This window comes from Streptomyces sp. NPDC026575, assembly GCF_055567415.1.
This window is the reverse complement of record NZ_JBVHQM010000002.1, coordinates 224,985-281,122: the sequence shown is the minus strand read 5'-3', so window position 1 is coordinate 281,122 and position 56,138 is coordinate 224,985. Positions and strand designations below refer to the sequence as shown.

At 70.9% G+C, this 56,138-nt stretch carries 50 protein-coding genes (2 of these 50 cut by a window edge); 28 read left to right on the top strand and 22 right to left on the bottom strand.

The annotated features are described in order from the left end of the window. Positions 1 to 575 carry the 5' portion of a helix-turn-helix domain-containing protein gene (locus ACZ4NB_RS03610; protein WP_467658028.1) on the bottom strand. It extends 241 nt beyond the left edge of the window, so 575 of the gene's 816 nt are visible here — the first part of the coding sequence; its start codon is at positions 573 to 575; its stop codon lies off the left edge, out of view. Between ACZ4NB_RS03610 and ACZ4NB_RS03605 the strand changes: the two genes are divergently transcribed. After that, positions 549 to 1,892, top strand: a complete 1,344-nt coding sequence (locus ACZ4NB_RS03605) for a tyrosine-type recombinase/integrase (protein ID WP_467658027.1) — start codon at positions 549 to 551, stop codon at positions 1,890 to 1,892. The genes ACZ4NB_RS03610 and ACZ4NB_RS03605 overlap by 27 nt on opposite strands. Before the next feature lie 93 nt (positions 1,893 to 1,985). Here ACZ4NB_RS03605 and ACZ4NB_RS03600 read toward each other — a convergent pair whose 3' ends face one another. Next, positions 1,986 to 2,483 (bottom strand): ATP-binding protein, encoded by a 498-nt coding sequence (locus ACZ4NB_RS03600; RefSeq protein ID WP_467658025.1) that lies wholly within the window; start codon positions 2,481 to 2,483, stop codon positions 1,986 to 1,988. 247 nt (positions 2,484 to 2,730) lie between these two features. Between ACZ4NB_RS03600 and ACZ4NB_RS03595 the strand changes: the two genes are divergently transcribed. From ACZ4NB_RS03595 to ACZ4NB_RS03555, 9 genes are all read left to right on the top strand, one after another. After that, the gene (locus ACZ4NB_RS03595) at positions 2,731 to 3,630 is read left to right on the top strand and encodes a hypothetical protein (RefSeq protein ID WP_467658024.1); all 900 of its coding nucleotides are present in this window, start codon (positions 2,731 to 2,733) and stop codon (positions 3,628 to 3,630) included. A 132-nt stretch (positions 3,631 to 3,762) separates the two neighbouring features. Continuing rightward, complete coding sequence (locus ACZ4NB_RS03590) at positions 3,763 to 4,485, top strand: YcnI family copper-binding membrane protein (RefSeq protein ID WP_467658022.1); 723 nt, start codon at positions 3,763 to 3,765, stop codon at positions 4,483 to 4,485. A gap of 72 nt (positions 4,486 to 4,557) precedes the next feature. Further along, positions 4,558 to 5,202, top strand: a complete 645-nt coding sequence (locus tag ACZ4NB_RS03585) for an SCO family protein (protein ID WP_467658021.1) — start codon at positions 4,558 to 4,560, stop codon at positions 5,200 to 5,202. Continuing rightward, positions 5,199 to 5,645, top strand: coding sequence for a copper chaperone PCu(A)C (locus ACZ4NB_RS03580; protein WP_467658020.1), 447 nt, complete (start codon positions 5,199 to 5,201; stop codon positions 5,643 to 5,645). The genes ACZ4NB_RS03585 and ACZ4NB_RS03580 overlap by 4 nt, the downstream gene beginning before the upstream one ends. A gap of 60 nt (positions 5,646 to 5,705) precedes the next feature. Next, positions 5,706 to 7,739, top strand: coding sequence for a copper resistance CopC/CopD family protein (locus ACZ4NB_RS03575; RefSeq protein WP_467658019.1), 2,034 nt, complete (start codon positions 5,706 to 5,708; stop codon positions 7,737 to 7,739). After that, entirely contained in the window at positions 7,739 to 9,076 is a 1,338-nt protein-coding gene (gene efeB, locus ACZ4NB_RS03570) for an iron uptake transporter deferrochelatase/peroxidase subunit (protein ID WP_467658017.1), read from the top strand. Before ACZ4NB_RS03575 ends, efeB begins: the two co-directional genes overlap by 1 nt. Before the next feature lie 192 nt (positions 9,077 to 9,268). Then, positions 9,269 to 10,195: a prephenate dehydratase gene (pheA, locus tag ACZ4NB_RS03565; protein WP_467658016.1), complete on the top strand. Its 927-nt coding sequence runs from the start codon at positions 9,269 to 9,271 to the stop codon at positions 10,193 to 10,195. Between the two features lie 631 nt (positions 10,196 to 10,826). Next, a complete protein-coding gene (gene serS, locus ACZ4NB_RS03560) occupies positions 10,827 to 12,116 on the top strand; it encodes a serine--tRNA ligase (protein ID WP_467658014.1) in 1,290 nt (429 codons plus the stop codon). Next, the gene (locus ACZ4NB_RS03555) at positions 12,113 to 12,943 is read left to right on the top strand and encodes an HAD family hydrolase (RefSeq protein ID WP_467658013.1); all 831 of its coding nucleotides are present in this window, start codon (positions 12,113 to 12,115) and stop codon (positions 12,941 to 12,943) included. The genes serS and ACZ4NB_RS03555 overlap by 4 nt, the downstream gene beginning before the upstream one ends. On the opposite strand, the gene ACZ4NB_RS03550 is transcribed toward ACZ4NB_RS03555, so the two are convergent. After that, entirely contained in the window at positions 12,931 to 13,614 is a 684-nt protein-coding gene (locus ACZ4NB_RS03550) for a rhomboid-like protein (protein WP_467658011.1), read from the bottom strand. The genes ACZ4NB_RS03555 and ACZ4NB_RS03550 overlap by 13 nt on opposite strands. 322 nt (positions 13,615 to 13,936) lie before the next feature. On the opposite strand from ACZ4NB_RS03550, the gene ACZ4NB_RS03545 reads away from it, so the two are divergent. The 6 genes from ACZ4NB_RS03545 to mltG all read left to right on the top strand — a co-directional run bounded on the left by ACZ4NB_RS03545 (position 13,937) and on the right by mltG (position 20,455). Next, the gene (locus ACZ4NB_RS03545) at positions 13,937 to 14,920 is read left to right on the top strand and encodes a LysR family transcriptional regulator (RefSeq protein WP_467658010.1); all 984 of its coding nucleotides are present in this window, start codon (positions 13,937 to 13,939) and stop codon (positions 14,918 to 14,920) included. Between the two features lie 314 nt (positions 14,921 to 15,234). Further along, positions 15,235 to 15,591, top strand: a complete 357-nt coding sequence (locus ACZ4NB_RS03540; protein ID WP_467658008.1) for an SAV_915 family protein — start codon at positions 15,235 to 15,237, stop codon at positions 15,589 to 15,591. A 14-nt stretch (positions 15,592 to 15,605) separates the two neighbouring features. Beyond that, on the top strand, positions 15,606 to 17,015 hold the full coding sequence (lysA, locus tag ACZ4NB_RS03535) for a diaminopimelate decarboxylase (RefSeq protein WP_467658007.1): 1,410 nt from the start codon (positions 15,606 to 15,608) through the stop codon (positions 17,013 to 17,015). A gap of 257 nt (positions 17,016 to 17,272) precedes the next feature. Continuing rightward, positions 17,273 to 17,986 (top strand): FadR/GntR family transcriptional regulator, encoded by a 714-nt coding sequence (locus ACZ4NB_RS03530; RefSeq protein ID WP_467658005.1) that lies wholly within the window; start codon positions 17,273 to 17,275, stop codon positions 17,984 to 17,986. Between the two features lie 90 nt (positions 17,987 to 18,076). After that, complete coding sequence (locus tag ACZ4NB_RS03525; protein ID WP_467658004.1) at positions 18,077 to 19,366, top strand: CynX/NimT family MFS transporter; 1,290 nt, start codon at positions 18,077 to 18,079, stop codon at positions 19,364 to 19,366. A gap of 267 nt (positions 19,367 to 19,633) precedes the next feature. After that, positions 19,634 to 20,455, top strand: coding sequence for an endolytic transglycosylase MltG (mltG, locus tag ACZ4NB_RS03520; protein ID WP_467658002.1), 822 nt, complete (start codon positions 19,634 to 19,636; stop codon positions 20,453 to 20,455). A gap of 179 nt (positions 20,456 to 20,634) precedes the next feature. Here the strand turns inward: mltG and ACZ4NB_RS03515 are convergent, their stop codons facing one another. From ACZ4NB_RS03515 to ACZ4NB_RS03500, 4 genes are all read right to left on the bottom strand, one after another. Next, positions 20,635 to 21,354: an ABC transporter permease subunit gene (locus ACZ4NB_RS03515; RefSeq protein WP_467658221.1), complete on the bottom strand. Its 720-nt coding sequence runs from the start codon at positions 21,352 to 21,354 to the stop codon at positions 20,635 to 20,637. Positions 21,355 to 21,430: 76 nt separating this feature from the next. After that, complete coding sequence (locus tag ACZ4NB_RS03510; RefSeq protein ID WP_467658001.1) at positions 21,431 to 22,342, bottom strand: ABC transporter ATP-binding protein; 912 nt, start codon at positions 22,340 to 22,342, stop codon at positions 21,431 to 21,433. Between the two features lie 49 nt (positions 22,343 to 22,391). Next, positions 22,392 to 23,303: an ABC transporter permease gene (locus ACZ4NB_RS03505; RefSeq protein WP_467657999.1), complete on the bottom strand. Its 912-nt coding sequence runs from the start codon at positions 23,301 to 23,303 to the stop codon at positions 22,392 to 22,394. Then, complete coding sequence (locus ACZ4NB_RS03500) at positions 23,293 to 24,354, bottom strand: ABC transporter ATP-binding protein (RefSeq protein WP_467657997.1); 1,062 nt, start codon at positions 24,352 to 24,354, stop codon at positions 23,293 to 23,295. Before ACZ4NB_RS03500 ends, ACZ4NB_RS03505 begins: the two co-directional genes overlap by 11 nt. A gap of 366 nt (positions 24,355 to 24,720) precedes the next feature. On the opposite strand from ACZ4NB_RS03500, the gene ACZ4NB_RS03495 reads away from it, so the two are divergent. From ACZ4NB_RS03495 to ACZ4NB_RS03480, 4 genes are all read left to right on the top strand, one after another. Next, on the top strand, positions 24,721 to 25,587 hold the full coding sequence (locus ACZ4NB_RS03495; RefSeq protein ID WP_467657995.1) for a M24 family metallopeptidase: 867 nt from the start codon (positions 24,721 to 24,723) through the stop codon (positions 25,585 to 25,587). Then, positions 25,584 to 27,422, top strand: a complete 1,839-nt coding sequence (locus tag ACZ4NB_RS03490; RefSeq protein WP_467657993.1) for an SDR family oxidoreductase — start codon at positions 25,584 to 25,586, stop codon at positions 27,420 to 27,422. Before ACZ4NB_RS03495 ends, ACZ4NB_RS03490 begins: the two co-directional genes overlap by 4 nt. Positions 27,423 to 27,539: 117 nt before the next feature. Next, positions 27,540 to 27,857, top strand: a complete 318-nt coding sequence (locus ACZ4NB_RS03485) for a hypothetical protein (protein WP_467658234.1) — start codon at positions 27,540 to 27,542, stop codon at positions 27,855 to 27,857. Between the two features lie 11 nt (positions 27,858 to 27,868). Further along, entirely contained in the window at positions 27,869 to 28,903 is a 1,035-nt protein-coding gene (locus ACZ4NB_RS03480; protein ID WP_467657992.1) for a MerR family transcriptional regulator, read from the top strand. 97 nt (positions 28,904 to 29,000) lie between these two features. Here ACZ4NB_RS03480 and ACZ4NB_RS03475 read toward each other — a convergent pair whose 3' ends face one another. Further along, positions 29,001 to 30,350, bottom strand: a complete 1,350-nt coding sequence (locus ACZ4NB_RS03475) for a carotenoid oxygenase family protein (protein ID WP_467657990.1) — start codon at positions 30,348 to 30,350, stop codon at positions 29,001 to 29,003. Further along, positions 30,347 to 30,937: a hypothetical protein gene (locus tag ACZ4NB_RS03470; RefSeq protein WP_467657989.1), complete on the bottom strand. Its 591-nt coding sequence runs from the start codon at positions 30,935 to 30,937 to the stop codon at positions 30,347 to 30,349. Before ACZ4NB_RS03470 ends, ACZ4NB_RS03475 begins: the two co-directional genes overlap by 4 nt. Before the next feature lie 128 nt (positions 30,938 to 31,065). Here ACZ4NB_RS03470 and ACZ4NB_RS03465 point away from each other — a divergent pair, with 128 nt between their 5' ends. Beyond that, positions 31,066 to 31,662, top strand: coding sequence for a PadR family transcriptional regulator (locus ACZ4NB_RS03465; RefSeq protein ID WP_467657988.1), 597 nt, complete (start codon positions 31,066 to 31,068; stop codon positions 31,660 to 31,662). A gap of 60 nt (positions 31,663 to 31,722) precedes the next feature. After that, entirely contained in the window at positions 31,723 to 32,265 is a 543-nt protein-coding gene (locus tag ACZ4NB_RS03460; RefSeq protein WP_467657987.1) for an RNA 2'-phosphotransferase, read from the top strand. Between the two features lie 27 nt (positions 32,266 to 32,292). Here ACZ4NB_RS03460 and pspAB read toward each other — a convergent pair whose 3' ends face one another. The 3 genes from pspAB to ACZ4NB_RS03445 all read right to left on the bottom strand — a co-directional run bounded on the left by pspAB (position 32,293) and on the right by ACZ4NB_RS03445 (position 34,902). Continuing rightward, a complete protein-coding gene (gene pspAB, locus ACZ4NB_RS03455) occupies positions 32,293 to 32,856 on the bottom strand; it encodes a PspA-associated protein PspAB (protein WP_467657986.1) in 564 nt (187 codons plus the stop codon). A 30-nt stretch (positions 32,857 to 32,886) separates the two neighbouring features. After that, positions 32,887 to 33,786 carry a zinc metalloprotease HtpX gene (gene htpX, locus ACZ4NB_RS03450; protein WP_467657984.1) on the bottom strand — a complete coding sequence of 300 codons (900 nt, stop codon included), beginning with the start codon at positions 33,784 to 33,786 and terminating at the stop codon, positions 32,887 to 32,889. Between the two features lie 219 nt (positions 33,787 to 34,005). Beyond that, positions 34,006 to 34,902: an LLM class flavin-dependent oxidoreductase gene (locus tag ACZ4NB_RS03445; protein WP_467657983.1), complete on the bottom strand. Its 897-nt coding sequence runs from the start codon at positions 34,900 to 34,902 to the stop codon at positions 34,006 to 34,008. Positions 34,903 to 35,054: 152 nt separating this feature from the next. On the opposite strand from ACZ4NB_RS03445, the gene ACZ4NB_RS03440 reads away from it, so the two are divergent. Next, complete coding sequence (locus ACZ4NB_RS03440) at positions 35,055 to 35,963, top strand: HAD family hydrolase (RefSeq protein ID WP_467657981.1); 909 nt, start codon at positions 35,055 to 35,057, stop codon at positions 35,961 to 35,963. 68 nt (positions 35,964 to 36,031) lie between these two features. Here the strand turns inward: ACZ4NB_RS03440 and ACZ4NB_RS03435 are convergent, their stop codons facing one another. From ACZ4NB_RS03435 to ACZ4NB_RS03420, 4 genes are all read right to left on the bottom strand, one after another. Next, on the bottom strand, positions 36,032 to 37,711 hold the full coding sequence (locus tag ACZ4NB_RS03435; RefSeq protein WP_467658220.1) for a GAF domain-containing sensor histidine kinase: 1,680 nt from the start codon (positions 37,709 to 37,711) through the stop codon (positions 36,032 to 36,034). 103 nt (positions 37,712 to 37,814) lie between these two features. Further along, a complete protein-coding gene (gene cydD / locus ACZ4NB_RS03430; protein WP_467657980.1) occupies positions 37,815 to 41,399 on the bottom strand; it encodes a thiol reductant ABC exporter subunit CydD in 3,585 nt (1,194 codons plus the stop codon). Between the two features lie 39 nt (positions 41,400 to 41,438). Then, positions 41,439 to 42,440 (bottom strand): cytochrome d ubiquinol oxidase subunit II, encoded by a 1,002-nt coding sequence (cydB, locus tag ACZ4NB_RS03425; RefSeq protein ID WP_467657979.1) that lies wholly within the window; start codon positions 42,438 to 42,440, stop codon positions 41,439 to 41,441. Positions 42,441 to 42,449: 9 nt separating this feature from the next. After that, positions 42,450 to 43,958 carry a cytochrome ubiquinol oxidase subunit I gene (locus ACZ4NB_RS03420; protein ID WP_467657977.1) on the bottom strand — a complete coding sequence of 503 codons (1,509 nt, stop codon included), beginning with the start codon at positions 43,956 to 43,958 and terminating at the stop codon, positions 42,450 to 42,452. A gap of 262 nt (positions 43,959 to 44,220) precedes the next feature. Here ACZ4NB_RS03420 and ACZ4NB_RS03415 point away from each other — a divergent pair, with 262 nt between their 5' ends. Next, complete coding sequence (locus tag ACZ4NB_RS03415; protein WP_467658219.1) at positions 44,221 to 44,589, top strand: cyclophilin-like fold protein; 369 nt, start codon at positions 44,221 to 44,223, stop codon at positions 44,587 to 44,589. A 48-nt stretch (positions 44,590 to 44,637) separates the two neighbouring features. Here ACZ4NB_RS03415 and hisC read toward each other — a convergent pair whose 3' ends face one another. Continuing rightward, positions 44,638 to 45,717: a histidinol-phosphate transaminase gene (hisC, locus tag ACZ4NB_RS03410; RefSeq protein ID WP_467657976.1), complete on the bottom strand. Its 1,080-nt coding sequence runs from the start codon at positions 45,715 to 45,717 to the stop codon at positions 44,638 to 44,640. 404 nt (positions 45,718 to 46,121) lie between these two features. Between hisC and ACZ4NB_RS03405 the strand changes: the two genes are divergently transcribed. The 3 genes from ACZ4NB_RS03405 (at position 46,122) to ACZ4NB_RS03395 (ending at position 49,700) form a co-directional block, all read left to right on the top strand. Next, entirely contained in the window at positions 46,122 to 47,222 is a 1,101-nt protein-coding gene (locus tag ACZ4NB_RS03405; protein WP_430977700.1) for a LacI family DNA-binding transcriptional regulator, read from the top strand. 321 nt (positions 47,223 to 47,543) lie between these two features. After that, positions 47,544 to 48,584, top strand: coding sequence for a metallophosphoesterase (locus ACZ4NB_RS03400; protein WP_467658218.1), 1,041 nt, complete (start codon positions 47,544 to 47,546; stop codon positions 48,582 to 48,584). 225 nt (positions 48,585 to 48,809) lie between these two features. Then, complete coding sequence (locus ACZ4NB_RS03395; protein ID WP_467657975.1) at positions 48,810 to 49,700, top strand: hypothetical protein; 891 nt, start codon at positions 48,810 to 48,812, stop codon at positions 49,698 to 49,700. 54 nt (positions 49,701 to 49,754) lie between these two features. On the opposite strand, the gene ACZ4NB_RS03390 is transcribed toward ACZ4NB_RS03395, so the two are convergent. The 3 genes from ACZ4NB_RS03390 to thiC all read right to left on the bottom strand — a co-directional run bounded on the left by ACZ4NB_RS03390 (position 49,755) and on the right by thiC (position 53,883). Next, positions 49,755 to 50,375, bottom strand: a complete 621-nt coding sequence (locus ACZ4NB_RS03390; protein WP_467657973.1) for a hypothetical protein — start codon at positions 50,373 to 50,375, stop codon at positions 49,755 to 49,757. 95 nt (positions 50,376 to 50,470) lie between these two features. Next, positions 50,471 to 51,955, bottom strand: coding sequence for a hypothetical protein (locus ACZ4NB_RS03385; RefSeq protein ID WP_467657971.1), 1,485 nt, complete (start codon positions 51,953 to 51,955; stop codon positions 50,471 to 50,473). Between the two features lie 140 nt (positions 51,956 to 52,095). Beyond that, positions 52,096 to 53,883, bottom strand: a complete 1,788-nt coding sequence (gene thiC, locus ACZ4NB_RS03380; protein ID WP_467657969.1) for a phosphomethylpyrimidine synthase ThiC — start codon at positions 53,881 to 53,883, stop codon at positions 52,096 to 52,098. A gap of 197 nt (positions 53,884 to 54,080) precedes the next feature. On the opposite strand from thiC, the gene ACZ4NB_RS03375 reads away from it, so the two are divergent. After that, entirely contained in the window at positions 54,081 to 55,490 is a 1,410-nt protein-coding gene (locus tag ACZ4NB_RS03375) for a YibE/F family protein (RefSeq protein WP_467657968.1), read from the top strand. Positions 55,491 to 55,591: 101 nt separating this feature from the next. Here the strand turns inward: ACZ4NB_RS03375 and ACZ4NB_RS03370 are convergent, their stop codons facing one another. Continuing rightward, a complete protein-coding gene (locus tag ACZ4NB_RS03370) occupies positions 55,592 to 56,014 on the bottom strand; it encodes an SsgA family sporulation/cell division regulator (RefSeq protein ID WP_393485833.1) in 423 nt (140 codons plus the stop codon). Positions 56,015 to 56,118: 104 nt separating this feature from the next. Continuing rightward, positions 56,119 to 56,138 carry the 3' portion of an IclR family transcriptional regulator gene (locus ACZ4NB_RS03365; protein WP_467658216.1) on the bottom strand. The gene runs 751 nt beyond the window's last position, so only the last 20 of its 771 coding nucleotides appear in the window; its start codon lies off the right edge, out of view; its stop codon occupies positions 56,119 to 56,121.

Below are 56,138 nucleotides of genomic sequence, written 5' to 3'. Positions count from 1 at the left end.
TCGGTGGAGAGGCGGACGGCCCTCTGGAACCAGTTGCCCCACTTGTCGTCCCCAACGGTGTAGGCGTACTCGATCCACACGGACTCACCTGGGTAGAGCGGGAAGCGACCGTGCTCGTTGTCGAACAGCAGCCAGACTTCCTTGAAGGCATCGCGGTCGTGCTTGGCCTGCCATCGCATCGTCTCGCCCCGGCAGGTGGCGGTGAGGTCGAGTTCCTCCCACGTCAGCAGGTGGGCTCGATAGTGGGCGTTGGACCGCTCGGGGTCGCCGGGGCAGCGGTCGACGGGGATGCGGATCAGGTAGCGGGCCACCGGTTCGTCTCCGGTGTTTCGCAGGAGTCGCCGCATGGTGAGCCGGTAGGAGTGGCCGTCGTAGTGGAGCCGGGCAGCGTCGTGTTCGACGACGAGGGCGGAGCCGGTGGCGTACGGCTGCTGGGGCCTGCGCGGGGCCGGCGGAGCTGCGAGAGGACGCCTCGTGCGGGTCTCCCGAGTTTTGGCTTGCTCGTAGTCGCACCAGGGTCGCCAGATCGCCTTGCCGGCGGGCCCTCCTTGGCTGAGGTGTACGACCGCTGGCACAAGACCTTCCCGAAGGAAGGCGAGGCGGGATGCCCGGAGCACAAAGGGAAGGCCCCCTCCGCCGACCATGGCAAGGGCAGGCGCTGGCAGCTGCGCTACCGCGATCCGTTCGGCAAGCAGCGCAAGGAGAACTACGACCGCAAGGCCGACGCAGAGGCGGCCGGCGCAGCAATCGACAACGACCTGCGTCAGGGCAAGTACGTCGACCCGACGGCGGCGAAGAAGACGCTCAAGGCGTACGCCCGCGAGTGGCTCGACGACGCGACCGCCGGCATCGGCACGGTGGACGCGTACAAGGGCATCGTCCGCAACCACATCGAGCCGCACCTGGGCCACCTGGAGATGCGAGCCCTCAACCGCCCTTCGCTCATCCAGAGTTGGGTGAAGAAACTTCAGGGTGCGGGCCTTGAGGCGTCCACGATCGGCCTGGTCAATTCCGTGCTCACCGCAATGTTGGACGCCGCCGTCGAGGACGGGCTCTTGCCCAAGAACCCGTGCAAGTCCAGCTCGGTCAAGCTACCCAGCAAGCCGAAGCGGAAGATCATCCTGTGGAGCCTGGACCGCGTCCACGCGGTCAACGCCGCACTGCCCCACCGCTTCCAGTGCGGCGGCAAGCCGGCGTTCGGCTGCGGCCTGCGCCAGGGCGAGGTCTTCGGTTTCTACGAGGACGAGCTCGACTTCGACCGCGGCGTGGTCCACATCAGGCAGCAGATCAAGCTGGTCCGGTCGACGATGGTGTTCGCCCCGCCCAAGGGCAACCGGCTCCGCACCGTCCCTATGTCTGACCAACTGGCGGCCGCGATCAAGGCCCATATGAAGGAGTACCCGCCGGTGCGGGTGACCCTGCCGTGGATCAAACCCGACGGCGAGCCACGCACGTACCGGCTGCTCTTCACCGACGAGCAGGGGCGCGCGTACCACCGCAGCGTCTTCAACCAGTACGTCTGGAAGGGGGCACTCGCCGACGCCGGAGTCATCCCGCCCCGCGAGAAGGGCTCGCCGCGCTACGCCGCCGCTCCCGACGACGGGATGCACGCCTACCGCCACGCCTATGCGTCCGTCCTCCTCGACGCCGGCGAGAGCATCAAGGCGCTGTCCGAGTACCTCGGCCACTCCGACGCGGGCTTCACACTGCGCACGTACACGCACCTGATGCCCAACAGCGAGTCCCGTACGCGGCGGGCGATGGATGCGGCGTTCACTCGGGCGGGCACAGATGCCGCGACCGCAGCGCCCCCATCCCCTGAGGGCACACCTGGCACGGCGGCTTCCTCCGCTTCCTCCGCCGTGTGCCCTGCCTGTGCCCTGGCCGCCTGAATCCGGGCTGTGAAGGCCGCCCAAGAATGCCCGGCCGTCATCTCCGGTGAGCGGGTTTCAGCAGGTCAAAGCCCTGTGGCCGTAGCCGACCGGCTATGACGCCATCGGTAGCGCCGCGCCGTCCCGCCACTTGAGGATCTTGTCGAAGCTGACGATCGCGCCGGGGCGGCCCATGCGGTTGCGGTAGCGGACGTGGTCGGTGAGGGCCTCGATCAGAAAGAGCCCCCGGCCTTCCTCGGCAAACACGGGAGCCTGCGCGGGGGTGGGCACGGGGGCCGGCGTGGAGGCGCGGTCCGCGGCGGTATGGGGAGGGGCGGGAGGTACGGAGCTGCCGTGGAAGCCGGGTCCCGAGTCGGTGACTTCGATGCGGCAGGTGTCGCCGTCGATGAAGGCCGTGACCCTGTAGTCCTCGGTGGCGGTGTCCCCGCCGTGTTCGACGGCGTTGGCGCAGGCTTCGGAGAGGGCCACCGACAGGTCGTAACAGATGTCCGGGTCGACGCCCGCAGTCTCCATCGTGCCCAGCAACAGGCGACGGGCGAGCGGCACGCTTGCCGCCTCACGCCGCAAGTGGAGTGACCACCAGATGCTCATCGCTCCAGCCTCCTGGCCGCGGCTCGACATATCGTTACCTATTGCCGTGCCACAAGGTCCGTAAGCATGTCCGGGACGTGATACCGCTCATTCGGCGGATGCGAAGACTGAGCGCATCGGTGTAGGTGAAGCGCCGTGTACGCGCCGTCGCGCGCCCCGCCTGCCACCCTTGACGCCCCGGGAGGCGCCCCTTGGCCACCGCCCTGCCGTAGGCGGCGGGTAAGGGCAGTGGGATGATGGCGCGGCCATGTCTGCCCCATCCGCCCCCGCCCCACGCGCTGCCGCCGACCTGCGGCTGCTGAGGGCCGCGGTGTTCACCGCGGTCTGCGTCGCGCTGTCCGCGGCCGGGCACATGATCGCGTCGTGCGCGACCGTCCCGCTGTGGACGCTGGGTGTCGCGGCCGCCGTGGTGTTCGCGGTGGCGGCCCCGCTGGCCGGGCGGGAACGCTCGCTGCCGGGGATCGCGGCGGGGCTCGCGGTGGGCCAGCTCGTACTGCACTCGCTGTTCACGTGGGGGCAGGCACCCGTGCCTCCGGCGTCCCGCATGGCGGCGATGACCGATATGGCGGGCATGACGGGGCTGACGACGAGCGGCCGGGTCGGTAGCGGCTTCGGCGGTGCGCTGTCCGATTCGGCGGCGATCGCGCTCGTCAGGCATCTGACCTGCGGGCTCGGTGCGGGCCGGGTGGACGGCGACCAGGCGCGGCGGATCCTCGGCTCGTCCGGCGTCGACGCCGCCTCCGTCGCCGCACCGGCCGGACACGGCGCGGCCGGTGGCGCGGCCGCCGGCGACCTGACCATGGCGCACTGCATGGTGCCGTCCGTGCCCATGCTGTTGGGGCATCTGCTCGCCGCGCTCGCCCTCGGCTGGCTGCTGCGGCGGGGCGAGGCGGCGCTGTGGCGGCTGGTCCGGCTGTCGGCTCCGGCGGCGTATGAGCTCGCCGTAGCGGCGCTGATGGGCGCGCTGCGCGGGGTGCTCGCGCTGGTCCGCGCCCTGCTCGCGGGCCTCGGCGCGGCGCACGACGATGCGCTGCGCGCCTCCGTTTCGTACGGGGATGACAAACCCGGCCCGAAGGACCCCGCACTCCACCACAGTGTCGTCAGGCGAGGACCCCCCTCCCCGGCCGCCCTGGCCCTCGCGGCCTGACGTCGCGCACAGCACGCTCCCACAGGACGGGGTTACGGGCTGGCGCGCCGTCGCCGTGCGCGCGCCGCCCCACCACCGTTACCCGTGCTTTTCCTCTTCCTGTGGAGTGTTGTGATGTCAAATACGTCGCGTATGTCCAAGTTTTCCCGTCTGTCGCTCGTGGGCGGCGTCACGGCCGGCAGCGTGCTGCTGCTCGCCGGGCCGGCCTTCGCGCACGTCAGCGTGCAGCCCGACGAGGCCCCGAAGGGCGGCTATGCGGTCGTCAACTTCAAGGTGCCCAATGAGCGCGACGACGCCTCGACGGTGAAGCTGGAAGTGACGCTGCCGACCGACCACCCGCTGGCGTCCGCCATGCCGCAGCCGGTGCCCGGCTGGAAGGTCTCGGTCACCAAGTCCAAGCTGGCCAAACCGATCGAGATGCACGGCGAGAAGATCAACGAGGCGCCCTCGAAGATCACTTGGACCGCCGAGGGCAAGGGCGTCGAGCCCGGCCAGTTCCAGCAGTTCCCGGTCTCCGTCGGGCAGCTGCCCGAGGACGCCGACGAGCTCGTCTTCAAGGCCCTCCAGACGTACGACGACAAGGACGTCGTGCGCTGGATCGAGCCGACGAAGGAGGGCGCCGAGGAGCCGGAGAACCCGGCGCCGGTGCTCAAGCTCACCGCGGCCGAGGACGACGGCCACGGCACCTCCGGCGCGAAGCACGCCGGCGCCAAGAGCGACGCCAAGATGACCACGGCCGCCGCGGAGACGTCCGCCAGCGACACCACGGCGCGTGTCCTGGGCGTCATCGGCATCGTCGTCGGCATCGCCGGAGTCGGCTTCGGTGTGTTCGCCGGCCGGCGCCGCAGCGCCTGACCACCGCGGGGCCGGCGCCCGACCCGCGCCGGCCCGGCACCCCCTCGGAAGAACGTATGGGATTTATCTGCAATGCATAGAAGGACCCTGCTCGCGTCCGCCCTCGCGGCGACCGCGGCCCTCAGCCTGACCGCCTGCGGCGGCGACGAGAACAAGCCCGCCGCGACCGTCTCCGGCGGAACGACCGCCAAGCCGATCGTCACCCTCGACAACCCGCTGGAGAAGCCCGACCTGGTCCTGACCGGCACCGACGGCAAGAAGTACGACCTGCTGGAGCGGACCAAGGGCCACCCCACGCTGATCTACTTCGGCTACACCAACTGCCCGGACGTCTGCCCGCTGACGATGTCCAACATCGCCGTCGCCGTGAAGCAGCTGCCCAAGGCCGAGCAGAAGGACCTGCGGGTCGTGTTCGTCACCTCCGACCCGGAGCGCGACACCCCGGCGGCGCTCAAGAAGTGGCTCGCCGGCATCAACAAGGACTTCGTCGGGCTGTCCGGCGCGTTCGACACCATCCAGGCGGGCGCGCGCAGCGTGAACATCGGGATCGAGAAGCCGGTCAAGAAGAAGAACGGCGATGTGGTCTCCACCCATGGCGCGCAGGTCCTGCTGAGCTCCCCCAAGGACGACAAGATCCACTGGATGGGCATGCAGGAAGCCACCTCCGACAACTACACCGCCGCACTTCCGAAGATCATCAAGGGACAGAACCCGTGAACCGCCGCACCGCCCTCACCGCCGCCCTCGCCCTCACCGCCGGTCTCGCCCTGGCGGGCTGCGACACCGGGGAACCCGACCCGCAGATCCAGGTCGACGGCGCGTACATGCCGCAGCCGATCACCCAGGACATGGCCGGCGCGTTCTTCACGATCAAGAACAGCGGCCCCGCCGACAAGCTCGTCGCGGTCACCACCGACCAGGCCAAGGACGTCACGATCCACAAGACGGTCGGCAACAAGATGGAGCAGGTCAAGGAGCTGCCGATACCGGAGAACGGCGAGGTCCGGCTCGAACGCGGCGGCACCCACCTGATGTTCATGGGCCTGAAGTACAAGCCGACCAAGGACGACGTGATCGGCATCGAGCTGCAGTTCGCCCATGCCGAGCCCGTCAAGGTGAACGTCCAGGTCCGGGCCGTCAATTACCAGCCGAAGAAGTAACGGGCGGCACAGTTCGTCACAGCACACGCACTCACACGGCAGTTGAGGGGAGCGATCACTATGGTCACCACCGGGCTGCGGCCGCGACGGTCCGCCGCGCTACGGCTCCTGGTCGTCGCGGTGGCGCTGGCCGGCGCGCTGTTCGCCGCCGCCGTCCCGGCGTCCGCGCACGCCGCGCTGACCGGCAGCACGCCGGCGCAGGGTTCGGTGGTGGACCGCGCACCCGAGCAGGTGACGCTCACCTTCTCCGAGGGCGTGGCGATGAGCGACGACTCCATCCGGGTCCTGGATCCGCGGGGCAAACGGGTGGACCGCGGCAAGCTGCGCAACCTGTGCAGCGGCAGCGTCGTCAAGTACGGCACGGGGCTGCCGCCGGGGCTCCGCGACGGTACGTACACCGTCGCCTGGCAGGCGGTCTCCGCCGACAGCCACCCCGTCTCCGGCGCCTTCACCTTCTCCGTCGGCGCGCCCTCCAAGTCCGCCGCTGCGCTCCCTGCGCAGGAGGTCGGCGGCGGGCTGGTCGGTGCGCTCTACGGCGTCGCCCGCTACCTGGCCTACGCCGGGTTCGTGCTGCTGGTCGGCGGTGCCGCCTTCGTGGTGGCCTGCCGGCCGGCCGCGGCGCTCGTACGGTCGGTGCAGCGGCTGGTCGTCCAGGGCTGGGTGGTGCTGACCGCCACCACGCTCGCGATGCTGCTGCTGCGCACCCCGTACACCGGGTCCGGTGATCTCGCCGACGTCTTCGACCTCGGTGGCCTCCAGCAGGTTTTGATCACCAAGCCGGGCGCGGCGCTGGTCTCCCGGCTGCTGCTGCTCGCGGCCGCGGCGCTGTTCGTCGCGGTGCTCTTCGGGGCGTACGCGCGGCTGCAGGAGCCACAGGAGGCGCAGGAGGAGGCCGAGGGGGACGGGACCGAGGCGGTCGGGACCGCGGACGCCGGCGACGAACCCGGCGACGGTGCCGACAAGGCCCTGGACCCCGCCGAGGAGGCCAAGCGGCGCAAGGACCTGACCTTCGGGCTGGGCATCGGCGGGGTGATCGTCGCGACCGGGCTCGCCGCGACCTGGGCGATGGCCGAACACGCCTCGACCGGACTGCAGCCCGCCGTCGCGATGCCGGTCGACGTGCTGCATCTGCTCGCGGTCGCCGCCTGGCTCGGCGGGCTGGCGGCGCTGGTGGTCTCCCTGTACTGGGGCCCGCCGGTCGAGCGGACCGCCGTACGCCGCTTCTCGCGGATCGCGTTCGGCTCCGTGGTGGTGCTGGTGGCCACGGGTGTCTATCAGTCCTGGCGGCAGGTCGGCAGCTGGCACGCCCTCACCGACACCTCCTACGGGCGGCTGCTGCTGCTCAAGGTGGGCCTGGTGGTGGTCCTGGTCGGGATCGCCGCGGTGTCGCGGCGGTGGACGGGGCGCCTGGGCGAGGTGACCGAGGCGCCCGAGCCCGAGCTCGTTCCCGCCCTCGTCCCCGACCACGGCCCCGAGCCCGAGCCCGACCACGACCCGGCCGCCGGAGCCGCTCCGGACGCCGCCCGCGCCGCTCAACTGGCCCGTCAGCGGGCCGCCTTGCGCACCGCCCGGACCAAGCGGCTGCGCGACGCGGACCCCGAGCGGCTGGGGCTGCGCCGGTCGGTCCTGGCCGAGGCCGCGGTCGCCGTCGTCCTGCTGGTGGTCACGACGGTGCTGACCGCCACCGAGCCGGCCCGTACGGAGGAGGCGGTCAAGGCCGCTTCCGGCGGGCAGTCCACGGCGACCAACCAGCCGCAGGTGCTGACCATCCCGTTCGACACCGGCGGTCCGGGCGGCAAGGGCACCGCCCGCCTCGACCTCGACCCCGGGAGCAGCGGCAACGCCAATGAGCTGCGGCTGCGGCTCTCCGACCCGTCGGGCAAGGCCATGGACGTTCCCGAGGTGAAGGTCTCCTTCACCCAGAAGTCCAAGAAGATCGGGCCGCTGCCCTTCTCCCCCCGGCACATCGGCAAGGGCCACTGGCGCGCGAGCGGCGTCCAGCTGCCGGTCCCCGGGCAGTGGCAGCTCTCGCTGCTCGTACGGACCTCCGACATCGACCAGGTGACCGAGACCAAGAACGTGAAGATCGGCTGATGAGCAAGCGAACCGAACAGACCGCCGACCCCCGGGCCGCCGACCCGAAGACCTCCGCCGACCCGAAGAACTCCGGTGAGTCCCCCGGCGGGGCCGAGGCCGCCCCGATGGCGCTCTCCCGCCGCCGGCTGCTCGGCACCGTCGGCGCGGCCGGCGCGGCCGGGCTGGTCGTCGGCGGGGCCGGCGGCGCCATCGGCGCCTCCGCCTCCCAGGAGGACGCGCCCAAGGCCCTCACCACCATCGGGTCGACCGAGGTGCCGTTCCGGGCGGCGCGGGCCAGGCACCAGGCGGGGATCACCACTCCGCTGCAGGCCAACGGGCATCTCGCCGCCTTCGACCTGGCGCCGGGCGCGGACCGCAAGGCCGCGGCGGCGCTGCTGCGCCGCTGGTCGCGGACGGCCGAGGAGCTGATGGCCGGGCGCGCCCCGGACGCCGACACCGGGGTCGCCCTGGACGCCGGCCCGTCCTCGCTGACCGTCACCTTCGGCTTCGGCCACAGCTTCTTCGGCCGTACGGGCCTTGCCGAGCGGCGCCCCGTACAGCTCGACCCGCTGCCCGACTTCTCCGCGGACGCGCTGGACCCCGGGCGCAGCAACGGCGATCTGTGGATCCAGATAGGCGCCGACGACGCACTGGTCGCCTTCCACGCGCTGCGGGCGCTGCAGAAGGACGCGGCGGGCAGCGCCCGGCTGCGCTGGCAGATGAACGGCTTCAACCGCACTCCGGGTGCCACCGCGCACCCGATGACCGCCCGCAACCTGATGGGCCAGGTCGACGGCACCAACAACCCCAAGCCGTCGGACGAGGACTTCGACGAGCGGATCTTCGTGGGGCGGGACGCCGACCAGCAGTGGATGCGCGGCGGCTCCTACGCCGTCGTCCGCCGGATCCGGATGCTGCTGGACGACTGGGAGAAGCGCTCCCGGCACGAGCAGGAGCGGGTCATCGGGCGTCGCAAGGACAACGGGGCGCCGCTGACCGGCGGCTCGGAGACCACTCCGATGCGGCTGGACGCGACCGGCCCGGACGGGCTGCCGGTCATCCCGGCCAACGCGCACGCCCGGATCGCGGCGCCGGAGTCCAACCAGGGAGCGGCGATGCTGCGCCGCCCGTTCTCCTTCCACGACGGCTACCGCGAGGACGGCGCCCCGGACGCCGGGCTGCTGTTCGTCTGCTGGCAGGCCGATCCGCTGCGCGCCTTCACCCAGATCCAGCGGAAGCTGGACCGCGGGGACGCGCTGTCGCCGTTCCTGCGGCACGAGGCCAGCGGATTGTTCGCGGTGCCGCCGGCCGCGGAACCGGGCGACTACGTGGGCCGGCCGCTGCTGGAGGGCTGATCACCGGCGGCGGGGGTGATCCTCCGGCGGCCGTCCCCCGAGGCTGTCCGCGGCGGCCGCCCCCGGAGGCCGTCCCCAGGCCGTCCAGCGGCTGGAAGGCCCGCCCGGCGGCCGGAACGGCTCGGTATCGTGGCAGGGCAGGGAGAAAGATCGGCGGGGTGCCCCCGCAGCCACGCGAGGGAGTGCTCAAGGATGTCGGCCAGCCGCTATACCTATCTCGGCCCCGCGGGCACGTTCACCGAGGCCGCGCTGCGCAGCCTTCCCGAGGCGGCGACCCGCGAGCTGGTGCCGATGGTGTCGGTGCCGGCCGCCCTGGACGCGGTGCGCGCCGGTGAGGCCGCCGCCGCCCTGGTGCCGATCGAGAACTCCGTCGAGGGCGGGGTGACCACCACCCTCGACGAACTGGCCGCCGGCGAGCCGCTGATGATCTACCGCGAGGTGCTGCTGCCGATCGCCTTCGCCCTGCTCGTACGGCCCGGGACGGCGCTCGGCGACGTCAAGACGGTGACCGGGCACCCGGTCGCCCAGCCGCAGGTGCGCAAGTGGCTGGCGGCCCAACTCCCGGAAGCGGTGTGGGAGTCGGCGGCCTCGAACGCCGACGGCGCGCGGCTGGTGCAGGAGGGCCGCTACGACGGCGCGTTCGCGGGCGAGTTCGCGGCGGCGACGTACGGGCTCACGCCGCTGGTCACCGACATCCACGACGCGCAGAACGCGGCCACCCGCTTCGTCCTGGTGGGCCGCCCGGCCCGGCCCGCGGCGCCCACCGGCGCGGACAAGACCTCGGTCGTGCTGTGGCTGGCCGAGGACCACCCCGGTGCGCTGCTGGAGCTGCTGCAGGAGTACGCGGTGCGCGGCGTCAGCATGATGCGGATCGAGTCCCGGCCGACCGGGGAGGGCATCGGCCGCTACTGCTTCTCGGTGGACTGCGAGGGGCACATCACCGACCGCCGGGTCAGCGAGGTGCTGATGGGACTCAAGCGGGTCTGCCGCGAGGTGCGGTTCCTCGGCTCGTATCCGCGGGCGGACGAGCTGACGCCGAGCGTGCGGCGGCAGATGACGGACTCGGCGTTCACCGAGGCGTCCGACTGGCTGGCGCGCTGCCTCGACGGGCGGGGCTGAGCCGCCCGCGGTCCGGGCACGACCTGCGGCTTTCAGCGGCCTGTGGGTTGTCCACAAAGTTATCCACAGGCTCGGTTCTCGACCTGTGGGTAAGTCGACATGAAAGCCGGGCGGAGTCGACAAATCGGTCTACTGACACCACATTGCTCCACAGCGCCCCACCGGGGCCTCCGTCAGCACAATTCATGCGATCAATCCTTTAGAGCGAGGCAATCCCACACGAAAGAGTGCGTGAACGGGGTTTGGACCAAGAATCCATAGCCGACCATTTCGGCAGCGGAATGATCGACTCCGACTTCCACAGATCTCACACACAGCCTGTGGATAAGCATCGGAGAACCCTCGCCCCCTGTGGACAACCGAGGGATCTCCGGGGAAAACCAGGGCCCCAACTCCCGTTGTCCACACGATGGATCACCCGGCGCCCACCCCCATGAAAGCCCCCATCGCGGACATCCGGAATTCCTCCGCCCACCCCCTCGCGCTTATCCGCCGCTTACCAGTCGACCCCTCGCGCACCCCCCCTCCCCTCCCCGACCCCCTAAGGGAATAAATGACCCAAAACGGTCAAAACGATATGCCGGGGAATATCGCGTCGAGGAGCCGCGCGCGACCCCGGTAGCCTGGGGGTGTGATTGACCTTCGCCTGCTCCGTGAGGACCCCGACCGTGTGCGCGCGTCCCAGCGCGCCCGTGGAGAGGACGTCGAGCTCGTCGACGCGCTTCTCTCCGCCGACGAGCGGCGCAGGTCGTCCAGCGTCCGCTTCGACGAGCTGCGTGCCGAGCAGAAGGCGCTCGGCAAGCTCATCCCCAAGGCCAGTGGCGACGAGAAGGCCGAGCTGCTGAAGAAGGCCGGCGAGCTGGCCGCCGCCGTCAAGGCCGCCGACGCCGCCCAGGACGAGGCCAAGGACGAGACCCAGCAGCTGCTGCTGAAGCTCGGCAACCTCGTCCACCCCGACGTCCCCGTCGGCGGCGAGGAGGACTTCACGGTCCTGGAGACGCACGGCACGATCCGCGACTTCGACGCCGAGGGCTTCGCCCCCAAGGACCACCTGGAGATCGGCGAGCTGCTCGGCGCGATCGACGTCGAGCGCGGCGCCAAGGTCTCCGGCTCCCGCTTCTACTACCTGACGGGTGTCGGCGCGCTGCTGGAGCTCGCCCTCGTCAACGCCGCCATCGCCCAGGCCACCGCGGCCGGCTTCACGCCGATGCTGACCCCCGCCCTGGTCCGCCCGCGCGCCATGGAGGGCACGGGCTTCCTCGGCCAGGCCGCCGAGAACGTCTACCACCTCGAAAAGGACGACTACTACCTGGTCGGCACCTCCGAGGTCCCGCTCGCCGCGTACCACATGGACGAGATCGTCGACGCGGCCAAGCTGCCGCTGCGCTACGCCGGTTTCTCCCCGTGCTTCCGCCGTGAGGCCGGCACGTACGGCAAGGACACCCGCGGCATCTTCCGGGTCCACCAGTTCGACAAGGTGGAGATGTTCTCCTACGTCGCGCCGCAGGACGCGCAGGCCGAGCACCAGCGGCTGCTGGACTGGGAGAAGCAGTGGCTGACCTCCCTGGAGCTGCCGTTCCAGGTCATCGACGTCGCCACCGGTGACCTCGGCGCCTCGGCCTCCCGCAAGTTCGACTGCGAGGCGTGGATCCCGACCCAGGGCAAGTACCGCGAGCTGACCTCGGCCTCCAACTGCGACGAGTTCCAGGCCCGCCGGCTCTCGGTCCGGATGCGCGAGACCGTCGACGGCAAGCAGAAGGTCCAGCCGCTCGCGACCCTCAACGGCACGCTCTGCGCGGTCCCCCGCACGATCGTGGCGATCTTCGAGAACCACCAGCAGGCGGACGGCTCCGTGCGCGTTCCCGAGGTGCTCCGCCCCTACCTGGGCGGCCGGGAGATCCTGGAGCCCCTCGCCAAGTGAGCGCATCGGCTCCGACGGCCGCCGCACCGCTGCCGTACAAGCTCATCGCGACGGATCTCGACGGCACGCTGCTGCGCCCGGACGAGACCGTCTCCGGGCGCACCCGTCAGGCGCTCGCCGCGGCCACCGCGGCGGGCGCGGCGCACATCGTCGTCACCGGCCGTTCGGTGCCCTGGACCCGGCACATCCTCGACGCGCTGGACTACCACGGCCTCGCGGTGTGCGGCCAGGGCGGGCAGGTCTACCACGCCGGTGAGCGTCGGCTGCTGACATCGGTGACGCTCGACCGGCAGCTGGCCGGGCTGGCGCTGTCCAAGATCGAGGCCGAGGTCGGCCCGCTGTTCCTGGCCGCGAGCCGGGACGGTCTGGACGGTCAGGTGCTGGTCGGCCCCGGTTACCGCGTCCAGGAAGGCCCGCTGCCGAATGTCCTGGTGGACGACCCCGGCGAGCTGTGGGCCGCACCGCTGAACAAGGTCTACCTCCAGCATCCGACGCTGGACGACGATGCGCTGGCACAGGCCGCGCGCCAGGTCGCCGGTGATCTGGTGGGCGTGACGATGGCCGGTCCGGGCGTCGTGGAGCTGCTGCCGCTCGGTCTGACCAAGGCCACCGGCCTCTCGCTGGCCGCCCGCCGCCTGGGCATCACCGCCAAGGAGACCGTGGCCTTCGGCGATATGCCCAACGACATCCCGATGTTCGCCTGGGCGGCGCACGGCGTGGCGATGGCCAACGCCCATGACGAGCTGAAGGCCGTCGCGGACGAGGTGACGGCCTCGCACGAGGACGACGGGATCGCGGTCGTGCTGGAGCGGGTCTACGGGCTCTGACCGGCCTCCGGCTCCGCCTCGTCGACGACCGCCGCCGCCGGGGTCAGCGGCCAGGCCGCGAAGCCCATGACCAGCGCGATGGCGTGGCCGAAGTCGGTGAAGGTCGCGCCGGTCGTCAGCGGGACACCGAAGAAGACCAGCACCGCGACGAGGTAGACATAGCGCCAGGGCGGGGGCAGCCGGTAGGTCAGTACGCCGGCGGCCGCGGCCAGCCCGTAGGAGACGCCGATGTCGACGACATGTGTCATCGAGCGCGGCAGCTGGTGGCCCTCGATGGCCAGCAGGACCAGTTCCTGGCTGGCCAGGGTGGCGGCGACATGCGCGCCGCCGACGATCAGCAGCCAGCGCCAGGTCCCCACCCAGCGCTCGACGTTGGCGTGCAGCAGCTCGAACATCACCGCGTAGAGCAGGAACGACTGCGGCCGTTCGATCCAGAAGCCGCTGATCAGCAGCGAGGGCAGCGGATGCTCGTTCAGCTCGTGGATGTTGCTGCTGGTGCGGTGCACCAGGAACTGCCCCAGTCCCTCGGAGGCGGAGGCGACCACGAGGCTGGTGACGCCGATGATCAGCAGCCAGATATGGGTGCCCGGACTCGTCCGCACCCAGTCCCTCACCCGGTCGGCGAGGCCGCGCCCGGACCACCACGGCCGACCGCCGCGCGGCGGCTCCATCAGCGGTCCCCTCGCCGGCGATCGGGTACACCGAAGCCGTGGGTACCGCCGGGGCCGTGTGTACTGCCGCAGCCGTCGGTACGTCTGACGGCCTTTCCGTCGGTATTCACCCTTTGAGGGTAGGCGGTGCCTGCCCTGTGGGAGGGCTGGACGTGCGGGTCGGCACCCGAAACCGTACGGCCGTACGCGGTTCCGGGTTGCCGCCCTGGGCCCTGGGACGATCTTCGCGGCGGTGCCACACCCCAGTCAATCCTCTGGTTTCCTTCCAAATCCCTTAGCCACAGCTTGGATAGGGCCACCGTGAGGGGGCTACCGTACCCAGGTGACCCTCGACGACCTGCGCGCTTTCGTGGCCGTGTGCGAGACGGGCAGCCTCAGCGCCGTCGCCCGACGGCTCGGCTGCACGCAGTCAGCCGTCAGCCAGCGCATCAAACGCCTCGAACGGGAGGCGGGCATCAGCCTGTTGGAGCGCCGGCCGCGCGGCGTCGCACCGACCCAGGCCGGCCGCATCCTCAACCGCGCGGCGGCGGACGGCCTCAGCGGACTGGACGTGGCCCTGCGGCAACTGGGCGATCTGCGCGCGGGCGACGGCGGCACGGTCCGGATCACCACCGGCGCCACGACCGTACGGCACTTCATGGCCGACGCGGTGGTCGCCTTCCGCGCCCGCCACCCGCACGTCAACTTGGAGTTCCAGACCGAGAGTTCCAGCCGCCGCTGCTTCGAGGCGGTCGCGGACGGCGGCTCCGAGCTGGCCTGGATCACCATCGGCCCGCCCGTGCGCGGTATCGAGCAGCATCCGGTCATCGGCCTGCCCTGGGTGCTGGCCGTACGCGCCGACGACCCGCTCGCCACCCGGGAGCGGATCGAGCCGGAGGAACTGGCCGGCGTCCGGCTCATCCGGCTGCCGGAGAACTCCACCTCCCGTATGCGGCTCGACGGCCACCTCGGCCACCGGGACGCAGGGCAGCTGCCGCCCCCGAGCACCACCAGCGTCGCCGACTGGGACACCGCCCTGCTGCTGGCCGAACTCGGCGTCGGCCACGCGGTCGTCCCGCGTCTGCCGGGGCTCGCGGCCACCGCCGACTCATCGCTGCGCCTGGTCCCGATCCCCGCGCTGCCCCCACTGGCCACCGGCTGGGCGGTGCGCACCTGGGCGGCGCTGAGCCCGGCGGCGGTGGAGTTCGCCGAGACGGTCAATGCGTGCCTCGGCGGCAGTGGTGCGCGGGGTTCGGGAGCCGGATCAACCGGTGCGCCAGGGGAAGCGCGGGCGGCGGCGTCCGGGGACAGGGCGTCGGGGGCGTAAGGCGTCATAGGGCGTCGTGGGGCGTCGTAGGGGCGATAGCGGGGCCTCGGGGCTCGGGCTGCGCCAGCCGGGGCGCTGCCGCGGCCCGACCGCACTGCGGCTGCGGCTGCGGCTGCGGCGCAGCGTCACCACCGCCCCACAATCGGCCACCACCCGGCAGCATCGCGTCAAACAGTGTCCACAACCCGTCAATGACGCGTCAGTGACTGGCGGAGGGGCGCGTTCCCCGGGCATAGCGTCGTCAGAGCCGAGCCCCGGCACATGCGTCATCCACCGGTCCGGGGCCGCCGATGTCCTGTTCGAGGAGCAACGCCGTGTCCCACCGTCTGTACGCGGAAGATCCTGAGCCTTCTGATCGTGTCCCGGCCGGGCCTCTCTTCGTCCCCGTCCGGTCGGGCCCCGCGGGCTGCACGGCCCGCCTGTTCCGCACCCCGCTCGGCGGCCGGACGGCCGTCGGCTTCACCTCCGCCCAGCGGCTCGCCGCGGCTCTGGGCGGCGGCCAGCCCTGGGTCAGGCTGTCCGAGCCCGCCCTGCGTGCGCTGGCCGAGCCCGTGGGCGCGACCGTGGTGACCGTCGACCCGCGGCTCTCCCCCGAGGTCCCCCGTACTGCGGCGCGCACCCCCGAGGTTCTCCGTACGGCGCGTACGCACCACCACCTACGGGCTGTCTGAGGGAGGGGCGACACATGAGCCACAGCACACTGCCCCGGACCGCCCAAGAGCCCGCCGTTCCGTCGCCGCCCGCCGCGGTGGCGCCGGCGGCGGCGGTACCGGCCGCCCCCCGACCCGCCGCCGACCGCGGCCCGCTCGCCATATGGCCCGGCTCCGCGGCGCCGCTCGGCCACGACGACATCGCCGTGGGCGGTGTCCCGCTCACCGAGCTGGCCGACCGCTTCGGCACCCCCGCCTATGTCCTGGACGAGGACGAGGTGCGCCACCGCTGCCGCGGCTACCTGAGGGACTTCCCGGACGCCGACGTCTACTACGCGGCCAAGGCGTTCCTGTGCCGCGCCCTGGTCCACTGGGTGCAGGAGGAGGGCCTCGGCCTGGACGTCTGCTCCGCCGGCGAGCTGGAGCTGGCCGTCACCACCGGCTTCCCGCCCGAGCGGATCGTGCTGCACGGCAACGCCAAGAGCCCGGCCGATCTGCAGACCGCGCTGCGGCTCGGCGTCGGCCGGATCGTCATCGACTCCACATCGGAGATCGCCCGGCTGGCGGCCGCGGTCCCGGCGGGCTCCCGGCAGAAGGTGCTGGTCAGGGTCGTGCCCGGGATCGCCGCGGGCGGCCACGCCAAGATCCGTACCGGGACCGACGACCAGAAGTTCGGGCTGTCGATCGCCGATGGTTCCGCCCAGCACGCCATCACCCGGGTGCTCGCCCAGCCGCGTCTCCAACTGGTCGGTCTGCACTGCCACTTGGGTTCGCAGATCACCACCGCCAAGCCGTATCTGTCGGCCGTACGGCGGCTGGTCGGCCTGCTGGCCCGGGTCCGTGAGCAGCACGGCGTCGCCCTCCCCGAGCTGGACCTCGGTGGCGGCCACGGCATCGCCTACCGCCCCGGTGAGCCCGTGCTCGACTCCGCCGCGCTCGGCGCCAAGGTGCGCGCGGAGCTGGCGAGCAGCTGCGCGGCGGCCGGTCTGCCGGTGCCCCGGCTGGCCGTCGAACCCGGACGCGCCATCGTGGGGCCGGCCGGTGTCGTCCTCTACCGGGTGCTGTCCGTCAAACGGACCGGCGCGCACACGTTCGTGGCGGTGGACGGCGGGATGAGCGACAACCCGCGGCCCGCGCTGTACGGGGTGCGCTATGCGCCCCGGCTGGTCGGGCGCGGCTCGCTCGCCGCGTCGGAACCCGTCACCGTCGTCGGCCGGCACTGCGAGGCCGGCGATGTGCTCGCCACCGACGTGCAGCTGCCGGGCGACATCCGGCCCGGCGACCTGCTGGCGGTGCCCGTCGCGGGCGCCTACCACCTCTCCATGGCCTCCGGCTACAACCTCGTCGGCCGCCCACCGGTCATCGCGGTCACCGACGGCCACGCCCGCCTTCTCGTACGGCGGGAATCCCTGGCGGACATCCAGGGGCGGGACGTCGGGCTGTAGGACGGGAGAGGGAGCGGTAGCGGGCGGTAATCCCGCTGTAAGAGCGGTAATCCAGTTGTAGGGGGCAGGAGTTGGGGCTCCTCGGGGCGGCGGCCGCAGTACGGTCGGCCCCCGAGGAGCCGTCACCGTTGCCCCGCCCCTGCCACCGTTGCCCACACCCCCGCAGTTTCCATGTAGCATGCATTCACCGGTTGTAGGATGACTGGGCAACCGGGCAGGCAGCGGCAACTACGGGCAGACGGGCGGGCGGAACGGATATGGCACTGCGGGCGGCAGGACGGCAATCCCTCGTGGACACCGTCGTCGAGGCACTGCGGTCCCAACTGGCGGCCGGGGAGTGGCAGGTCGGGGACCGCATCCCCACCGAGCACACGCTCGCCGAGCAGCTCCAGGTCGGTCGCAACACCGTCCGCGAGGCGGTGCGGGTGCTCGTACACGCCGGAATGCTGCGCTCACGGCAGGGCGAAGGCACCTTCGTCGTCTCCACCACGGATCCGGGCGACATCATGCGCGGGGTCCAACGGGCCGGCATCCGCGACGTACTGGAACTGCGGATCGCGCTGGAGGCGGAGGCCGCCCGGCTCGCCGCGCTGCGCCACCGGCCGGCCGACCTGGAGCGGATGCGGGCGGCCCTGGACGCCCAGGCGGACCTGGCGGACGCGGACGGACAGCCCGGCTCCGGCAACCTGGAGCTCTACGCCGACCACGACATCGCCTTCCACAAGGCCGTCGTCGAGGCCGCGCACAACACCGCGCTGACGGCGACCTACGGCTGGTTCAGCAGCTCGGTACGGGAGGCGCTGGTCAGCGGGCTCGACGACCAGGCGATGCCGAAGATCGAGCACGGGGACCACCGCGCCGTCATGGAGGCGATCGCGGCGGGCGACCCGGAGGCCGCGGAGCGCGCCACCCGCGAACTGCTGGAGAAACCCAAGCGGGCCGTGGAGGCCCTGCTGGACGACGGCCGCTGACGGCAAAGGAGCCGTCTTCCGCTTCTTGTCCTTCTTTCCTTCCCTCCGGGTTCCTTTTACGCATCACACTCATGGCGAGGTAACGCACGCATGTCAGGGTCCAGGCCCCAAGCACCTTTGATCGACGCCGAGGAGGGCTTGGTCGCGACACCGCCCGTCGCCGCCGCCCGCCGGCGGTTGCGGGCCGTCCACCCGGCGCTCGTGCTGATCGGGATCGTGCTCGCCGCGCTCAACATGCGGGCGGCGCTGGCCGGGGTCTCGCCGCTGCTCGGCGAGATCGGTACGCACTTCCATCTGACCGCGACCGCCAGCAGTCTGGTGACCACGATCCCACTGATCTTCATGGGCCTGGGATCGATCGTCGCGCCGAGGCTGGCACGGCGATGGGGCACCGAAGCGGCGCTGTGCGCGGCGCTGGTGGCGCTGTGCGGGGGCATCGTGCTGCGGATCGCGCCGCCGGTGGTGGCGCTGTTCGCCGGGTGTGCGGTGGTCGGCTCCTCCATAGCCCTGCTGAACGTGCTGATGCCGGGCCTGATCAAGCGGGACTTCCCCGATCGGGCCGCGGGTATGACCGCGCTGTACTCGACGGCGATGATCCTGGGCGCCACGGTCTCCGCCGCCTCCGCGGTCCCGCTGGAGAACGCGCTCGGCAGCTGGCAGGGGGCGCTGGTCTCCTGGTCGCTGCTGGCCGCCGTCGCCGCGGTGGCCTGGATCCCGCAGGCGCTGACGGCCCGCCGCGGCACCCGGCACGGTGCCGCCGCGGCCGTGTCCGCACACCAGGCCGAGGCGGGACCGAGGCTGAGCCGCTCGCCGCTGGCCTGGCAGGTCACGCTCTTCATGGGCTCGCAGTCGCTGATCGCGTACGTGGTCATCGCCTGGATGCCGACCGTCTTCACCGACCACGGCATGGGCAAGGGCGAGGCGGGGCTGGTCTTCGCCTTCAGCACGCTGGTGCAGATGGTCGGTTCGTTCGTGGTGCCGATGCTCGCGGGGCGGATGCGGCGCCAGCGACTGCTGGGGGTGGCGGTGTCCGCGCTGATGGCCTGTGGCGTCGCCGGTCTGCTGCTGGCGCCGGTGGCGGGTGCATGGCTGTGGGCCGTCCTGCTGGGCGTCGGCCAGGGCGGCGCGCTGGGTCTGGCCCTGACGATGATGGTCCTGCGCTCCGGCGATGCCCACACCGCCGCCCGGCTGTCCGGCATGGCCCAGACGGGCGGCTACCTGCTCGCCGCCGCCGGCCCGCTGGCCCTCGGTGCCGTCCATCAGGCCACCGGCGGCTGGACGGTGCCCCTTGTGCTGCTGCTCGGGGTCTGCGGCGGTCTGGCGCTGCTGGGCCTGGGCGCGGGGCGCGACCGCAGGATCGGGGACGCGGGCGGGGCGTAGGGCCATAGGGGCCGGTGGCTGGCCCGGTAGGTAGGTAGGGGCCCGTGGCCGGCCGGTGGCAGCACGTGGGGCACGTCGGGGCACCTAGCGGCATCTGTGGCCGTGCGTGCACGTGCCCCCCTGCGGGCACGCACGGGGGCACCCAGTGTGGGCACGTCGGCACCAAGTGTGGGCTCCCCATGACGAGGGGGTGAACGATCTCCCTCATCAGCAACGATCCGGGGGTGGCCACGGCCTCGCCGTGCGGCCGTGGCCTACCGTGCCCCCATGAGCGACGTTCAGCACACCGACCGCCGACCGGGGCCGCGGCTCTCCCGCACCGGCTGGCTCATCGTTGTCGCCGTCCTGGCCGTCCTGGCCATTCTGGCCGTGCTGCTCGTGCCGCGGTTGCTGCGCGGGCCGGGGGGCGGCGAGAAGCTGACCGTGCCGGAGGGGCAACGGGCCACCCAGGTCTACGCCGCCGTCGACAAGGCGCTGCATCTGCCCGGTGGCTCCACCGCGAAGGCCGCCAAGAGCGCGAAGCTCCCGCTGCCGGATGGGGCGAACGGCAATCCGGAGGGCTACCTCTTCCCGGCGACCTATCCGATCCAGTCGGACACCACGCCGGCGTCGCTGCTCTCGTACATGGTCAAGACCGCCAATGAGCGACTCGCCGCGGACAAGATCAGCTCCTACCGTACGGTCGTGATCGCCAGCATCGTGCAGGCCGAGGCCGACCGGCCGGCCGATATGGGCAAGGTCGCCCGGGTCATCGACAACCGGATCGCCCGGCACATGCCGCTGCAGATGGATTCGACGATCAACTACGCGCTGGGCCGCAGCACGCTCAACACCAGCCACGCCGACACCCGGACCAACAGCCCCTACAACACCTACAAGCACGAGGGCCTGCCGCCCACCCCGATCGACAATCCCGGGGCGGACGCGCTGAAGGCGGCCGGTGCGCCGCCCGCGGGCGACTGGCTGTACTTCGTCACCGTCAAGCCGGGCGACACCCGCTTCACCGCCGACTACCAGGAGCATCTGCGCAACGTCCGGGAGTTCAACGCCCAGCAGAAGAACGGCGCCGGGGGCGGAGGCGGCGCGTAGGGATGGCGTGGGCCGGGCGCGCCCGGGACGGCGTGGGCCGGGCGCGCCCGGGACAGCGCCGGTGGGGCGGTGGACCCGGAGTGGGGGCCCGGGGCGGTGGGCCCAGGGCGGTGGGACCGGGGCGGTGGGCCCAGGGGCGGTTCGGTTTCCGGCCCCCGGGCCCACCGGATCGATCGGCTCTACTCCTCGCCCGCCAGGGTCAGCGCCTTGAGCCGCCGGGCCGCGTACCAGGTCGCGAGAACCGTGAGGGCCGCCAACAGGCATATCGCGAGCGGCAGTTGGACATCGGAGGTGATCGCACCCTCCGCGGCCGTGTGCTGGCCGACCGCCAGCGCCCACTGCTGGATGCTGAGGGTCTTCGCGCCCGGGACGAGGGTGCCGACGAGGGCCTCCCAGACCAGGGCGTAGACCAGGCCGAAGACCACGGCGTGCCGGGTGATCGTGCCGAAGAGCAGGAAGAGCGCGCTGTAGGCGACCGAGGCGATGGCCGCCGCCACCGCGTACCCCACCGCTATCTGCTGGCTGTTGCCGTTGAGCAGGAAGCCGGCGAACAGGACGGGGACGGCGGAGAAGACGACCGTGACACCTATCGCGACCAGGAGCTTGGTGAGGATGATTGTCGGCCGGGGCACCGGCTTGGCCAGGAGGTAGACCACCGAGCCGTCGTCGATCTCCGGTCCGATGGCGCCCGTACCGGCGATGACGCCGATCAGCGGCACCATCGTGCCCAGCGCGAAGCCGCCCAGGATGCCGCCGGCGGTGGAGTCGTCGGCGCCGGCCAACGCACGGACGGCCACCGCGATGACCACCAGAAGAGTGGGCAGCGCGAAGAGGATCAGAGCCCGCCGCCGGCCGAGCAGGGCGCGGTAGGTGAGTCGGGCGACGGTCGGGTGGAACAGCGTGGCCTTGGGACCGGCGGGCGCCGGCGCGGCCGTCGGAGTGGTCGTGGACATGCCTCGGGGCTCCTTTCCGGCCTCAGGCCGCGACGAGGTAGGAGAAGACGGATTCCAGCGATTCATCGGAGGGCGAGACCGTCAGCAGGCGGATGCCGTGGTCCCGGGCGACCCGCGGCAGGAGTTCGGTGAAGCGGCCGAAGTCGACCGCCTGGATGCGCAGCGCGCCCTCGACGAGGTCGACCTCGATGCCGGACGTCGAGGGGTCGGCGATCAGCGCCCCGGCCAGCGCCCGGTCGTTGTCGGACCGGACGAGGTAGCGGTGCGGCCGGTCGGTCATCAGCCGGCGGATCTTGCGGAAGTCGCCGGACGCGGCATGCCGGCCGGCCACCACCACCTCGATGTGCGAGGCGAGTTGCTCGACCTCTTCGAGGATGTGCGAGGAGAACAGAACCGTGCGGCCCTGGTCGCCCATCCGTCGCAGCAGCTCCATCAGCTGCATCCGCTGGCGCGGGTCCATGCCGTTGAAGGGCTCGTCGAGCAGCAGCACGGACGGGTCGTGGACCAGCGCGGACGCCATCTTGACGCGCTGCCGCATGCCCTTGCTGTACGTCGAGATCTTGCGGTCCTGGGCGTACTCCATCTCGACGGTGGCCAGCGCCCTGGCCGCCTCCGCCCGGCCGAGGCCGTGCAACTCCGCGTTGGTGACGACGAATTCGCGCCCGGTCAGGAAGTCGTACATCGCCTCGCGCTCGGGGACGATGCCTATGTGGCGGTAGATACCGGCGTTGCGCCAGATCGTCGTCCCGTCGAGGGTGACGGAGCCGTTGGAGGGGGCGAGGAATCCGCCCATCATGTTGATGAGGGTGGACTTGCCGGCGCCGTTGGGGCCGAGCAGGCCGGTGACGCCGGGGCCGATGGTCATGGTGATGTCGTTGACGGCGACGACATTGCCGAACCAGCGCGAGACGTGGTCGATGGTGACAGTGCTCATGGGCGCGGCCCGTTCCTTCGAGGGGTGGTGGTGGGCGACGGGCGGGCGGTCACAGGCCGGCCTTCCGATAGCGACGCATCAGCAGGGCATAGCTGCCGGCGATGACGGTCAGCGTGACAAGGAGGTAGACGAACCCGGCACCGGTCGTCGGCGCGAGACTGTTGGGGAAGGAGCTGGTGCCGCCGAGGAAGGTCGACTGCACCCCGTCGATCAGCGTGATGGGGGAGAACAGCCCCAGCCAGCCGACGGCGGATTCGTTGCCCTGGACGAAGGCGATGCCCTGGATCGCGCTCACCGCGCCGTACGGAATGGTGAGGACGGCGATCACGGCGGCGACGCCGAAGCCCCGGCGCGGCGTGAGGGCGGAGATGACCAGCCCTATCCCGGCGAACAGCAGCGACAGCAGCAGCACCGAGACGAGTCCCTGCGCCAGCCCCTTGGTCTGGTCGAGGAAGTCCATCTTCGCCAGCAGCGCCCCGACGTAGAGGACCAGCAGCGGCGTCGCGGTGAGGATGAACAGGGCGCTCGCCATGGCCGCGAACTTCGACGCCACATAGTCGCCGCGCTCGATCGGGCGGGAGAAGTACAGCGGTATGGACTTGAAGCGCAGATCGCGGGAGACGGACTGCGGGGCCTGGGAGGCGAGATAGAGGCCGATGACGGCCTGGAGGAAGATGGCGTAGCGGGTGTAGCCGACCGGGAGGCTGGCGGCCTTGGTGAACACCGCCACCGCGACCATGATGGCGGCGGGCAGGCACATCACGGCGAAGAGCAGCATCGGCAGCACCTTGCTCTTGGCCGAACGGCCCAGGCCGTAGGCGCCGCGCAGGCTCTGCGAGAACAGCGACCGGCGGGCGTAGGCACGGCCCAGCCGCGGGCCGTCGTAGTGGCGGTAGCCGATGTTGTGGATATAGGCGCCGCCTGGCGTGGCGGATACCGAGGTCGTGGGCTCAGGCGACATCGTGGGCGCCTCCGTCCTGGCGGGCGTACGGGGCGCTCGGGGCGCCTGCGGTGACGGCTTCGGCGGCGGCGTGCGCCGCGTCCGCGTCGTGGAAGACCTCGGCGATCTGGTGGCGGCGCTGTTCCATCCGGACCAGGCCCAGCCCGAGTCCGGCGACGGTGTCCCGCACCAGGTCGTAGGTCTCCTCGCCGGCCGCCTCGACGAACAGCAGGCGGCCGGCGGAGGCGAGCCCCTCGGTGCCGGCGGTCCGGGTGGCCACCGCAACGCCGGCGCCGGCCAGTGCGCCGCGCAGGGCTTCGGTGCCGTCCGGATGGGCGTCGGTGTCCGTGACCTCGACCACCAGGGAGGTCGTGACCTGCGTGAACTCATCGGTGGAGGAGGAGCGCAGCAGCTTGCCGCCGTCGATGACGACGACGTGGTCGCAGGTGCGCTCCAGCTCACCGAGGAGATGGGAGGTCACCAGGACGGAGATGCCGAAGTCGCTGTGGATGCGCCGGATCAGGCCGAGCATCTCGTCCCGCCCGGCCGGATCGAGGCCGTTGGTGGGCTCGTCGAGGAAGACCAGCTGCGGGTCGTGGACCAGCGCCTGGGCGAGCTTCACCCGCTGCTTCATGCCCGTCGAATAGCCGCCGATGGGGCGGTATCGCTCCTCGTAGAGGCCGACGTGGCGCAGGGTGTCGGCGGTGCGCTCGCGGGCGGCGGTCGGCGGCAGGCCGGCCATCCGGGCCATGTGCACGACGAATTCCGTGGCCGAGACATCCGGCGGCAGGCAGTCGTGCTCGGGCATGTAGCCGACCCGCTCACGAATCGCGCTGCCGTCCTTGGTCACGTCCAGGCCGAGGACATGCGCGGTCCCCTCGGTGGCCGGGGCCAGTCCGAGAAGGATCTTGATCAGGGTGGACTTGCCGGCGCCGTTGGCACCCACCAGGCCCGTTACGCCGGGGGCGATGTCAACGGAGAGCCGGTCCAAAGCGGTCACCCGCGGGAACCGCTTGCTCAGGCTTTCGGTCACGATCACAGTCACGTCATCGACGGTAGTGGCGTCCGCCACAGCGGTCGTCAACCCAGATGCTGGGATCCGCCTCCCCCTGCGGTATTACGGCCCGTAGGGGATCTCCTGCTTTGAGCGGCCCGGCGTCAGGGTTCAAGGGGCGCGGCACCGCCTGCCAGCTGCGGCGCGGGGCGGGGGCGGCGTCGGGGGTGGAACGAGGTCGCGGACGGTCGGGGAGGGCCGGGGTCGAGCTCGGGTCGCGGCCGAGCCAGGATCGAGCCGAGGTCGGGTGCCGGCCGGCGGCGGGCTGGCTCCCTGGTCGGTGCCTGCGCACCTCTTGACTCAGCCGTCGGTCATTGTCACATTCATCAGTGTCAAGTTACGGGTACGTACCGCGATGACCTGCTCACGGACGGACGGTTGGCGATGGCCTCAGTCACCTCAGCGACCTCAGCAGCAGCCGGAGAACTCACCGCTGAGCTAAGGGGGTTCAGAGAGGTCCAGCGGCTCGCCTATGACTGCGCGGAAGCGGTGGCCGCCCAGCTCAAGCCCGGGGTCACCGAGCGCGCGGCGGCGCGGATGCAGCGCGAGTGGCTGCGCGAGCGCGGGGTGCGGGACTGGTTCCATCTGCCGTTCGCCTGGTTCGGCGACCGCACCGCCTTCGTCAACTTCCGCGTACCGCTGCAGTTCTTCCCCACCAACCGCGAGCTGGAACCGGGGATGGCCTTCATCCTCGACATGGCACCGGTACACAACGGCTTCACGGCCGACATCGGCTACTCCGGCTGTCTCGGCCTCAACCCCGTGCACGACCGGCTACTCACCGACCTCGAAGCCCACCGGGAGCTGATCCTGCGCGAAGTGCGCGAGCGACGGCCGCTGCGGGAGATCTATGAGGACGTCGACCGGCTGATGGTGCGGCAGGGGTACGCGAACCGCCACCGCGCCTACCCCTTCGGCGTCATCGCGCACAAGATCGACCGGGTGAGGCAGCGCCGCTGGTCCCCCACCCTCTTCGGGTTCGGCACCCAGTCCCTCAAGGGGCTGGCCTCCGACGCCCTGCACGGCCACCGCGACGGCTGGTCCCCGCTGTGGAGCCCGTACGCCTTCTCCGACCACCCGCCGCAGCCGGGGCTGTGGGCGGTCGAACCACACCTCGGGTTCCGGGGCACGGGCGCGAAGTTCGAGGAGATCCTGGTCGTCACGGACTCCAAGGACCCGCAGGAGAGCGCCTTTTGGCTGGATGACGATCTGCCGCACGTGCGGCGCTGGCAGGAGGAGAAGGCCGCATGAACACGGGACGCGAGCGGAACAAGGGCCGCGGCCAGGGACAGGTCCGGGGGCGTGAAAGCGGCCCCGGGAAGGGCTCGGGGCTCGCCGGGGCGGTGGAGCGCCGGGTACGCACCGGTGGCGTCGAGCTGTGCGTCGCCGAGCTGGGGGATCCGGCGCAGCCCACGGTGATGCTGGTGCACGGCTACCCGGACAGCAAGGAGGTGTGGTCCGAGGTCGCCCGCGGCCTGGCCGACCGCTTCCATGTGGTGCTCTACGACGTCCGGGGCTGCGGCCGGTCCACCGCCCCGAAGCCGCTGCGCGGGGGTTTCACCCTGGAGAAGCTGACGGACGACTTCCTGGCCGTCGCCGATGCCGTCAGCCCCGACCGGCCGGTCCATCTGGTGGGCCACGACTGGGGCTCCGTGCAGGGCTGGGAGTTCGCCACCGTGCGGCGTACGGAGGGCCGGATCGCCTCCTTCACCTCGATGTCGGGACCGTCCCTGGACCACTTCGGTCACTGGATCAAACAGCGGATGGCCCGCCCCACCCCTCGCCGGGCCGCCCAGCTCCTCAACCAGGGCGCCAAGTCCTGGTACGTCTACATGCTGCACACCCCCGTGCTGCCGGAGCTCGCCTGGAAGGGCCCGCTCGGCACACGCTGGCCGCGGATCCTGGAGCGGCTGGAGAAGGTGCCGGGCGGCGACTACCCCACCGCGTCGCTGCCCACCGACGCGGCGCACGGCGCCTGGCTCTACCGCGACAACGTCCGCGCCCGGCTCCGCCGCCCGCGCGCCGACGCCTATGCGCACTGTCCGGTCCAGCTCATCACCCCGACCGGCGACGCATTCCTCTCCCAGCGGCTCTACGACGACCTGGAGCAGTGGGCGCCCCAGCTGGTCCGCCGCACCCTCCCGGCCAAGCACTGGGTCCCCCGCACCCGCCCCGACCAGCTCGTTTCCTGGATCACCGAATTCGTCACCGCCAAGGAGGAGGGTGATCCGGCGAAGCAGGTCGCGGCGTCGGGCACCTACGCCGACCGGTTCGGCGGGCAGCTGGTGCTGGTGACCGGCGCGGCCAGCGGCATCGGCCGGGCGACGGCGTTCGCCTTCGCGGAGGCCGGGGCGCGGATCATCGCCGTCGACCGGGACGCCGAGGGCGCGGCACGGACCGCGGATATGTCCCGGCTGATCGGGGCCCCGCATGCCTGGGCCGAGGTGGTCGACGTCGCGGACGAGGCGGCGATGGAGAAGCTCGCCGACAAGGTCGACGCCGAGTACGGCACCGTCGACGTCCTGGTGAACAACGCCGGCGTCGGCCTGTCCGGCCCCTTCCTGCAGACCAGCGCCGAGGACTGGAAGAAGGTCCTGGACGTCAATCTGTGGGGTGTCATCCACGGCTGTCGGATCTTCGGCAAGCGGATGGCGGACCGCGGGCAGGGCGGCCATATCGTCAACACCGCCTCGGCCGCCGCCTTCCAGCCCTCGAAGATGCTGCCCGCGTACAGCACGTCCAAGGCGGCGGTGCTGATGCTCAGCGAGTGTCTGCGCGCCGAGCTGGCCGGCCAGGGCATCGGCGTCTCGGCCGTCTGCCCCGGGCTGGTGAACACCGGGATCACCGCCAGCGCCCGTTTCGCCGGTGTCTCGGCCGAGGAGGAGAAGCGCCGCCAGGCGAAGGCCGCGCGGATGTACGGGCTGCGCAACTACCCACCGGAGAAGGTCGCCGACGCCATCCTGCGCGCGGTGGTCCGCAACCAGGCGGTGGTGCCGGTCACTCCCGAGGCACGCGGCGCCCATCTGCTGTCCCGCATCGCGCCGGGTGCCCTGCGCGCCCTCGCCCGCTTCGAGCCCCGGCTGTAACAGCGGCCCGCCCGGCCGTGCTCCGGCTCCGCGCCCCGGGGCCGGAGCACGGCCCGAGGCTCGCCGAGGGCCGAGGCCCCACCGAGAACGGACAACTGCGCACGTCAGGAGTCGCGCATGAGCACCTCGCACCCACAGGAGAGCCAGAGACGGAGCCCTGACCAGCACCAGCACCAGCACCAGCACCAGCACCAGCACCAGCACCAGCACCAGCACCACGTGACCATGCCGCGTCCCGTCTCGCGCAACGGACCGTTTCTCACCCGGAGTGAGCGGGGAGCGGACATACCGCGGTATCCGCGACGGTCGTACCATCCCTCGCAGGAAGGGTCGCTGCGCACGGCCGTCGCCCACCTGGCGTCCTCCCTGGCCGCCCCGGCCGCGGCGGATGCGGTGAGCCGCGCGGCCAGCGCGTCACGCGCGGCCATCTCGTGAGGAGCACCGCAGTGACCGAGCAGCCGCCGACGGCCGCACCCCGCACCCCCGAATACCGCATCGAGGACCTGGCCCACATCAGCGGCGCCACGGTCCGTACGATCCGCGCCTACCAGGACCGCGGGCTGCTCCCCCGCCCCGAGCGCCGCGGCCGGGCCAATGTCTACGGCGATGCCCATCTGGCGCGGCTGCGGCAGATCACCGATCTGCTCGACCGCGGCTACACCCTCGCCAGCATCAAGGAGCTCCTTCATGCCTGGGACGCCGGTCTCGACCTCGGCGGGGTGCTGGGGCTGGTCGCCGAGATCGACGGGCCATGGACCGACGAGAAGGCATCCCGCATCAGTCGCGCCGATCTGAACGCCGCCTTCGGCGGGGTCCCCGACGAGGCGGCGGTCGCCGAGGCCGTCGAACTGGGCGTCCTGGAACGAGTCCCCGGCCGGGACGACGAGTTCGTCGTGCCCAGCCCGCAGGAACTCGCCGTCGCCGCCGAACTGCACTCCGCCGGCGTCCCGCTGCCCGCCATCTCGGGTCATCTACGGGAGCTGCGCGGCCAGGTGGAGCACATAGCCGCCCGCTTCCTGGACTTCACCACCGAGCATGTCTTCCAGCCGTTCCTGGACCACCCGCCCACCGACGCCGAGGCGGCGGAGGCCGCCGCCCTGGTACGTCGGCTGCGCCCGCTGGCCCAGCAGACCATCGACGCCGAACTCGCCCGCGCCATGCGTACCTTGGCAACCCGCCATCTGCGCCGTCACCTCAACGGGGCGCTCCTGGAAGCGGAACGGAGGTCCCCCGCGACGCCCGACGTCCGCTCGGTCGCGGACCCCCGTACCGCGACCGACTCGGAGGCCGCCTCGGAGGCGGTGGTGCTGCCCGCCGAGGCGGTGCGGGCCGTGCGGGCCCTGGTGGGCGCCGAGAACACCACCGCGTTCATCGCCGCCGCCGCCCACCGCGAGGTGCAGGCCCGCACCATGGACGCACTGGCCTCCGCCGACTGCCGCACGGACGCCCCCGAGTCCCGCACGGATGCCCCGAAGGCATAGGGACTCCCCGGTCCCCGTTCCCACCCGCTCTTCAGTTGGCAAGGATCAGTCGAGCGCGACCGGTCCGCGCCCCAGGCCGTTCGTCGTACCGACTCCCTCAATCCACGGAATCCGGCAGCCAGTTGCCATGGAAGCCATAGGGCACACGCTGCGGGAGATGGACCGTGGCGACGGGGTCGGCGGATATGTCCTCGGCGTCGAGCACGACCAGATCGCTGGTGTCGGTCGTGGCGTCATAGACGTAAGTGATCAGCCAGCCCGGACCTCCCGGACGGTCGTCCGCTGGGGCGAAGACCGCCTCGCCCGGAGTGCGCCCCGCGGCGAAGTCGTGCCGGACGACCGCTCCGGTCCGCAGGTCGTAGCGGAGCAGGGCGCCGGGTATCTGCCCGCTCCCGGGCCCCTCGGCCGCTATGGCATGGCCGAAGCGGGCCGCCCGCCCGGTGAGTCGGTCGTCGACCCTCGGGAATTCACAGAACTGGTCGTCGAGCTGCTCCTCGCAGACGGTGCCCGCGGCGAGATCGATCGTCCAGCGCCAGAGGCAGGGCGGGGTCCTGCCGCCGACGTCGGCATAGCGGGAGACATGGAGAACGATGCGGTGATCACCGTCGTCGTGGGCGTTCAGCGCGTGGAAGACATAGCAGGGGTCGATGGGCAGCCAGCGGACCTCGCCATAGGGGTCGTCGCGGCGCAGCACGCCCAACCGGGCGCCGTACTCCGGATCCCAGCGGTACGGCATGCCGCGCTGGTTGCGGTCGTGGACGAGCGGCAGGTCCATGAAGATGACATGCGCCTCGGTCAGATGGAAGTCATGCATCATCGTGTGCCCCGGGACATCGATGGGGCGGCTGATCACCAACTCCCCCGACGCATCGGCACGGTGATAGGTGACATAGGGCGGGGTGGGGCTGCCATAGCCGAAGAAATGCAGCTCACCGGTCGTCGGGCAGGTCTTGGGGTGCGCGGTCATCTGGGTGGTGAGCCGGCCGTCGAAGTCATGGACGCCGACGGTCTCCAGCTCGTGGCCGGGGCGGCAGTCGATTTCATAGGGGAACGACGACTCGACTAGTGCGAGCGTACGGCCGGCGTGGCGGACGATGTGGGTATTGGCCACGCCCGCCGTCAGATCGCGGCGGCCCTGCGCGTCGATGACGGGCGCACCGTCGGTGAAGGTGGAGGTGCGCACCCAGCGGTTGCGGTAGGAGACCGCCCGGCCGCCTTCCAGGCGCAGCCCGTGGACCATGCCGTCGCCGAAGAACCAGTGCGGTGAGGCGGCGTCCCGCGGGTTGGGGCCGTTGCGCAGGAACCAGCCGCTGAGCTCGGGCGGGATCGTGCCTGTGACCGGGAGGTCGTAGGCGGTCAGCTCGCCCTTGACCGGCGCGAAGTTGCCGGCCATGTGCGGTGCGGGGGCGGTGGATTCGGTTGCGGTGGTCGGGGGTTTGGTGGTCATGACGCCAGGCCTTCCTGGATGTCGATCCGCCCACCGGACTGCTGCAGGAAGCGAGCCCTGGCGCGCTCCGGGTAGGTGGAGGTGAAGCGGACGGGGAGCACGAATCCGGCGACCTGGATGACGACCGTGAAGGCCGTGTTCAGCTCATAGGCGGAGACGACTGCCTGAGCGGTCGCGGTAAGGGTGAAGGACACCGCCCAGGCCGCCGTCAGCACCACGTTGATACGGCGGAAGAGCGGGGTCTGCCAGACCTCGGGCGGGGCCATACGGCGTGCGATCCCCTGCGTGAAGGGGCGCCGTACCGCGATCGACACCCAGGCGATGAGCGCCAGCCAGCCCATCGAGAGCGAGCTGCCGTACATCTTGAGTCCACTGTCGGGTTGCGCGAAGGCCAGCACGCTGAGGCCCGCGAAGAAGACGATCGTGCCGTACTCCAGCAGGCGGTAGTCCAGCGCCAGGCCGGCGGCGCGGTCGGCTATGAGCAGCACGACCGCGGCCGCCAGGCCCGCCAATGCGCCCCACTGCCAGCCGAACGAGCCCACTCCGGCGAAGACCAGCCATGGGATGAAGCCGCGCAAGTAGTTCATGATTCCCCCGCTTTCGATCGCGGCCGCACGCTTGGAGTCCGTCCGGTCCGCCCACATTCCAACTTCGACATGTCGAATCTAGAAGCTCCACCTTTGACATGTCAAGAGTGGAAGGTAAAGTGCAGGCCATGAGCCTGAGACATGCGGTGCTGGGCCTGCTGGCCGAATCCCCGGCGAGCGGCTACGACCTGATGAAGCTGTTCAACGCCTCGCTCTCGAACGTCTGGCCGGCCACACAGAGTCAGGTGTACGGCGAGCTCACCAAACTCACCACCGCGGGCCTGGTCGAGGTCGCCGCCCACGGCCCCCGCGGCCGCAAGGAGTACGCGATCACCGAGGACGGCCTGGCGGAGCTGCGCCACTGGCTCACCGACGTCCCACCCGGCGGCCCCACGCGCGACGACAGCATGCTGCGCGTCTTCTTCCTCGGCATCGTCACCCCCCTCGAAGCGCAGGCGTATCTGCTCCAGAAGGCCGAGTTCGCCGGCCGCGCGCACGCCACGTACGAGGAGATCGTCGAGAACACCAACTGGGACGAGGAAATGATCTCGGTTCACGGGCGGATCGTCCTGGAGTACGGCCTGCGGATGACGGCGGCCCTGGAGGAGTGGGCCCGCTGGGCGGCCGACGAGGTGACCAGCGCGAAGGCGATAAAGGCGAGCGAACTCGCGCGGGGGAGACACGAGGAGAAGCGGCGCGGCGAAGCCGCCGAAGAGGCGGAGTGACGCCGTCGTCCGGCCGCGAATTCAGGTGCCGCCGTCGCCTGTGCGCGGCACCCTGGAGGCATGGACAACCAGCGCTCCGTGCGCATCTCGAAGTATCTGGCGAAACATCTGCGCCATGAACCGGAGCGGATCGGCATCACCCTCGACGCCCAGGGCTGGGTGCCCGTGAAGGAGCTCATAGCGGCCGCCGCGCGCCATGGATTCCGCTTCTCCCTGGCGGAGTTGGAGTCGGTGGTCGCCGACAACGACAAGCAGCGCTATGCCATGGAGGACGGCCGGATACGCGCCAGCCAGGGCCATTCCGTGCGGGTGGACCTCGATCTGCCGCCGGCCGTGCCGCCTCTGTACCTCTTCCACGGCACGGTGGTCCGCAATGTGGCCGCCATCCGGGACGAGGGGCTGCGGCCGATGTCGCGGCACGCCGTCCACCTCTCGCCCGACCGCGAGACCGCGACCCGCGTGGGTGCGCGGCGCGGCAGGCCCGTCGTCCTGACCGTGGACGCGGCGGCGATGCACCGGGCCGGCCATGTCTTCCAGGTCAGCGCCAACGGCGTCTGGCTCACCAGCCGCGTACCGGCACGGTTCCTGCGTTTTCCGGGCTGAGCCCCGCACACCCCGGCGCCCGGACGCTCACAGCCCCGGCGCACCCCACACCGGGAACCACCGAGCCAGGTCCTTCTCGATCGTCAGATCGTCCCCGAGCATCGCCCGCACCTGCAGCTCCAGCGGGTTGTCACGCCTCTCGCCGCCCTCCTGCTTCGGCGCGAAGGGGTAGAACGTGCCCCGCTTGTAGAGGTAGACCAGCGCCAGCGACCGCTGCCGGGCATCGCGGAAGCCGAGCAACGAGCACAGCAGCTGCGGCCCGAACCCCGCCTCCTCCAGGGAGGTGTTGACCGCGTGCAGGTCGTTGACCAGGCCCGCCACGTCCTGCGGCGAATGCCGTACGAGCAGCCACGTATAGCCGTAGGAGTCCTGCGAGAACTCCACCGACCCGTCCAGCAGAGCCCGCGCCTCCTCCTGGATGCGTGCGAACGCCCCGCCCTCGACGCTCGCGAAGCACACCGATCCGAGACCGGTGGCTTCGAAATCGGCCGCGGCCTGGAGGGTCACCGCGGCCGACGGCAGCGCGAAGAGCTGGTCGAGATCGGGGCGTACCGGCTTGCTGCGGCCGAGGATGGCGTCCAGAAATCCCATGCGCGGCTTACTCCTTTCGCTTCCGGCCCGTCACGGCCGACCCAGCTGCGCCGCGATGCGTCCCAGCTGCTCCAGCCGCGCCTCCAGCGTCGGGTGCGAGGACAGCAGCCGGCTGAAGCTCTCCTTGTTGAACGCCGGGGCGAAGTAGAACGCGTTGAACGGCTGGGCCTTGCGCAGGTCTTCGGTCGGGATCCGCGCGATCTGGCCGGTGACCTTCGTGAGCGCGGCGGCCAGCGCCGACGGCCGGCCGGTCAGCAGCGCGGCGGCCCGGTCGGCGGACAGCTCGCGGTAGCGGGACAGCAGCCGCGTCAGCAGGAAGCTGATCGCGTAGACGGCCACGCTGACGGCGGTGACGATGAGCACGGCGATGGCCGCGTTCTGGTCGCGGTTGTTGCGGCCGACGCCGCTCCACAGGGCGGCCCGGGTGATGATGCCCGCCAGTACGCCGAGGAACGACGCGATGGTCATCACCGCGACATCGCGGTGGGCGACATGGGAGAGCTCATGCGCCAGCACCCCCTCCAGTTCCTCCGGCTCCAGCCGCCGCAGCAGCCCCGTCGTGGCGCAGACCATCGAGTTCTTCTGATTACGGCCCGTCGCGAACGCGTTCGGCACATCCGATTCGGCGATCGCGACCCGCGGCTTGGGCATATCGGCCAGCGCGCACAGCCGGTCGACGGCGCCGTGCAGTTCGGGCGCCTGCTCCGGCGTGACCTCGCGCGCCCCCATGCTGAACGCGGCGATCCGGTCGCTGAACCAGAACTGCGCGACGAACAGGCCGCCCGCGAGCAGCAGCACCACCACCCAGGCGCCCTTGAGCAGCACCACCAGCACACTGACGACCACGACGTACAGCAGTCCGATGAAGAACATCGTCGTGACCATGCGCGAGGTGAGTCCGCGGTCCGGGGCGAATCGGGTCCGTGCCATGGCTCCTCCACAAGCGCCGCACTTCGCGCAGTGCGCCGACACGGTGCGCAGCCCCGCACTGCACACCGTGGTGTCCGTCGCACTACGCCGTTGTCCCGATTCTCCCTCTTCATTGCTATATAGGGAGTAAAGCCGAGGCCAGAGGCGGTCGGGCGCGTCGGGCCGCCCGGAGGGCGCCGACCAGCGCGGCCGCCCTCCTGGCGCCCGGCCCGGGACGGCCTACTTGCGCAGCTGCGCCAGGCCCTCCGTGGCGATCCGCTCGAAGACCGCGGTGTCGGCCTCGAAGACCGAATCGGCGATCGGCCAGTGGACCACCAGCTCGTCGAAGCCCAGCTCGGCATGGCGGCCCGCGAAGTCCACAAAGGCGTCCACGGAGTCCAGCGGACGGTCCGGGGTGAATCCGCTCAGCATGATCTTCTGCAGTTCACCGGCGTCCCTGCCCCGCTCGGCACACGCCTTGGCGAGCCGTTCGACCTGCCCGCGGACCGCTTCCAGCGAGTCGTCCGACGTACCGCCCCCGTTGGAGACCTTGGGGTCGCCGGTGGTCACCCATGCCTGGCCGTACTGGGCGGCCAGCTTGAGCCCGCGCGGCCCGGTGGCCGCCACCGCGAACGGCAGCCGGGGCCGCTGCACGCAACCGGGGATGTTGCGCGCCTCGTCCGCGGAGTAGTGCGTGCCCTCGTAGGAGACGGCGTCCTCGGTCAGCAGGCGGTCCAGAAGCAGCACGAACTCGGCGAAGCGGTCCGCCCGTTCCCGCGGCGACCATGCCTCCTGGCCCAGCGCGGTGGCGTCGAAGCCGTTGCCGCCGGCTCCGATGCCCAGCGTGATCCGGCCCTCGCTGATGTCGTCGAGCGAGATCAGCTCCTTGGCGAGGGTGACCGGGTGCCGGAAGTTCGGCGAGGTGACGAGGGTGCCCAGCCGCATCCGGGAGGTCGCCGCCGCCGCGGCGGTCAGCGTCGGAAGGGCACCGAACCAGGTCTGGTCGCGGAAGGTCCGCCATGAGAGGTGGTCGTAGGTGTAGGCGGCGTGGAAGCCCAGCTCCTCGGCGCGCTGCCACTCCTCCCGCCCACCTTCGGACCAACGGCGGACGGGAAGTATCACGGTGCTCAGTCGCATGCCTCCGAGCGTACGGCGAGCCGCACGCGCTCGGCGATCCGCCTTCTTCGCCACCCGTACCACCCCCGTTCGCCTCCCGCGACCCGGACGTTCCGGGCTCATCCGCGCAACCCACCGCACGCCTGTGCGCGGTGGTACGGGAAGATGGGGCCGTGACTGACGCCCCCGCCACGCCGCCCCGAGCGCCCGGACCAGCCGTTGCGCCCCGGCTGATCGCCACCGACCTCGACGGCACGCTGCTGCATGACGACAAGACGGTCTCCGACCGGACGATCGCCGCGCTCGCCGCAGCCGAGCGGGCCGGTATCGAGGTGTTCTTCGTCACCGGCCGCCCGGCCCGCTGGATGGGCCCGGTCAGCGACCATGTGCACGGTCACGGCCTGGCGATCTGCGCGAACGGCGCGGCCGTCGTCGATCTGCACCGCGGCGGCCGCATCGTCGAGGTCAACCCCCTGGAGCGCACGGCCGCGCTCCAGGTCGTGGACGTGCTGCGCAGCGCCGCGCCCGGCACCTCGTTCGCGGTCGAGCGCACCAGCGGCATCCACTACGAGCCGCAGTATCCGCCGCTGACGCTGGATCCCACCGCGTTCGTCGCGCCGGCGGAGAAGCTGCTGGCCGAGGACTTCGTGGCGCCGCTGGGCGCCACCGACGGCGCCGGCCCCGACTTCCCCGACCAGCCCGTCATCAAGTTGCTCGCGCACCACCCCGAGCTGGAGCCCGACGCCTTCCTGGCGCTGGCCCGCAAGGCCGCCGGCGATCTCGCGTCCTTCACCCGCTCCAGCCCGACCGCCCTGCTGGAGATCAGCGGCTCGGGCGTCAGCAAGGCCGGCACCCTCGCCCACTGCTGCGCCGAGCGCGGCATCACGCCGGACGAGGTCGTCGCCTTCGGGGACATGCCGAACGACATAGAGATGCTGAGCTGGGCCGGCACCTCGTACGCCATGGCCAACGCCCACCCGGAGGTGCTGGCGGCCACCACGCACCGTACGGCGTCCAACAACGACGACGGCGTCGCGATCGTCATCGAGGAGATCCTTCGGGAACGCGGCCGCCGGCCCTGACCTGGCGCGCGCCGGACGGTTTCACGTGAAACATCCCTCGCGTGCAACGACCTCCACGAGGCACGCCGTCACAGCGGCGCCTCCCACGTCACCATCGTCCCGGTCCCGTCCGTACCGAGTCCGGGCCCGTGCGTGCTGGAGCCGCCCAGCGACTCCGCGCGCTTGGCGAGGTTCTTCAGGCCGCTGCGGCGGCCGCCGCCCGGGATGCCGATGCCGTCGTCGGCGACGGTCAGCCGGACCCCTTCCGTGCCGTCCGGCAGTCTGATCGTCGCGTCGACGACGACCTCGATCCGGGATGCCTGAGCGTGCCGGAAGGCGTTCGACAGCGCCTCGCGCAGCGCGGCGATCAGGTTCTTGCCGGTCAGCTCGCCGACCCGGGAGTCGACCGCGCCGACGAAGCTGGCCGACGGCTGGAAGCCGAGCGGTACGGCGGCGGTGCCGATCTCCCGGAGCACACGGGTCCGCAGCCCGGACGGCGCCTCGGCCGGGCCCTGCTGGAGGGCGAAGATCGCGGTCCTGATCTCCTGGATGGTGACGTCCAGCTCGTCGACCGCCTTGCCGACGCCCTGCACCACCTCGGGGACGACGGATCTGCGCTGTGCGCCCTCCAGCATCATGCCCGTCGCGAACAGCCGCTGGATGACGAGATCGTGCAGGTCACGGGCGATCCGGTCGCGGTCCTGATACACCGCGAGGCGCTCACGGTCGCGCTGGGCGTCGGCCAGCACCAGCGCCAGCGCGGCCTGCGCGGCGAACTGGGTGGCCAGGGTCCGCTCGGCGGCGGTGAACGGGCGGGCGCCACGGGACCGCGGGGTGGCCAGCGTGCCGAGCACCCGGCCACCGCTCTTGAGCGGCAGCATCATGCTCGGCCCGAAGCGGGGCGCGATGGCCGTCACCATGCGCGGGTCGGTGGCCGAGTCGTCCACGAACACCGGCTCCCCGGCGAGGAGTTGTTCGACCACCGGGCTGTCGGGCGGGATCTGTGTCCCCATGATCCCGGCGGGCTCGTCGGCGGAGACCGCGACGATCTCCAGACCGCCCTCGTCGTCGGGCAGCAGCACGATGCCGGCCGCCGAGTCCGCCAGCTTCCGCGCCTGCTCGGCGACCACCGCGAGCGCATCGTCGACATCGCTGCCGGCGAGGAGTTCGGTGGTCACCGCCACCGAACCGTCGATCCACCGCTCCCGCTGCCGGGTGGCCGCATGCAGCCGGGCATTGCCGATCGCGATACCGGCCTCGGTGGCGAGCACCCGCACCATGTGCAGGTCCTCCTCGCTGAACTCCCCGCCGCCGCGCTTCTCCGTCAGATAGAGATTGCCGAAGATCTCGCCCTGGACCCGGACCGGCACCCCCAGGAACGTCCGCATCGGCGGATGGCCCGGCGGGAATCCGGCCGAGCGGGAGTCCTGGGTGAGGTCGGCGAGCCGCAGCGGCTTGGGGTCGTGGATGAGCGCCCCGAGCAGGCCCTTGTGCCCGTCGGGCAGCGCACCGATCCGCTTGTGCTCCTCGGCGGTCACGCCGTACGTCACGAAGTCCGACAGCCCCTCGCGGGCGTCGTCGATGATGCCGATGGCGGCGTAGCGGGCGTCGGCGAGCTCGGCGGCGGTCTCCACGATCCGGTCGAGGGTGATGTGCAGATCGAGACCCGCGCCGACGGTGCGCATCGCCTCCAGCAGCTGCGGTACCCGGGCGGTCAGCTCGGAGGACAGCCCCTGGAGGCTGCGGGTGGCCTCGGTGGCGGCGTCCATGGGATCGGGAGCCGGGCTCGCGTCACCGCGCCCGGGACCCAGGGGGTCCGGGGCCGCGGGTCCTGCCGTGGCTGCCATGCCCAAGAGCCTAATAAGGGGACATTTACGGAGCCATTTCTACGGACCCGGCCATCGGCAGGGCCGCGTCGACTGCCCGCTCGCGCTCCAGCATCCGCCGGAACGGCCCGTCGGCCGCCGCCAGCTCCGCGTACCCCCCGCACTGCACGACCCGTCCGCGATCCAGCACCAGCACCTCGTCGACGGCGTCGAGCCCGGTGAGCCGGTGGGTGATCAGCACCGTCGTACGGCCCTCGGTCGCGGCCAGGAGATCGGCGGTCAGCGCATCGGCGGTGGCCAGATCCAGATGCTCGGCGGGCTCGTCCAGCACGAGCACCGGGAAGTCCGCGAGCAGCGCACGGGCCAGGGCCAGCCGCTGCCGCTGGCCACCGGACAGCCGGGCGCCGTGCTCCCCGACCATGGTGTCCAGGCCGTCGGGCAGCCCACGCACCCAGTCGGCGAGCCGCGCCCGGCCGAGGGCGTCCCAGAGGTCCTGGTCATCGGCGTCGCCCGGGTCCGCGCTCCGGTCCCGGCGGGCGAGCCTGAGGTTCTCCCGCAGCGAGCTGTCGAAGAGGTGCGCGTCCTGCGCACACAGCCCCACCAGCCGCCGCACCGCGTCGCCGTCGAGCGTCCGGGCGTCCGTCCCGCCCAGCGTGTACGCCCCCGACTCGGGGTCCAGGAAGCGCAGCAGGACCTGCGCCAGCGTGGTCTTGCCGGAGCCGGACGGGCCGACGACGGCGACCCGGCGACCGGCCGTCAGGGTGAGGCCGACCCCGTCCAGCGCCGGCCGGGCCGATCCGGTGTGGCGGGCGGTCAGATCGCTGACGACCAGCGGGAACGGCGTCTCGGGAGCCGCCGCGGGCGCGGTCGGCTCGTGCACCGGCGCAGGGGCGTCCAGCACCTCGAAGACCCGCTCCGCGGCGTGCCGGGTGCGCTGCCGGTACTGCACCGCCAGCGGCAGCCCGGTCACCGCCTCGAACGCGGCGAGCGGAGTGAGCACGACGACCGCCAGCGCCACCCCGTCCAGTCGGCCCGAGTGCACCGCCTGGACGCCGACGACCGCGGCGGCGGCGACCGTCAGCCCGCACAGCAGTGCCGAGAGCCCGGCGCCGACCCCGGCCACGGCGGCCGAGCGGGAGGCGATCCCGGTCAGCTCGCGGTCCGCGCGCCGCACCGATTCCGTACGGGCCGTGAGCGCACCGGCCACCGTCAACTCGGCGGTCCCGGTGAGCACCTCGACCACCCGGGTGGCGAGCCGGCCCCGAGCAGGCGCCACCCGGCGCTCCGCCCGCCGGGCCAGCGCGCCCGACAGCAGCGGCACCCCCGCGCCCGCGAGCAGCAGCCCGCCGGCGAGGATCGCCCCCGCCTCCGGCAGCAGCCAGCCGGTGAAGCCGACGGCGCCCGCGCCGACCACCACCGCCGCCCCGACGGGCAGCAGCCACCGCAGGAAGTAGTCCTGCACCGCATCGACATCGGCGACCAGCCGCGACAGCAGATCGCCGCGGCTGCGCTCCTTGAGCCCGGCCGGTGCCAGCCGCTCCAGCCGCCGGAAGACGGCGACGCGTACGTCGGCGAGCATCCGGAACACCGCGTCATGGGCGACCAGCCGCTCGGCGTACCGGAAGACCGCGCGCCCGATGCCGAACGCCCTGGTCGCGGTCACCGCCACCATCAGATACAGCACCGGCGGCTGCTGCGCGGCCCGCGAGATCAGCCACCCTGAGGTCGCCATCAGGCCCACCGCGCTGCCCAGCGCCAGGCTGCCGAGCAGCAGCGCCAGCCCGAACCTCGCCCGGCGGGCGCGCGCCATCCGGCGCAGACGGGTCAGCGCGCCACCACGGGCGGCGTCCACCACGGCGTCGCCTGCGTGGGCGGGATCGGCGGTCCCGGCCGGGGCCGCGGCGGAGTCCTCCGTGCCGCCCCGCCCGCGAGCCGCGGCCGCACCCGGCCCCGGCTCCACGGCGGCCGCCGGATCGGGCAGCCGCACGATGCGGTCCGCGACCGCCAGCAGCGCGGGCCGGTGGACCACGAGCAGCACCGTACGGCCGACCGCGAGCCGGCGGACCGCGGCGACGATCGCCTCCTCGGTCTCGCCGTCCAGATTCGCGGTGGGCTCGTCCAGGAGCAGGATCGGACGGTCGGCGAGGAAGGCCCGGGCGAGCGCGAGGCGCTGGCGCTGACCTGCGGAGAGCCCGGCGCCGGATTCGCCGAGCCGGGTCGCCGGGCCGTCGGGCAGCGCGTCGACGAAGTCCAGCGCCCCGGCGTCGGCGAGTGCGGTGCGCACCGCGGCGTCATCCGCGTCCGGCCGCGCCAGCCGTACGTTCTCGGCGATCGAACCGGCGAACAGATGCGGGTGCTGCGGAACCCAGGCGATCCGCTCCCGCCAGCTGTCGGGGGCGAGGGAGGCGATGTCCCGGCCGTCTACCAGGGCCCGGCCCTCGGACGGCTCGGTGAAGCCGAGCAGCACGCTCAGCAGCGTGGTCTTGCCGGCGCCGGAGGGGCCGACCAGCGCGACGGTCTCGCCCGCCCGGACCTCGAACGAGGTCTCGGGCAGGGAGTCGGCGGCCCGCCCGGGGTGGCGGACCACCAGCTCCTCGACGGCGAGGGCGGTGCCCCGAGGGGCGGGCGCGGTGCCCGGCGCCGGCAGCGGCGTCTGCAGCACCTCGAAGATCTCCTCCGCGGCCGCGAGCCCCTCGGCCGCGGCGTGGTACTGCGCGCCCACCTGCCGCAGCGGCAGATACGCCTCGGGCGCCAGGACCAGCACCATCAGCCCGGTATAGAGGTCGAGTTCGCCGTGCACCAGCCGCATCCCGATACCGACCGCGACCAGCGCGACCGAGATGGTGGCGAGGAGCTCCAGCGCGAAGGAGGAGAGGAAGGCGATCCGCAGGGTGCGCAGGGTCGCGCGGCGGTACTCGCTGGTGATGGTGCGGATGGCGGTGGCCTGGGCCTTGGCCCGGCCGAAGACCTTGAGGGTGGGCAGGCCCTCGACGACGTCGAGGAAGTGCCCGGACAGCCGGGCGAGCAGCCGCCACTGGCGGTCCATCCGGGCTTGGGTGGCCCAGCCGATCAGGACCATGAACAGCGGGATCAGCGGCAGGGTGAGGACGATCGTCAGCGCCGAGATCCAGTCGCCGGTGACGATCCGGGCGAGCACCGCGACGGGGACGACGACCGCCAGCCCCAGCTGCGGCAGATAGCGCGCGAAGTAGTCGTCCAGGGCGTCGATGCCACGGGTGGCGAGGGTGGTGAGCTCGCCGGTGCGCAGCTGGGCGGCGCCGGCCCGGGACGGGGTGGAGGCGCCGGGCCCCAGCCGCGCCGCCCGCTCGACCAGCCGCATCCGCAGTTCGGACTTCACGGCCGCGCCGGCGCGGTGCGCGGCCAGCTCGGTGAGCCAGGAGATCAGGCCGCGCCCGACGGAGACCGCGGCCAGCAGCGCCAGAGGTGTGGTCAGGCCGCCGAGATCGAGGTCGTGCTGGAAGGCACCGACCACGATCTCGGCGATCAGCATCGCCTGGCCGACGACCAGGCCCGCTCCGGCCAGCCCGAGTACCACCACCGCGACAAGGAAGCCGCGGGTGGCGCGGGCGTATCGGAGCAGACGCGGGTCGACGGGTTTCACGTGAAACATTCCATCCTGCTGAGGCCGCCCCGAGGGGCGGTGGCTCAGCTAGTGGGCATCGGCGATGTGCTGGGTACCGATTCGCTTGCGGAACACCCAGTACGTCCACCCCTGGTAGAGCATCACGAGGGGCGCGGCGATCACCGCACACCAGGTCAGGATCTTCAGGGTGTAGGGACTGGACGAGGCACTGCTGACCGTGAGGCTCCAGCTCTCGTTCAGCGACGAGGGCATGACGTTCGGGAAGAGCGTCAGGAAGAGCATCGCGACCGCCGCCGCGATGGTGACGCCGGAGAAGGCGAACGCCCAGCCCTCGCGCCCGAGCTTGTTGGCCCCGAGCGCCGCGACCAGGGCGACCACCGCGACGATCATCGCGATCAGGCTGCTGCCATCGCCCTTGTCGGCCTGGGTCCAGCCCAGGAAGCCGACCGCGAGCACCGCGGTGACCAGTCCGAGGACGGTCGCCGTCCGCCGCGCCCGCTCCCGGATGTCACCGACCGTCTTGAGCGAGGCGAACACCGCGCCGTGAAAGGTGAACAGCGACAGCGTGACCAGGCCGCCGAGGATCGCATACGGGTTGAGCAGGTCGAGCAGGCTTCCGACGTACTCCTTGTGCGCATCGATCTTCACGCCGCGCACGATGTTGCCGAACGCGACACCCCACAGCACCGCGGGCAGCAGCGAGGTCCAGAAGATCGCCTGCTCCCAGTTGCGCTGCCAGCGCTCCTCGTTCCGCTTGGCGCGGTACTCGAAGGCGACCCCGCGCACGATCAGGCAGACGAGGATGACCAGCAGCGGGAGGTAGAAGCCGGAGAACAGAGTGGCGTACCACTCGGGGAAGGCGGCGAAGGTCGCACCGGCCGCGGAGAGCAGCCAGACCTCGTTGCCGTCCCAGACCGGCCCGATGGTGTTGATCAGTACGCGCTTCTCGCGGCGGTCGCGGGCGAGGAGCTTGGTCAGGACGCCGATCCCGAAGTCGAACCCTTCGAGGAAGAAGTACCCGGTCCACAGGAAGGCGATAAGGACGAACCAGACGTCGTGGAGTTGCACAGTCGCCTCCTAGTACGAGAAGGCCATCGGCCGGTCGGCGTCGGTGCTGTCGCCGCCGATCTTGGTGGGCGGGTTGAGGTCGGAGTCGGTGAGCTCCTGGGGTCCGGCCTTCACGTACTTCACCAGCAGCTTGACCTCGACCACGGCGAGGATCGCGTAGAGCGTGGTGAAGACGATCATCGAGGTGAGCACCTCGCCCTGCGAGACGCCCGGGGAGACCGCGTCCGAGGTGCGCAGCACGCCGTAGACGACCCAGGGCTGGCGACCCATCTCGGTGAAGATCCAGCCCCACGAGTTGGCTATCAGCGGGAAGCCGAGGGTGACGAAGGCGAGCGACCAGTAGGCCCTGCTCAGCCGGGCACCGAGCACCTTGTTCTTGGTGAGCGCGAGCCGCGGTGGCTCCTCGTCTCCCGTGCGCAGCCCCGGCGCCAGCCAGAACTTCTTACGGGTGAGCCAGAGCCCGGCGAGCCCGATGGCGAACGACGACATACCGAAGCCGATCATCCAGCGGAAGCCCCAGTAGGCGACCGGGATGTTGGGCCGGTAGTCACCGGGCCCGAACTTCTGCTGCTCGGCCCTGTTGACGTCGTTGATGCCCGGGACCGGCGAGGAGAAGTCGTTGTGCGCGAGGAAGGACAGCAGGCCGGGCACCTCGATGGCGACCTTGTTGTGGCCCTTGTCGACGTCGCCGTAGGCGAAGACCGAGAACGGCGCCGGCTTCTCCGTTTCCCACAGCGCCTCGGCGGCGGCCATCTTCATCGGCTGCTGCTTGAACATCACCTTGCCCAGCTCGTCACCGCTGATCGCGGTGAGGATGCCGGCTATGACGAGGGTGATCAGCCCGAGCCGCAGCGATGTCCGCATGACCTTGATGTGCTTCTTGCGCATCAGGTGGAATGCGGAGATGCCGACCATGAACGCGGCGCCGGTCAGGAAGGCCGCGGTCAGCGTGTGGAAGACGACGACCAGGGTGGTGTCCTGGGTCAGCACCTTCCAGAAGTCGGTCAGCTCGGCGCGCCCGTTGGCGGCGTTGTACTTGTAGCCGACCGGATGCTGCATCCAGGAGTTCGCGGCCAGGATGAAGTACGCCGACAGGATCGTGCCGATCGAGACCATCCACATGCAGAAGCAGTGGATCTTCTTCGGCAGCTTGTCCCAGCCGAAGATCCACAGCCCGATGAAGGTGGACTCGAAGAAGAACGCGATGAGCGCCTCGAAGGCCAGTGGGGCACCGAAGACGTCGCCGACGAACCGCGAGTAGTCGGACCAGTTCATACCGAACTGGAACTCCTGGACGATGCCGGTGACGACACCCATCGCGATATTGATCAGAAACAGCTTGCCCCAGAACTTCGTGGCCTTGAGGTACTTCTCCTTGCCCGTTCGTACCCATGCGGTCTCAAGTCCGGCCACCAGAGCGGCGAGGGAGATCGTCAAGGGGACGAACAGGAAGTGGTAGACGGTCGTGATGCCGAATTGCCACCGCGCCAGTGTCTCTGGCGCCAACGCCAGTTCCACGCCTTGCTCTCCTTACGTCGCCATTACCCCAGGGGGCAATGTCCCTTTTGCGTCACATAAAGCGGTACATACCGGGACGGGCTTGTGAACGCGTTCACATTCACAAGCAATTATCTCCCATGGCCGAATCGCCGTGCCTATGGGGGGTACGTGACCGCGGTCACGCTCGATTCCATGGCGTATGAACGCTTCCACCGAGCCCGCCGGGCGCGCCCGCGCACCCTCTTCCGCAGAGCTTCAACATATTGTTGAATTCGTGGCCATGAAGATCCGTATCACCTGGCCCGCAGGGCACTTGACCGCCACCCTCGACGACACCCCGACCGCCGCGGCACTCGTCGCCGCACTGCCGGTCGACTCCACCGCCCACACCTGGGGCGAGGAGGTCTACTTCGACACCGGGCTCACCCCCGCGCTGGAGGCCGACGCCCGCCAGGTCGTCGAGCCCGGCACGGTCGCCTTCTGGCCGCCGGGCAACGCCCTCGCACTGCCCTACGGCCCCACGCCGATATCCGAGGGGGACAAACCGCGCCTCGCCTCCCCCTGCAATGTGCTGGGCCGTATCGACGGCGACCCCCGCGCACTGGCCACCGTCCGCAGCGGCGACCCCATCCACGTGCAAAAAGCCTGAGGCCGCAGGTCACCGGACCCACGGCCTCCCGAAAAGCGCTACAACGACTTACAGCGCCTTGCGAAACTCCTCCGCGGCCTGCAGGAACAGGTCCATCGCCGGCTTCTCCCCGATCGTGACCCGCACACCCTCGCCGGGGAACGGGCGCACGACCACTCCGGCCCGCTCACAGGCCGCCGCGAAGTCGGTCGTACGGTCCCCCAGCCGCAGCCAGACGAAGTTGGCCTGCGTCTCGGGGACCGTCCAGCCCTGCCCGAGCAGCCCGTCGACCACCCGCGCGCGGTCGGCGACCAGGGCATCGACCCGCTCCATCAGGGCCTGCTCGCTGCGCAGCGACGCCACCGCCGCCTCCTGCGCGAGCTGGCTCACCCCGAACGGCACCGCCGTCTTGCGCAGCGCGGCGGCCACCGGCTCGTGCGCCACCGCGAAGCCGACCCGCAGCCCCGCCAGGCCGTACGCCTTGGAGAAGGTGCGCAGCACACAGACGTTGGGGCGGTCGCGGTAGAGGTCGATACCGTCCGGCACCTCGGCGTCGCGGATGAACTCGCGGTACGCCTCGTCCAGCACCACCAGCACATCGCTCGGCACCCGGTCCAGGAAGGACTCCAGCTCGGCACGGCGCACGACGGTGCCCGTGGGGTTGTTGGGGTTGCAGACGAAGATCAGCCGGGTCCGGTCGGTGATCGCCGCGAGCATCGCGTCCAGGTCGTGCACCTCGCCGGAGGTCAGCGGGACCTGCACCGAGGTGGCACCGGAGACCTGCGTGACGATCGGGTACGCCTCGAACGACCGCCAGGCGTAGATCACTTCATCGCCGGGCCCGGCCGTCGCCTGGACCAGCTGCTGGGCCACGCCCACCGATCCGGTCCCGGTCGCCAGATGCTCCACCGGCACCGAGAACCGCTCGGACAGCTCCGCCATCAGGCCCGTGCAGGCCATGTCCGGGTAGCGGTTGAAGGAACCGGCGGCGGTCACCGCCTGCTCCAGGACGCCCGGCAGCGGCGGATAGGGGTTCTCGTTGGAGGACAGCTTGTACGCCACCGGGCCACCGGTCGCCGCCGGCCGGCCCGGCTTGTAGGTGGGGATACCGTCCAGCGCAGCGCGCAGCTTCGGGGTCTTCTCGCTCACCGCAGGTCCTCCTCGACCGTCCCGCTCCTCTTCAATACTGCACACCTTATGAGGATTGGCCCGTTCGACGTCAGCCCCAACCGTGGCCGGATCGCCGCCCGCCCCCGGCCCGGCCGCTCGGCGCGACCCCGCGCACGACCTCGGGGGCGCGCTCCCCGAACGACCGCGCGCCGGTGGCTCGCGCCGTGGCGCGCATCCCTCGTCAAGGTGACTTGAGACCTCTTCGAGACCTGAACCGATCGCCAGGCAAGGGCGTCAGATCTCCCCTCGAATGACCGTCGATGGCACCAACTTCCTTTGTTTTATAGGTAGTTGACAGTTCATCACCATGCAGAAACGTGCCTTTCCAGCGCCTTCGTTCGAGCCCCGCGATTGGCCCTATCGAGCCCTACTATCGGCTCGCCATGACAGCAGCAGGGAAGCACCAGGTGAGCCGGTCGACCGGTCGCCGGCTGGGGCGGGCGGGCATCCGGGACGTGGCCGCCGCAGCCGGTGTGTCGATCACGACCGTCTCCGACGCGCTCAACGGCAAGGGCCGGCTTCCGGATGCCACCCGTAGCCACGTCCGCGAGGTGGCCGACCGGCTGGGCTACCGCCCGTCCGCAGCCGCCCGCACGCTCCGTACCGGCAAGTCAGGGCTCCTCGGCCTCACCGTCACCACGTACGGGGATGAACCTTTCACCTTCACCGAATTCGCGTACTTCGCGGAGATGGCCAGAGCCGCCACCTCCGCGGCCCTGGCCCGCGGATACGCGCTGGTCATCCTCCCCGCGACCTCCCGCCACGACGTGTGGTCGAACGTCGCCCTGGACGGCACGGTCGTCATCGACCCCGCCGACGGGGACCCCGTCGTCACCGAACTCGTCCGGCACGGCATCCCGGTCGTCTCCGACGGCCGACCCGGCGGCACCCTGCCGGTCACCGGCTGGGTCGACAACGATCACGAGGCCGCCGTCCTCGGGCTGCTCGACCATCTCGCCGACGCCGGCGCCCGCCGCATCGGCCTGCTCACGGGCACCACCACCGACACCTACACCCGGCTGTCGACGACCGCCTATCTGAGCTGGTGCGAGCGTGTCGGCCAGGACCCGGTCTACGAGTCCTACCCGGCGCACGACCCGTGCGCGGGCGCCGTCGCCGCCGACCGGCTGCTGGCCCGCCCGGACCGGCCGGACGCCGTCTACGGGCTCTTCGACCCCAACGGCACCGACCTGCTCGCCGCGGCCCGGCGCTACGGCCTGCGGGTGCCGGAGGACCTGCTGCTGGTCTGCTGCAGCGAGTCCACCGTCTACGCCACCACCGAGCCGCCCATCACCACCCTGTCCCTCAAGCCGCGCCGCATCGGCACCGCCGTCGTCCAGATCCTCATCGACGCCATCGAGGGACTCGACAACGGGCGGCCCATCGAACAGGTGATACCGACCGATCTGATCGTGCGGACCTCGTCCCAGCGACGGTCCCCCAGGACGACGGTCAGCCCGCCGCGCAAACCCGCCGGCGACTGAACGTGCCGCCATATACGGACGAGCGGGCGTTCCGGCCAATACCGGGCGCCCTCGTCGGCCAGGAAAAAACTGGGCGATCATGGGAGAAATCAGCCGCGAATGCCGGGCTGCGCCGGATTGACCACCCCCGGGTGCGTCGCAACCCGCGATCGGCATTCCTATGATGGGCGGACGACACCGCGGACCGCCGTCGACCAGGCAAAGGTCCGAGAGGTGCACGGCGGCGCAACGGTGGAGGGGTCGATGACTCAGGGGGCCAGTCAGGGACCCATGGTGTGGACCATGGGGGGACAAACTCCGGAGTCCGCTCCGTTGCCCGGAATGCCCTCCGGCATGTCCGCCGGATCACCCGTCCCGCCTGCCGGTCCGCCGGCCGCGCCCCCCGCGGTGCCGCCCGCGGCCCAGCCGGTCGAGCTGCCCGAGGAGTACACCCCGACCGCGCGCGATCTGCCGGTCATCACCCCGGGCCGCACGGACACCCTCATCGACCACCCGGCCGTCGTCCCGGCGCCCGAGACGGCCGACGACGCCGACGCGCCCGAGGGCATGGGCCCCCTGTACGTCGTCGGCGATGTGCACGGCTACTACGACGAGCTGCGCGAGGCGCTGGCCGCCGAGGGCCTGATCGACGCCGACGGCAACTGGGCGGCCGGCAACGCCCGGCTCTGGTTCCTCGGCGACTTCACCGACCGCGGCCCGGACGGCATCGGCGTGATCGACCTGGTCATGCAGCTCTCCGCCCAGGCCGCGGCGGCCGGCGGCTACTGCAAGGCCCTGATGGGCAACCACGAGCTCCTGCTGCTCGGCGCCAAGCGGTTCGGCGACACACCCGTCCAGTCCGGCGCCGGCACCGCCTCCTTCCAGGCGGCCTGGCTCCTGAACGGCGGCCAGAAGACCGATATGGACCGGCTGCAGGACCACCACCTCCAGTGGATGGCCCGGCTGGACGCCGTGATGGAGGAGGACGGGCATCTGCTCGTGCACTCCGACACCACCGCCTACCTCGACTACGGCGACTCCATCGAGGCCGTCAACGACAACGTCCACGACGTGCTCACCCGCAGCGAGGCCGACGAAGTCTGGGACCTGTTCCGCAAGTTCACCAAGCGCTTCGCCTTCCGCGACGAGTCCGGCTCGCAGGCCGTACGCGAACTCCTGGACGCCTACGGCGGCGACCGCGTCGTCCACGGCCACAGCCCGATCCCGTACCTGCTGGGCGAGGTCGGCACGGAGGACGGCGAGAACGACGGCATCGCCGTCGACGGTCCGCATGTCTACGCCGACGGTCTGGCGATCGCCATGGACGGCGGCATCACGATGGCCGGAAAGCTGCTGGTCGTTCAACTTCCGCTGACTGGCTGAGCGTTCCGGGGGCAGGTGTACGTCAGGTCTGGCGGCTGGTCGGCCGGGTCGGAATCGGGGGGCGGCACAGGCGGAATCCGGTCGGGGCATTACTCAAATTCCGCAAACTCTCTGTCACCCCATGCCGGAGTCGCTCTACCATCGGGCTATCCGTAGCAGGCTCTCCTCCGTTTCCGCCCACTGCCCGGCCAACGCCGGCCGTACGGCCCTACGGAGCATCGGGGGATGCACATGAACAGCGCTCCGCACCTGCTGAACGAGGATCGCGCGGAATTCACGCGGCTCCTCGATGAGGCGCTGCGTACCGCCCCATACCGCCCGGACGACCCCACCGCCGCCGCGGGAAAGCACCTGAACACCGAGCAGTTGCGCACGATGGCGATCAGCGCGACCACCGCCATCGCCGCCTGCGCAACGGCCGAATACCAGCGCTATGTACAGCTCCGAGCCGAGTTGCGCGCGCCGGCGCACTCCACGTCCGGCGCCGGCGTGAGCGGCGAGGAGCTGGGTGAGGCCGCCGACGGGGGGCTTGGACTGGCCACCGCCACGGCCATGGGAGAGGCCGAAACCACCGGCGCCGGGCTGGCCGCGATGATCACCGTCCTCGCCCCGGTCCTCGCGGGCATCGCCGCGGTCCTCTTCCTCCTCATCGGCTACGTCCTGCGCACCATCAGCCCCGACAAGTCCCTCGCGGAGCCGCTGATCAGCGTCGGCTGGATCTTCGCCGCGCTGGCCGCCGCCGGGAGCCTCGTCGCGATGGGCGGCCTGCTCGTCACGGCGCTGCGCAACGGCCCGTCCGCCCGGTCCACCAGAACCGACGGGCTGGACGAGGCGCTGGACGACGCCCGCGAAGCGTGGCGGCGCGCCCTCCTGGAGCGCGGTCTGCTGCCCTTTCTCCGTGAGGCGCTGGCCGATCCGGCGGCCACCCCGGACGACGACCCGGTCCGCTATGTCCCGCGCCGCACCGCGGCCCCCGAGAGCCGCATACCCACCCTCGGCTACACCCGCCCCGAATTCTCCAGCCCCGACAGCGGCTCGCCGGGCTCCCGCCCCCGCTACTCCAGCCCGGACTTCACCAGCCCGGATTACGGCGGACCGGATCACACTCCGGGCTAGGTGTGCTGTCCCGGGACAGCACACCTAGGGCCTGTCCGATGGGTCGGGTTCACGTCACCGGGCCGGACGAGTGCCGCGGCTCAGGCAGGGCTGTGAGCGCAGGGCCGCCAGCCTGTGGTGATCATCGGGCGCGGCCAGGCTCTCGACTACGGCAAGGAGCGACAGGAGCTGCACGGGGCGTCCCTCCGATGCTGCCGCTTCCAGCTTGTGATGGCCGTCGAGCAGGAAGTGCGTCAGCCCCCAGTGCCCGTGATAGTCGGTCGAACGGAGGTCCATCGCGGGCTGGCACAGATCCAGCGTCGACACCGCCACTGCGGCCGGTACCGACCCCCGGCCCATCTGCTCGGCGTACTCCGCCACCCGTTCCGGTTCGTTCCAGGACGGCGGAACCATCGGCACGACGAACTCGTAGAAGTGCGCCTCGTCATCGACCACGGTCTCGAACGTGCGGTAGTACGGCGTGCGCGGGTGCTCCGGAAGCCCCCAGAACGCGTCGACGCCCCAGGCGGCCACCTGTTCGCCGCTGAAGTAGTCACCCTCCTGGCCCGGAGTGACCAGCCGTGGCTCGACCCGGAGCAGCAAAGGGAGGTAGTCGCCCTCCGGCAGCAAGGAGCCGAACGCATCGAGAACGCCGTCGTCCAGGTCGGACAGCTGGCCGGCCAGACGCGCCTGCATGCTCTCCAACGACATCGTCTGGTTGGCGCCCTCAAGGCGCTGGAACAGGAACTTCCTGCGGCGCCGACCCGGTCACCGGCGCAGCGGAAGGTGAGCTATCTCTTTGCCGCTTTCAGGAGCTGGGCAACCGTGGCTTCAGTCGTCCGATTGATCTGGTACATTCCGCACGAATCATCCTCCGGCGGACTCTGAATTCCTTCCGGATCACGGGAGATACCTACGCTCATAACGGGAAAGGTGTCACCCTTGGCGAATGACACTCCCTCGCGCCACCGCGGAAGCACCCACCAGGCGTTGACATAGTTGGCGCTATGCGTCAGGTTCAGCATTTCGCTGCTGTGATAAATCTCGGCATGATAGCGGAAGAACTCGTCACCCGGCGGCGCGAGCCAACCGGGGGCGTCCCGGATGTGCCGTTGGTCTTTGGATCTCGCATCCCAGGAGACTTCGAGGGAATTGAGGTAGTCGCTCGCCGGCCTGCATTTGTCACCCCTGACGAAGCCGAGATACGTGAAGACCGCGACGCGCCCGAGTCCCGACCGCAGCGGCACATCGATGATCGCCTCCGAGGACCTCTCGGACCCCGGGAGAGCCCAGGAACCGGGGATCAAGATGTGCCCGACACCCAGCATATGAGAGGGGAAGAACGTCACATGCCTCAGCGCCTGGGTAGCTCCCGGTGCCCCCAGTTCGCGCTTCCACTCGCTCATCCCGCTACCTCTGGGATTGAATTTGGTCGCATACCCATGAGCCGCCCAGGACGAACCCACGACAAAAGTGCTCGCCAATCCGGGGTTGCTGATTTTGAAATGCACCGGAACGTGCAGCAAGGACCCGTCCGCACTCACCGTGGGTTCACCGAACACGACGCTGAACGGAATTTTCGTGGGACTGGTGTACGGGACGTAGATCTGCGAATAGCCGACGCTCACGAGCCCGATGGCTCCGGATACCACCACACTCATCGCGACGCCTTTGGGGTGCGGAATCCCCCGCCACACCTTCTGCCGGGTCAGCGTCCACAGCGCCCAGATCACCCAGAGCGCCAGGCCGACCCACAGCAGGAGAAAGGGGGTGTAGTCCCCGCCCTGGAACTGGACGATCAGGAACGCCACATTGGTGACCGTGACGGTGCCCACCCCCAAGAGGACCGCCACACCTGAGTACCGCAGCGCCCTTTTCCCCCAGTAGTCGCACAGCGCAAGGACCGCGACCACTTCCGCCAGCGCCGCAGCGAGGAAGAGGACCCCCACGATGCGCCCGCCGTACGCCAGCGCGCCGAACGCGTCCTTCGCCCCCACGTGGAACAAAACCGCGGCGGATGCGAGAAGTCCCAGGGCCATCCCCACGCCCGCAGCACGCCGTCGCCACGGGCGGTCGGGCCAACACGTCCGGTCCGCCAACCAGTTGACGCATACCGGATCGTCGAGATCGATGTCCGGAGGCAGGCCGGCCCGGCGGAGAAGTCTTCTCAGGCCGCGCGGCGACCAGACCCGGCCGATGACTTCACCCCGGACGCGCACGGCCCGTAAGCCCCGGCCGTCCGGGGCCTCCACGACGACAAGAGGCTGGTTGCTCACGACCAAAGAGTGACCGCTCCGCTACGGCCATGGCGGCAATGACACACACGCACCCTGGTGGCCCCGCCCTGTCGGCTCTTGAGCGCACCGTAACGGCGGGGCCCCAACTGGGCCTCCGCCGTTACCCGCAGGCGCGGAAGTCAGTCCGCCAGCGGCAGATACACGCGGTTGCCCGCAGCCGCGAACTCCTTGGACTTCTCCAGCATCCCCGCCTCGATCTCCTCCGGCGTCGCATCCGCGTCGCCGCCGAACTGCTCGGTGATGCTTCTGCTGATCTTCATCGAGCAGAACTTCGGGCCGCACATCGAGCAGAAGTGGGCCGTCTTCGCCGGCTCCGCGGGCAGCGTCGCGTCGTGGAACGCGCGTGCCGTGTCCGGGTCGAGGGCCAGGTTGAACTGGTCCTCCCAGCGGAACTCGAAGCGGGCGTCGGAGAGCGCGTCATCCCAATCCTGGGCTCCCGGGTGGCCCTTGGCCAGGTCCGCCGCATGGGCCGCGATCTTGTACGTGATGACGCCGGTCTTGACGTCGTCGCGGTCGGGCAGGCCCAGGTGCTCCTTGGGCGTGACGTAGCAGAGCATCGCGGTGCCCCACCAGGCGATCATCGCCGCGCCGATGCCGGACGTGATGTGGTCGTAGGCGGGCGCGATGTCGGTGGTCAGCGGGCCGAGCGTGTAGAACGGCGCCTCTTCGCAGATTTCCTGCTGGAGGTCGATGTTCTCCTTGATCTTGTGCATCGGGACATGGCCCGGGCCCTCGATCATGGTCTGCACACCGTGCCGCTTGGCGATGGTGTTCAGTTCGCCGAGCGTCCGCAGCTCGGCGAACTGCGCCTCGTCGTTGGCGTCCGCGATCGAGCCGGGGCGCAGTCCGTCACCCAGCGAGTAGGTGACGTCGTACGAGGCGAGGATCTCGCAGAGCTCCTCGAAGTGCGTGTACAGGAACGACTCCTGGTGGTGCGCGAGGCACCAGGCGGCCATGATCGAGCCGCCTCGGGAGACGATGCCGGTCTTGCGGCGGGCCGTGAGCGGGACGTAGCGGAGCAGCACACCGGCATGCACCGTCATGTAGTCGACGCCCTGCTCGGCCTGCTCGATGACGGTGTCCTTGTAGATCTCCCAGGTCAGCTCCTCGGCCTTGCCGTCGACCTTCTCCAGCGCCTGGTAGAGGGGGACGGTGCCGATCGGGACGGGGGAGTTGCGCAGCACCCACTCGCGGGTGGTGTGGATGTTGCGTCCGGTGGACAGATCCATGACCGTGTCGGCGCCCCAGCGGGTCGCCCAGGTCATCTTCTCCACCTCCTCCTCGATGGAGGAGGTGACCGCCGAGTTGCCGATGTTGGCGTTCACCTTCACCAGGAAGTTCTTGCCGATGATCATCGGCTCGATTTCCGGGTGGTTGACGTTGGACGGCAGCACGGCACGGCCGGCCGCGATCTCGTCCCGTACGAACTCCGGCGTGACGTTCTCGCGGAGGGCGACGTACTCCATCTCCGCGGTGATCTCGCCGCGGCGGGCGTAGGCGAGCTGGGTGACCGCGGCGCCGTTGCGGCCCCGGCGCGGCTGGCGCGGGCGACCGGGGAAGACCGCGTCCAGGTTCTTCAGGCCACCGCGCGGTGAGGTGTGCTTGAGGCCGTCGTCCTCCGGCCGCATGGGGCGGCCCGCGTACTCCTCGGTGTCGCCGCGCGCGATGATCCAGTTCTCCCGCAGCGGCGCGAGGCCACGGCGGACATCGGTTTCGATGTTGGGGTCGGTGTACGGCCCGGACGTGTCGTAGAGCGTCACGTGCTTGCCGTTGGTGAGGTGCACCCGCCGGACCGGGACCCGAAGATCCGGTCGCGATCCGGAGACATAGCCCTTGTGCCAGCCGATCTGCGGCTCACTGCCGGCACCGTTTTCGTTTTCGGGCGTGCGTGCATCCTGCAAGGTCATGAGACCCAACTCCCTACGCCGGCATTACCCGGTAACAGGTTCGGCGGTCGACGCAGCGGCTTCCGTCCATCGACGTTTCACGTGAAACATCACTGGGACGAAGGTCAGCGCCCTCTCAGCCCGGTGCTCCGAGCTCCCGCGATTGCAAAGGTGGCACCACGGTAGCGGCCGACGTAGCGGGGTGAACAGGGGGCCCCATGAGTTGTTGCAATGATCTGGGCGTGAGCCCACACGAACCACACCACCATCCGGCCGCGCACTCGCACAGCCATGGCCACGGCCCTGCCGCGCCCGTCTCGCGGCATCTGCGCAAGGTCATCGCGGCGGTGCTGATCCCGTTCGCCACCGCGGTCGCGGTCGGCCTGATCGTGCTCTGGCCGGGCGGCGCACCGGGGCACAAACCGTCCGGCGTCGGCTTCGACCAGCCCACCGAGCGGGCCAGAGTGATCAAGGTGGTGGAGGTGAACTGCGCGGATGTCCATGCCGAGCAGGCGCCTCAGCCACCGTCGCCGACGGGCCAGCCACCGGCCGGGGGAGCGGCATCGGACAAGCCCTGCCAGCAGGCGACCATCAAGGTCACCACGGGCGAGAACGCCGGGCGCACCTTCCAGACGGTGGTGACACCGGACGCTCTGCGGCATTACGCCACCGGGCAGGACGTGGTGGTGTCGTACTCCCCCAAGGCGCCCCGGGAACTGCAGTACTCGGTCACCGATGTCGACCGGTCTCTGCCGATGTGGGTACTGGCAGGGATCTTCGCCGTCGCCGTCGTGGTCGTCGGCCGGCTGCGCGGAGTACTCGCACTGGTCGCGCTGGCGGCCAGCTTCGTCGTGCTGACGCTGTTCATCCTCCCGGCGATCCTCCAGGGCTCCAATCCGCTGGTGGTGGCCGTGGTGGGAGGCTCCGCGATCATGCTGATCGCCCTCTATCTGTGCCATGGGCTCACCGCCCGTACCTCCGTGGCGGTACTCGGCACCCTCGCCTCGCTGCTGCTGATCGGGCTGCTCGGTTCGGTCTTCATCGGCTGGGCGCTGCTGACGGGCAATACGGACGACACGACCGCGCTGGTGCACGGGCTCTACCCGAACATCGAGATCCGCGGTCTGCTCCTGGCGGGGATCATCATCGGGTCGCTGGGCGTGCTCGACGATGTGACGGTGACCCAGACCGCAGCGGTGTGGGAGCTGAAGGAGGCGGACCCGACGGCGGGTTGGCGCAAGCTCTACGGCGCGGCGATGCGGATCGGCCGCGATCACATCGCGTCCGTCGTCAACACCCTCGTCCTTGCCTACGCGGGTGCCGCGCTGCCGTTGCTTTTGCTGTTCTCGATCGCACAGAGCAGTGTCGGTACGGTCACCACGAGCGAGGTGGTGGCGGAGGAGATCGTCCGCACGCTGGTCGGCAGCATCGGCCTGGTCGCCTCGGTCCCGCTGACGACGCTGCTGGCGGCGCTCGTCGTCTCGGCGGACCGCACGGGCGACGGCACCCGGGGCGCGCCGGGGCCGGCTGTTTCGGGGGCGGTGAGTTCGGTGGCAGGGGGCGCCGACGCTGCGTCGCGCGGCCGGTCCGGACGGCGCGGAGGGCACGGCAGACGACGCAAGCGGTAGCGGTTCGGGCATGCCGCGCACGAGCCCAGGAGGGCGCACGGGCAGGCGAATGGACCGGCGGACCCGGTGTGGCGCCGGTGCGGACGGGGGCGGGGCCAGGCTCAGCCGGCGGGCGCCTCCGTGAGGATCCGGTCCAGCACGGCCTCCAACGTGTCGCAGACCTCTTCCTTGCCGAGCGGCACAAGCCGGTCCGTACGGTCCAGGAAGGCGACCAGCGGCGCCGCGCTCACTCGGAACAGGGCGCGCTCGGCACCGACTTGGAGGCTGATGAAGACATCGCTGAGATGCTCGGGCGAGGCCGGTTCGATCCGCACATCACCCTCACCGGACGGCCGGCTCAGGCCGTCCAGCAGCAGCTCACGCCCGAAGGCCCAGGTGACGGGCGCATCACCGGGCAGGTCGAAGGTGAGGCGGACGGCGTAGGGATCGGCGCTGTCGAAGTCCAGCTCCACCGGAATCCGGAACGCGAGCTCATCGGAGACGACGAAGCTCATGATCACTTCTGCCTGAACTGTGTCGGTCATCAACCACTGCCCCGCACTTGATCGGAGATGGCCGGGAAACATCCCCCGTAGCCCTATTGCCGCCATCGTCGGCCACGGCCAGGCAGATCACAAGGAGTGAGTTTTCAGATACTGATAGAGAAGG

What these genes read in the sequence shown, in the direction of transcription:
- ACZ4NB_RS03600 (WP_467658025.1), bottom strand. Translation starts at nt 2,483, where the DNA reads ATGAGCATCTGGTGGTCACTCCACTTGCGGCGTGAGGCGGCAAGCGTG.
- ACZ4NB_RS03595 (WP_467658024.1), top strand. Translation starts at nt 2,731, where the DNA reads ATGTCTGCCCCATCCGCCCCCGCCCCACGCGCTGCCGCCGACCTGCGG.
- ACZ4NB_RS03590 (WP_467658022.1), top strand. Translation starts at nt 3,763, where the DNA reads ATGTCCAAGTTTTCCCGTCTGTCGCTCGTGGGCGGCGTCACGGCCGGC.
- ACZ4NB_RS03585 (WP_467658021.1), top strand. Translation starts at nt 4,558, where the DNA reads ATGCATAGAAGGACCCTGCTCGCGTCCGCCCTCGCGGCGACCGCGGCC.
- ACZ4NB_RS03575 (WP_467658019.1), top strand. Translation starts at nt 5,706, where the DNA reads ATGGTCACCACCGGGCTGCGGCCGCGACGGTCCGCCGCGCTACGGCTC.
- efeB (WP_467658017.1), top strand. Translation starts at nt 7,739, where the DNA reads ATGAGCAAGCGAACCGAACAGACCGCCGACCCCCGGGCCGCCGACCCG.
- pheA (WP_467658016.1), top strand. Translation starts at nt 9,269, where the DNA reads ATGTCGGCCAGCCGCTATACCTATCTCGGCCCCGCGGGCACGTTCACC.
- ACZ4NB_RS03550 (WP_467658011.1), bottom strand. Translation starts at nt 13,614, where the DNA reads ATGGAGCCGCCGCGCGGCGGTCGGCCGTGGTGGTCCGGGCGCGGCCTC.
- lysA (WP_467658007.1), top strand. Translation starts at nt 15,606, where the DNA reads ATGAGCCACAGCACACTGCCCCGGACCGCCCAAGAGCCCGCCGTTCCG.
- ACZ4NB_RS03530 (WP_467658005.1), top strand. Translation starts at nt 17,273, where the DNA reads ATGGCACTGCGGGCGGCAGGACGGCAATCCCTCGTGGACACCGTCGTC.
- ACZ4NB_RS03525 (WP_467658004.1), top strand. Translation starts at nt 18,077, where the DNA reads ATGTCAGGGTCCAGGCCCCAAGCACCTTTGATCGACGCCGAGGAGGGC.
- mltG (WP_467658002.1), top strand. Translation starts at nt 19,634, where the DNA reads ATGAGCGACGTTCAGCACACCGACCGCCGACCGGGGCCGCGGCTCTCC.
- ACZ4NB_RS03510 (WP_467658001.1), bottom strand. Translation starts at nt 22,342, where the DNA reads ATGAGCACTGTCACCATCGACCACGTCTCGCGCTGGTTCGGCAATGTC.
- ACZ4NB_RS03505 (WP_467657999.1), bottom strand. Translation starts at nt 23,303, where the DNA reads ATGTCGCCTGAGCCCACGACCTCGGTATCCGCCACGCCAGGCGGCGCC.
- ACZ4NB_RS03495 (WP_467657995.1), top strand. Translation starts at nt 24,721, where the DNA reads ATGGCCTCAGTCACCTCAGCGACCTCAGCAGCAGCCGGAGAACTCACC.
- ACZ4NB_RS03490 (WP_467657993.1), top strand. Translation starts at nt 25,584, where the DNA reads ATGAACACGGGACGCGAGCGGAACAAGGGCCGCGGCCAGGGACAGGTC.
- ACZ4NB_RS03485 (WP_467658234.1), top strand. Translation starts at nt 27,540, where the DNA reads ATGAGCACCTCGCACCCACAGGAGAGCCAGAGACGGAGCCCTGACCAG.
- ACZ4NB_RS03475 (WP_467657990.1), bottom strand. Translation starts at nt 30,350, where the DNA reads ATGACCACCAAACCCCCGACCACCGCAACCGAATCCACCGCCCCCGCA.
- ACZ4NB_RS03470 (WP_467657989.1), bottom strand. Translation starts at nt 30,937, where the DNA reads ATGAACTACTTGCGCGGCTTCATCCCATGGCTGGTCTTCGCCGGAGTG.
- ACZ4NB_RS03465 (WP_467657988.1), top strand. Translation starts at nt 31,066, where the DNA reads ATGAGCCTGAGACATGCGGTGCTGGGCCTGCTGGCCGAATCCCCGGCG.
- ACZ4NB_RS03460 (WP_467657987.1), top strand. Translation starts at nt 31,723, where the DNA reads ATGGACAACCAGCGCTCCGTGCGCATCTCGAAGTATCTGGCGAAACAT.
- pspAB (WP_467657986.1), bottom strand. Translation starts at nt 32,856, where the DNA reads ATGGGATTTCTGGACGCCATCCTCGGCCGCAGCAAGCCGGTACGCCCC.
- htpX (WP_467657984.1), bottom strand. Translation starts at nt 33,786, where the DNA reads ATGGCACGGACCCGATTCGCCCCGGACCGCGGACTCACCTCGCGCATG.
- ACZ4NB_RS03445 (WP_467657983.1), bottom strand. Translation starts at nt 34,902, where the DNA reads ATGCGACTGAGCACCGTGATACTTCCCGTCCGCCGTTGGTCCGAAGGT.
- ACZ4NB_RS03435 (WP_467658220.1), bottom strand. Translation starts at nt 37,711, where the DNA reads ATGGACGCCGCCACCGAGGCCACCCGCAGCCTCCAGGGGCTGTCCTCC.
- cydD (WP_467657980.1), bottom strand. Translation starts at nt 41,399, where the DNA reads ATGTTTCACGTGAAACCCGTCGACCCGCGTCTGCTCCGATACGCCCGC.
- ACZ4NB_RS03415 (WP_467658219.1), top strand. Translation starts at nt 44,221, where the DNA reads ATGAAGATCCGTATCACCTGGCCCGCAGGGCACTTGACCGCCACCCTC.
- ACZ4NB_RS03405 (WP_430977700.1), top strand. Translation starts at nt 46,122, where the DNA reads ATGACAGCAGCAGGGAAGCACCAGGTGAGCCGGTCGACCGGTCGCCGG.
- ACZ4NB_RS03400 (WP_467658218.1), top strand. Translation starts at nt 47,544, where the DNA reads ATGCCCTCCGGCATGTCCGCCGGATCACCCGTCCCGCCTGCCGGTCCG.
- ACZ4NB_RS03395 (WP_467657975.1), top strand. Translation starts at nt 48,810, where the DNA reads ATGCACATGAACAGCGCTCCGCACCTGCTGAACGAGGATCGCGCGGAA.
- ACZ4NB_RS03390 (WP_467657973.1), bottom strand. Translation starts at nt 50,375, where the DNA reads ATGCAGGCGCGTCTGGCCGGCCAGCTGTCCGACCTGGACGACGGCGTT.
- thiC (WP_467657969.1), bottom strand. Translation starts at nt 53,883, where the DNA reads ATGACCTTGCAGGATGCACGCACGCCCGAAAACGAAAACGGTGCCGGC.
- ACZ4NB_RS03375 (WP_467657968.1), top strand. Translation starts at nt 54,081, where the DNA reads ATGAGTTGTTGCAATGATCTGGGCGTGAGCCCACACGAACCACACCAC.
- ACZ4NB_RS03370 (WP_393485833.1), bottom strand. Translation starts at nt 56,014, where the DNA reads ATGACCGACACAGTTCAGGCAGAAGTGATCATGAGCTTCGTCGTCTCC.